60 protein-coding genes and 1 pseudogene (1 of these 61 only partly in view) are annotated in these 54,036 nt (G+C 63.5%); 27 read left to right on the forward strand and 34 right to left on the reverse strand.

All coding sequences use genetic code 11. From position 1 onward, the window contains the following. Positions 1-339 precede the first annotated feature (339 nt). Genes IM725_RS05830 through IM725_RS05840 form a run of 3 tightly spaced genes read left to right on the forward strand, consistent with a single transcriptional unit; the run spans position 340 to position 1,361 of the window. Positions 340-633 (forward strand): type II toxin-antitoxin system TacA family antitoxin, encoded by a 294-nt coding sequence (locus tag IM725_RS05830; RefSeq protein WP_193779634.1) that lies wholly within the window; start codon positions 340-342, stop codon positions 631-633. After that, positions 630-1,130 carry a GNAT family N-acetyltransferase gene (locus tag IM725_RS05835; RefSeq protein WP_193779635.1) on the forward strand — a complete coding sequence of 167 codons (501 nt, stop codon included), beginning with the start codon at positions 630-632 and terminating at the stop codon, positions 1,128-1,130. The genes IM725_RS05830 and IM725_RS05835 overlap by 4 nt, the downstream gene beginning before the upstream one ends. Before the next feature lie 3 nt (positions 1,131-1,133). Next, complete coding sequence (locus tag IM725_RS05840) at positions 1,134-1,361, forward strand: hypothetical protein (protein ID WP_193779636.1); 228 nt, start codon at positions 1,134-1,136, stop codon at positions 1,359-1,361. Between the two features lie 5 nt (positions 1,362-1,366). Here IM725_RS05840 and IM725_RS05845 read toward each other — a convergent pair whose 3' ends face one another. The 5 genes from IM725_RS05845 to IM725_RS05865 form a co-directional block, all read right to left on the reverse strand. Then, positions 1,367-1,903, reverse strand: a complete 537-nt coding sequence (locus IM725_RS05845; protein ID WP_407692502.1) for a hypothetical protein — start codon at positions 1,901-1,903, stop codon at positions 1,367-1,369. A gap of 95 nt (positions 1,904-1,998) precedes the next feature. Next, entirely contained in the window at positions 1,999-2,511 is a 513-nt protein-coding gene (locus IM725_RS05850) for a hypothetical protein (protein ID WP_193779694.1), read from the reverse strand. After that, complete coding sequence (locus IM725_RS05855; protein ID WP_193779637.1) at positions 2,508-3,215, reverse strand: RES family NAD+ phosphorylase; 708 nt, start codon at positions 3,213-3,215, stop codon at positions 2,508-2,510. The genes IM725_RS05850 and IM725_RS05855 overlap by 4 nt, the downstream gene beginning before the upstream one ends. Further along, on the reverse strand, positions 3,212-3,586 hold the full coding sequence (locus tag IM725_RS05860; protein ID WP_193779638.1) for an MbcA/ParS/Xre antitoxin family protein: 375 nt from the start codon (positions 3,584-3,586) through the stop codon (positions 3,212-3,214). Before IM725_RS05860 ends, IM725_RS05855 begins: the two co-directional genes overlap by 4 nt. Positions 3,587-3,734: 148 nt before the next feature. Next, positions 3,735-4,454, reverse strand: a complete 720-nt coding sequence (locus IM725_RS05865; RefSeq protein ID WP_193779639.1) for an ATP-binding protein — start codon at positions 4,452-4,454, stop codon at positions 3,735-3,737. Between the two features lie 355 nt (positions 4,455-4,809). On the opposite strand from IM725_RS05865, the gene IM725_RS05870 reads away from it, so the two are divergent. After that, the gene (locus IM725_RS05870) at positions 4,810-4,953 is read left to right on the forward strand and encodes a hypothetical protein (protein ID WP_193779640.1); all 144 of its coding nucleotides are present in this window, start codon (positions 4,810-4,812) and stop codon (positions 4,951-4,953) included. 24 nt (positions 4,954-4,977) lie between these two features. Here the strand turns inward: IM725_RS05870 and IM725_RS05875 are convergent, their stop codons facing one another. The 4 genes from IM725_RS05875 to IM725_RS05885 are packed head-to-tail and all read right to left on the reverse strand — an operon-like array spanning position 4,978 to position 7,250. After that, the gene (locus IM725_RS05875; protein WP_193779641.1) at positions 4,978-6,324 is read right to left on the reverse strand and encodes a dihydrolipoyl dehydrogenase family protein; all 1,347 of its coding nucleotides are present in this window, start codon (positions 6,322-6,324) and stop codon (positions 4,978-4,980) included. Positions 6,325-6,368: 44 nt separating this feature from the next. Then, the gene (locus IM725_RS20320) at positions 6,369-6,584 is read right to left on the reverse strand and encodes a GDCCVxC domain-containing (seleno)protein (RefSeq protein ID WP_287065938.1); all 216 of its coding nucleotides are present in this window, start codon (positions 6,582-6,584) and stop codon (positions 6,369-6,371) included. Position 6,585: 1 nt separating this feature from the next. After that, complete coding sequence (gene merP, locus IM725_RS05880) at positions 6,586-6,870, reverse strand: mercury resistance system periplasmic binding protein MerP (RefSeq protein ID WP_193779642.1); 285 nt, start codon at positions 6,868-6,870, stop codon at positions 6,586-6,588. Positions 6,871-6,878: 8 nt separating this feature from the next. Then, positions 6,879-7,250, reverse strand: coding sequence for a mercuric transporter MerT family protein (locus tag IM725_RS05885; protein ID WP_193779643.1), 372 nt, complete (start codon positions 7,248-7,250; stop codon positions 6,879-6,881). Positions 7,251-7,303: 53 nt separating this feature from the next. Here IM725_RS05885 and IM725_RS05890 point away from each other — a divergent pair, with 53 nt between their 5' ends. Next, positions 7,304-7,705, forward strand: a complete 402-nt coding sequence (locus IM725_RS05890; protein ID WP_321576187.1) for a MerR family transcriptional regulator — start codon at positions 7,304-7,306, stop codon at positions 7,703-7,705. A gap of 52 nt (positions 7,706-7,757) precedes the next feature. Here the strand turns inward: IM725_RS05890 and IM725_RS05895 are convergent, their stop codons facing one another. Beyond that, positions 7,758-7,952 (reverse strand): hypothetical protein, encoded by a 195-nt coding sequence (locus tag IM725_RS05895; protein ID WP_193779645.1) that lies wholly within the window; start codon positions 7,950-7,952, stop codon positions 7,758-7,760. A gap of 44 nt (positions 7,953-7,996) precedes the next feature. On the opposite strand from IM725_RS05895, the gene IM725_RS05900 reads away from it, so the two are divergent. The 3 genes from IM725_RS05900 (at position 7,997) to IM725_RS05910 (ending at position 10,083) form a co-directional block, all read left to right on the forward strand. Continuing rightward, positions 7,997-8,332, forward strand: coding sequence for a hypothetical protein (locus IM725_RS05900; RefSeq protein WP_193779646.1), 336 nt, complete (start codon positions 7,997-7,999; stop codon positions 8,330-8,332). Positions 8,333-8,431: 99 nt separating this feature from the next. Beyond that, positions 8,432-9,262, forward strand: a complete 831-nt coding sequence (locus tag IM725_RS05905) for a nucleotidyl transferase AbiEii/AbiGii toxin family protein (protein WP_193779647.1) — start codon at positions 8,432-8,434, stop codon at positions 9,260-9,262. Next, complete coding sequence (locus IM725_RS05910) at positions 9,262-10,083, forward strand: hypothetical protein (RefSeq protein WP_193779648.1); 822 nt, start codon at positions 9,262-9,264, stop codon at positions 10,081-10,083. The genes IM725_RS05905 and IM725_RS05910 overlap by 1 nt, the downstream gene beginning before the upstream one ends. A gap of 8 nt (positions 10,084-10,091) precedes the next feature. Here IM725_RS05910 and IM725_RS05915 read toward each other — a convergent pair whose 3' ends face one another. From IM725_RS05915 to modA, 4 genes are all read right to left on the reverse strand, one after another. Next, positions 10,092-10,457: a hypothetical protein gene (locus tag IM725_RS05915; protein WP_193779649.1), complete on the reverse strand. Its 366-nt coding sequence runs from the start codon at positions 10,455-10,457 to the stop codon at positions 10,092-10,094. A 445-nt stretch (positions 10,458-10,902) separates the two neighbouring features. After that, on the reverse strand, positions 10,903-11,967 hold the full coding sequence (locus tag IM725_RS05920) for an ABC transporter ATP-binding protein (RefSeq protein ID WP_193779650.1): 1,065 nt from the start codon (positions 11,965-11,967) through the stop codon (positions 10,903-10,905). A 2-nt stretch (positions 11,968-11,969) separates the two neighbouring features. Beyond that, positions 11,970-12,632, reverse strand: coding sequence for a molybdate ABC transporter permease subunit (modB, locus tag IM725_RS05925; protein WP_193779651.1), 663 nt, complete (start codon positions 12,630-12,632; stop codon positions 11,970-11,972). Next, complete coding sequence (modA, locus tag IM725_RS05930) at positions 12,632-13,399, reverse strand: molybdate ABC transporter substrate-binding protein (protein ID WP_227753610.1); 768 nt, start codon at positions 13,397-13,399, stop codon at positions 12,632-12,634. The genes modB and modA overlap by 1 nt, the downstream gene beginning before the upstream one ends. 71 nt (positions 13,400-13,470) lie before the next feature. Here modA and IM725_RS05935 point away from each other — a divergent pair, with 71 nt between their 5' ends. Together IM725_RS05935 and IM725_RS05940 are read left to right on the forward strand one after the other, a co-directional pair. After that, positions 13,471-13,824 (forward strand): winged helix-turn-helix domain-containing protein, encoded by a 354-nt coding sequence (locus tag IM725_RS05935; RefSeq protein WP_321576188.1) that lies wholly within the window; start codon positions 13,471-13,473, stop codon positions 13,822-13,824. 495 nt (positions 13,825-14,319) lie between these two features. Beyond that, a protein-coding gene (locus tag IM725_RS05940; RefSeq protein WP_227753571.1) for an IS5 family transposase occupies positions 14,320-15,086 on the forward strand; the annotation gives its coding sequence in 2 pieces (ribosomal slippage) (positions 14,320-14,635 and positions 14,635-15,086; 768 coding nt in all). Here the strand turns inward: IM725_RS05940 and IM725_RS05945 are convergent. The 5 genes from IM725_RS05945 to IM725_RS05965 all read right to left on the reverse strand — a co-directional run bounded on the left by IM725_RS05945 (position 15,043) and on the right by IM725_RS05965 (position 18,911). Beyond that, positions 15,043-15,714 (reverse strand): hypothetical protein, encoded by a 672-nt coding sequence (locus IM725_RS05945; RefSeq protein WP_193779653.1) that lies wholly within the window; start codon positions 15,712-15,714, stop codon positions 15,043-15,045. The genes IM725_RS05940 and IM725_RS05945 overlap by 44 nt on opposite strands. A 360-nt stretch (positions 15,715-16,074) precedes the next feature. Further along, complete coding sequence (locus IM725_RS05950) at positions 16,075-16,404, reverse strand: hypothetical protein (RefSeq protein WP_193779654.1); 330 nt, start codon at positions 16,402-16,404, stop codon at positions 16,075-16,077. 13 nt (positions 16,405-16,417) lie between these two features. Beyond that, on the reverse strand, positions 16,418-16,666 hold the full coding sequence (locus IM725_RS05955; protein ID WP_193779655.1) for a hypothetical protein: 249 nt from the start codon (positions 16,664-16,666) through the stop codon (positions 16,418-16,420). Positions 16,667-16,682: 16 nt separating this feature from the next. Next, the gene (locus tag IM725_RS05960) at positions 16,683-18,236 is read right to left on the reverse strand and encodes an integrase domain-containing protein (protein ID WP_193779656.1); all 1,554 of its coding nucleotides are present in this window, start codon (positions 18,234-18,236) and stop codon (positions 16,683-16,685) included. A 69-nt stretch (positions 18,237-18,305) separates the two neighbouring features. Then, a complete protein-coding gene (locus tag IM725_RS05965; RefSeq protein WP_193779657.1) occupies positions 18,306-18,911 on the reverse strand; it encodes a hypothetical protein in 606 nt (201 codons plus the stop codon). 1,402 nt (positions 18,912-20,313) lie between these two features. On the opposite strand from IM725_RS05965, the gene IM725_RS05970 reads away from it, so the two are divergent. The 5 genes from IM725_RS05970 to IM725_RS05990 all read left to right on the forward strand — a co-directional run bounded on the left by IM725_RS05970 (position 20,314) and on the right by IM725_RS05990 (position 23,915). Continuing rightward, positions 20,314-21,387: a ParM/StbA family protein gene (locus IM725_RS05970; protein WP_193779658.1), complete on the forward strand. Its 1,074-nt coding sequence runs from the start codon at positions 20,314-20,316 to the stop codon at positions 21,385-21,387. Further along, positions 21,384-21,728, forward strand: coding sequence for a hypothetical protein (locus tag IM725_RS05975; RefSeq protein ID WP_193779659.1), 345 nt, complete (start codon positions 21,384-21,386; stop codon positions 21,726-21,728). Before IM725_RS05970 ends, IM725_RS05975 begins: the two co-directional genes overlap by 4 nt. A 63-nt stretch (positions 21,729-21,791) precedes the next feature. Further along, positions 21,792-22,994 (forward strand): ParM/StbA family protein, encoded by a 1,203-nt coding sequence (locus IM725_RS05980; RefSeq protein ID WP_193779660.1) that lies wholly within the window; start codon positions 21,792-21,794, stop codon positions 22,992-22,994. Between the two features lie 50 nt (positions 22,995-23,044). Beyond that, positions 23,045-23,707, forward strand: coding sequence for a ParA family protein (locus tag IM725_RS05985; protein ID WP_193779661.1), 663 nt, complete (start codon positions 23,045-23,047; stop codon positions 23,705-23,707). Beyond that, positions 23,670-23,915, forward strand: a complete 246-nt coding sequence (locus IM725_RS05990; protein WP_193779662.1) for a hypothetical protein — start codon at positions 23,670-23,672, stop codon at positions 23,913-23,915. The genes IM725_RS05985 and IM725_RS05990 overlap by 38 nt, the downstream gene beginning before the upstream one ends. Before the next feature lie 143 nt (positions 23,916-24,058). Here the strand turns inward: IM725_RS05990 and IM725_RS05995 are convergent, their stop codons facing one another. The 7 genes from IM725_RS05995 to IM725_RS06025 form a co-directional block, all read right to left on the reverse strand. Beyond that, positions 24,059-24,469 (reverse strand): hypothetical protein, encoded by a 411-nt coding sequence (locus IM725_RS05995; protein ID WP_193779663.1) that lies wholly within the window; start codon positions 24,467-24,469, stop codon positions 24,059-24,061. Between the two features lie 25 nt (positions 24,470-24,494). After that, positions 24,495-25,277, reverse strand: a complete 783-nt coding sequence (locus tag IM725_RS06000) for a COG4705 family protein (protein ID WP_407692503.1) — start codon at positions 25,275-25,277, stop codon at positions 24,495-24,497. After that, positions 25,274-25,627: a PepSY domain-containing protein gene (locus IM725_RS06005; protein WP_193779664.1), complete on the reverse strand. Its 354-nt coding sequence runs from the start codon at positions 25,625-25,627 to the stop codon at positions 25,274-25,276. Before IM725_RS06005 ends, IM725_RS06000 begins: the two co-directional genes overlap by 4 nt. 270 nt (positions 25,628-25,897) lie before the next feature. Next, a complete protein-coding gene (locus IM725_RS20700) occupies positions 25,898-26,536 on the reverse strand; it encodes an undecaprenyl-diphosphatase (protein ID WP_193779665.1) in 639 nt (212 codons plus the stop codon). Between the two features lie 167 nt (positions 26,537-26,703). Continuing rightward, positions 26,704-27,396: a hypothetical protein gene (locus IM725_RS06015; protein ID WP_193779666.1), complete on the reverse strand. Its 693-nt coding sequence runs from the start codon at positions 27,394-27,396 to the stop codon at positions 26,704-26,706. A gap of 73 nt (positions 27,397-27,469) precedes the next feature. Beyond that, positions 27,470-28,279, reverse strand: coding sequence for a COG4705 family protein (locus tag IM725_RS06020; RefSeq protein WP_193779691.1), 810 nt, complete (start codon positions 28,277-28,279; stop codon positions 27,470-27,472). A 109-nt stretch (positions 28,280-28,388) separates the two neighbouring features. After that, the gene (locus IM725_RS06025; protein WP_193779667.1) at positions 28,389-31,487 is read right to left on the reverse strand and encodes an efflux RND transporter permease subunit; all 3,099 of its coding nucleotides are present in this window, start codon (positions 31,485-31,487) and stop codon (positions 28,389-28,391) included. Between the two features lie 378 nt (positions 31,488-31,865). Between IM725_RS06025 and IM725_RS06030 the strand changes: the two genes are divergently transcribed. From IM725_RS06030 to IM725_RS06040, 3 genes are all read left to right on the forward strand, one after another. Then, positions 31,866-33,764: a bifunctional DedA family/phosphatase PAP2 family protein gene (locus IM725_RS06030; RefSeq protein WP_193779668.1), complete on the forward strand. Its 1,899-nt coding sequence runs from the start codon at positions 31,866-31,868 to the stop codon at positions 33,762-33,764. A gap of 64 nt (positions 33,765-33,828) precedes the next feature. Then, positions 33,829-34,491 carry a response regulator transcription factor gene (locus IM725_RS06035; RefSeq protein WP_193779669.1) on the forward strand — a complete coding sequence of 221 codons (663 nt, stop codon included), beginning with the start codon at positions 33,829-33,831 and terminating at the stop codon, positions 34,489-34,491. Next, the gene (locus IM725_RS06040) at positions 34,488-35,849 is read left to right on the forward strand and encodes a sensor histidine kinase (protein ID WP_193779670.1); all 1,362 of its coding nucleotides are present in this window, start codon (positions 34,488-34,490) and stop codon (positions 35,847-35,849) included. Before IM725_RS06035 ends, IM725_RS06040 begins: the two co-directional genes overlap by 4 nt. A 10-nt stretch (positions 35,850-35,859) precedes the next feature. Here the strand turns inward: IM725_RS06040 and IM725_RS20325 are convergent, their stop codons facing one another. Next, positions 35,860-36,084: an ABC transporter permease gene (locus IM725_RS20325; protein ID WP_227753612.1), complete on the reverse strand. Its 225-nt coding sequence runs from the start codon at positions 36,082-36,084 to the stop codon at positions 35,860-35,862. Positions 36,085-37,497: 1,413 nt separating this feature from the next. Here IM725_RS20325 and IM725_RS06050 point away from each other — a divergent pair. The 4 genes from IM725_RS06050 (at position 37,498) to IM725_RS06065 (ending at position 39,823) form a co-directional block, all read left to right on the forward strand. Then, positions 37,498-38,571, forward strand: a complete 1,074-nt coding sequence (locus tag IM725_RS06050; protein WP_193779671.1) for a ParM/StbA family protein — start codon at positions 37,498-37,500, stop codon at positions 38,569-38,571. Next, a complete protein-coding gene (locus tag IM725_RS06055) occupies positions 38,568-38,870 on the forward strand; it encodes a hypothetical protein (RefSeq protein ID WP_193779672.1) in 303 nt (100 codons plus the stop codon). Before IM725_RS06050 ends, IM725_RS06055 begins: the two co-directional genes overlap by 4 nt. Before the next feature lie 66 nt (positions 38,871-38,936). Beyond that, positions 38,937-39,362, forward strand: coding sequence for a hypothetical protein (locus IM725_RS06060; RefSeq protein WP_193779673.1), 426 nt, complete (start codon positions 38,937-38,939; stop codon positions 39,360-39,362). Next, positions 39,296-39,823 carry a zinc-finger-containing protein gene (locus tag IM725_RS06065; RefSeq protein ID WP_193779674.1) on the forward strand — a complete coding sequence of 176 codons (528 nt, stop codon included), beginning with the start codon at positions 39,296-39,298 and terminating at the stop codon, positions 39,821-39,823. The genes IM725_RS06060 and IM725_RS06065 overlap by 67 nt, the downstream gene beginning before the upstream one ends. A gap of 116 nt (positions 39,824-39,939) precedes the next feature. Here IM725_RS06065 and IM725_RS06070 read toward each other — a convergent pair. Further along, positions 39,940-40,083: pseudogene (locus IM725_RS06070) on the reverse strand (IS5/IS1182 family transposase); the annotation flags it as partial. 302 nt (positions 40,084-40,385) lie between these two features. Here IM725_RS06070 and IM725_RS06075 point away from each other — a divergent pair. Next, on the forward strand, positions 40,386-43,331 hold the full coding sequence (locus IM725_RS06075) for a Tn3 family transposase (protein WP_193779675.1): 2,946 nt from the start codon (positions 40,386-40,388) through the stop codon (positions 43,329-43,331). A gap of 329 nt (positions 43,332-43,660) precedes the next feature. Here IM725_RS06075 and IM725_RS06080 read toward each other — a convergent pair whose 3' ends face one another. Next, positions 43,661-43,834 carry a hypothetical protein gene (locus tag IM725_RS06080; RefSeq protein WP_193779676.1) on the reverse strand — a complete coding sequence of 58 codons (174 nt, stop codon included), beginning with the start codon at positions 43,832-43,834 and terminating at the stop codon, positions 43,661-43,663. A 20-nt stretch (positions 43,835-43,854) separates the two neighbouring features. Here IM725_RS06080 and IM725_RS06085 point away from each other — a divergent pair, with 20 nt between their 5' ends. After that, positions 43,855-45,177 (forward strand): IS110 family RNA-guided transposase, encoded by a 1,323-nt coding sequence (locus IM725_RS06085; protein WP_193779677.1) that lies wholly within the window; start codon positions 43,855-43,857, stop codon positions 45,175-45,177. Positions 45,178-45,448: 271 nt separating this feature from the next. Here the strand turns inward: IM725_RS06085 and IM725_RS06090 are convergent, their stop codons facing one another. Then, entirely contained in the window at positions 45,449-46,165 is a 717-nt protein-coding gene (locus tag IM725_RS06090; RefSeq protein ID WP_193779692.1) for an MgtC/SapB family protein, read from the reverse strand. Positions 46,166-46,413: 248 nt separating this feature from the next. Here IM725_RS06090 and IM725_RS06095 point away from each other — a divergent pair, with 248 nt between their 5' ends. After that, positions 46,414-47,106, forward strand: a complete 693-nt coding sequence (locus IM725_RS06095; protein WP_193779678.1) for a VIT1/CCC1 transporter family protein — start codon at positions 46,414-46,416, stop codon at positions 47,104-47,106. 45 nt (positions 47,107-47,151) lie between these two features. Here the strand turns inward: IM725_RS06095 and IM725_RS06100 are convergent, their stop codons facing one another. The 3 genes from IM725_RS06100 to IM725_RS06110 all read right to left on the reverse strand — a co-directional run bounded on the left by IM725_RS06100 (position 47,152) and on the right by IM725_RS06110 (position 50,839). After that, positions 47,152-48,603: a carbohydrate porin gene (locus tag IM725_RS06100; protein ID WP_193779679.1), complete on the reverse strand. Its 1,452-nt coding sequence runs from the start codon at positions 48,601-48,603 to the stop codon at positions 47,152-47,154. Positions 48,604-48,807: 204 nt separating this feature from the next. Beyond that, positions 48,808-50,487, reverse strand: a complete 1,680-nt coding sequence (locus IM725_RS06105) for an NRAMP family divalent metal transporter (protein ID WP_193779680.1) — start codon at positions 50,485-50,487, stop codon at positions 48,808-48,810. A 16-nt stretch (positions 50,488-50,503) separates the two neighbouring features. Continuing rightward, positions 50,504-50,839, reverse strand: a complete 336-nt coding sequence (locus IM725_RS06110; RefSeq protein ID WP_193779681.1) for a hypothetical protein — start codon at positions 50,837-50,839, stop codon at positions 50,504-50,506. Positions 50,840-51,801: 962 nt separating this feature from the next. On the opposite strand from IM725_RS06110, the gene IM725_RS06115 reads away from it, so the two are divergent. Beyond that, positions 51,802-52,080, forward strand: coding sequence for a metal/formaldehyde-sensitive transcriptional repressor (locus IM725_RS06115; RefSeq protein ID WP_193779682.1), 279 nt, complete (start codon positions 51,802-51,804; stop codon positions 52,078-52,080). 8 nt (positions 52,081-52,088) lie between these two features. Continuing rightward, positions 52,089-53,345: a CDF family Co(II)/Ni(II) efflux transporter DmeF gene (gene dmeF / locus IM725_RS06120; protein ID WP_193779683.1), complete on the forward strand. Its 1,257-nt coding sequence runs from the start codon at positions 52,089-52,091 to the stop codon at positions 53,343-53,345. Positions 53,346-53,822: 477 nt separating this feature from the next. On the opposite strand, the gene IM725_RS06125 is transcribed toward dmeF, so the two are convergent. Beyond that, positions 53,823-54,036 carry the 3' end of a tyrosine-type recombinase/integrase gene (locus IM725_RS06125; protein WP_193779684.1) on the reverse strand. 1,340 nt of this gene lie beyond the right edge of the window, so only the last 214 of its 1,554 coding nucleotides appear in the window; its start codon lies beyond the right edge, outside the window — the gene reads right to left on this strand; it ends in the stop codon at positions 53,823-53,825.

Genomic DNA, 54,036 nt, shown 5'->3' on the forward strand with positions numbered 1-54,036 from the left:
CGCGCTTGGGTAGGGCTGCGACCTCAGATATTTTTCCGGAAGTGTCCATGTGTCCACGCAAAGTTCGTGGACACAAGCATCTCCGGGTGGAGGTCAAAATTCAATGTGGGATGGCCGGACGGATACACCGAAACGCCCGAAATCGGCCACTTTCTCGGCCAGAGTCGTCTCTGTTCTCTGTTTGGCCTGCGGGTGGGCGCAGATGGCGACCTAGCAAAATCAACAACTTACGTGCGTAGGTTCACCGTCAACCAAGGCCAGCAGACACCAGTACAACTAGACAATGTGCGTCGCTTGTACTAACATGGCAGCAGTTGATCTAACAAAAGAGGTGTTGCCATGACTGCTGTTGCATCGTCGCCTTCCGCCCGCTCCGCTCGACTTGGGCTGCGCGCCACCCCCGAACAGGAGGTGGTGCTGCGCCGGGCCGCCGAGGTGGCCCACAAGTCGTTGACCGACTTCATCCTCGACAGCGCGTGCCTGGCCGCCGAGCAGACCCTGCTCGATCAACGATTGTTCATGGTCTCGGGCAGCCAGTACCACGCCCTGATGGATCTGCTGGATCGCCCCGAACAGGCCAACGAGGGGTTGCGTGACCTGTTTGCCCGCAAGGCGCCCTGGGACCCGAAGTGACGTTGCGCGCACCGGAGCCCCTGGCCACGCAGCATCGGCTGGAGGGTTTTGATTGCGGCAAGCCCGCGCTGAATGACTGGCTGTTGCGCCACGCCCGCCAGGCTCAGGGCAGTGGCTCGGCCAAGACCTTTGTCGTTGCCGAGGACGATGGCCGCGTGGCGGGCTACTTCAGCCTGACCGTGGGTCAAGTCGACACGCTGGAGGCGCCGGAGCGCATCCGCAAGGGAATGGGGCAGTATCCGTTGCCGGTAGTGATCTTGGCGAGGCTGGCAGTATCAATTCACGACCAGGGGCGAGGTATAGGCTTTGGCCTGCTGCAGGACTCGATTCGCCGCACGATGCTGATTGCCGAGCAGGCCGGCATCCGTGCCATGCTGACCCACCCCATCGATGAAGAAGCGGCGAGGTTCTACACCGGGTTCGGTTTCATCGCGTCACCGCTGCGCGAACAGCAATTGCTGCTGCTCTTGAAGGACGCCCGTCGCTGGGTCCGCTGAACCATGACCATCGAATCACTGCCCACTTTTACCAAGCCGGCCCGCCAGCGCTGGGAGTCCATCCCTGCCGACATTCGCCAGCGGCTGCTGTCCAACGTCTGGTGCGGCCACTGCCATCACGAAACAACGATCACCAATTTCAGCGGAAACATCAAGGGCGGCGACTTGCTGCTGGTGGGCAAGTGCGCCGAATGCCGCGGTGATGTGGCACGGGTGATCGAGGGCTCGTAACCCGGTCAGGCATCAAACCCTGCCACCACCTCCCGCTGCGCCACCCAGTCGGTCGGCAGCGGATTGCGCTGGAACCACAGCAGGCTCATGCACTTGGGCTGCTGCCCGGCCAGGATGCTCTGGATGATGGCGGGCTCCAGCAGGGTCAGTCGCAGCAGTTCATTGACCGTCGAGTGGTGCAGGCTTTCGCGCTGGGCGATCTCGCTGCCGCTGCCAACCACCCCATCATCGAGCAACTGCTGCCAGTAGAAGGCCCGCGTCAGGGCCACCAGCAGGGGTTGGTCAATCTGCCTGGTGACCTTGCCCGGCGACTCGACCGCCCCATCCGGTCGCACCACCACCTTGCTGGCGCCGCGCTCCCTGATCTTCAGCGGGATGAAGGTGGTCAGCTTGACCTGGCCGCCGTCCCGGCCCCCGATGGCCACCCAAATTCCCAAGGGTGTGGCCACCCCAAATTCCCCCACCTGACCACGGCGTGATGACGCGCTGAAGGCGCCGGCGGCGAGCCGGCCGCCGGTGGCGGGCAGGACGTTACCTTGCATCCCCTCGAAGAGGGGAACTGGAGTGAACGTCTTGAAGCCGCATTTGCAGACAACGAGCGGGTCACGGGGATCGACCGCAAGACCATCCGCTCCTATCAGAAGCGCGATAGCGACGCTGCTGGCTGCGCGCCGCAGCCAGCGCGAGATCGCCTGGCGCCCGCGGCCGCGTCAAATTCCCCCGGGCTGGCCACCGGCTCTGTGGAGCAAATTCCCCCAGGGTGGCCACCGGCGGCGGCCAGCGTGAGCACCTCGGCGTGCGAGCCGTACCGCACCTGGTTGACCGAGTTGTACTTGCCGGCAATCCCGTGCTGGTCGACCAGGTCCTGGTAAATCGCCATGGCGTTGCGCCGCAGCTTCAGCTGCGCCTCGTGCGGCAGTTGCGCGCGCGTGAGCCCGAGCAGTTCTACCGGCTCACCGCTGTCATTCACCCCAAGAGTGGTGGCAGCGACCAGGTTGTGGATCTGTACTTCAAGGCTGCACCCAAGAAGGCCCAGATCGAGCAGTATCTGAGGCGGCGCAGCCACGTGGTCGACTACAAGATCACGGCTGCTGTGAAGCAGCCAAAAATGAAAAAGCCCCGAACCCGCAAGGTTTCGGGGCTTTTTCATTGGTGCTGCTCGAACTCCAGCAGGTCTCGGCGGTGAGCCCAGATAACCTTGCCAGGTGTGGCCTTGCACGTCCAGGTCTGTTGGGCATGCGGGGATGGCATCGACAGCGCCTGAGGGTCGAAGACGACATTGCAGGCCCCGCCCTCGCGCCTGGCTGACTCGTAGCGGAGGGTGGCAATGTTGGGATGCCCGCTCCTAATCAGCCTCACCAGTTCGTGGCAGGCGGCGTAGCTCTCAGGGTCTCGCCAGGAATCGCGGTGCTCGTTCCATGGCGCCTGAGTGAGGTCCAGCTCCTGGCCACTGATGCGCGCCTGCAAGAACGTGTGCTCGGTGATGACCTGGCCCTGGGCGCGAAGGCCTTCCGAATCCATCATGAACCGCCACCGCCAATAGCCGACCTCGGCTGCCACCGTGGCTTCCTCGTCGGCTGCGTAGAAGACGCCAGCCGTCCCGGCCTCACGAAACCGCGATGCCCGCGGCGAGCGGTATCGGAACGGCGTAAACAGTAGGTAGGGCAGTCCCTGAGCGCTCCGCGGTATGGCGGGTTTGCTGCTTTCCAGGACTTCCTCAAGCAGCTCCTGTTCGGCCACCGAGTCGACAACCCGGAGGGTGGCAATCACATGCTGCGCTTCGACGCCGCGCCAGACGTCGCGGACGCTGTGGCGGTGCTCCAAGAACCAGGCCTCGTTCCAGAGGCCGCTCATGACTGGGCTCGCGCTCCGTCCAGGTAGCGGACCGTGTAGGTGAGCCCGTCGACCGTCTCGATGAAGGCACGCGGCTGCGCCCCAAGGGCGGTGTTGTGGCTGCGCATCCAGGCCCTGCGGCTTTCGTCGTCGTTGCCGACCAAGGCATCCAGCGACCGGTACAGGCGCACGACCAGCGTGGCCAGCTCCGCCGGCTTGCTGCCCAGCTCGAGCGTGTACGTGCCGGCAGCCAGGCGGCCGATGGTCGCTTCGCTCAGCCCGATGATCCTGGCCAGTGCGGCCCGGCTCAGCCCCAGCAGATCCGCAGAGCGCACCGTCGCCTTGCTCAACACCTGGGCCGCGGCCCCGTCTTGCGTGATCGCGAGTGCCATGTGAACCTCCAGCCCTCCATTATGGCATCAGCAGAAAGATTTTGGCCTATTTCGCTCGCCAGTAGATACGATGTGTCTTATGTAAAGTGAACGCCTACTCCTCTTGTGTGGGTTGGTCAGCGCGGCATCCTGATTAACTTTCTCCTGATTAAGGCCCTGCCCGGCGCCAGAACCACCAACTTGGCCAAGGTTCCGCAAACAGTTGGCCCTTTGCGGCCGTCATCGGCAGCCCGATGAGCTCGCAGACGTCGACTGCCTGGTCGGTCGTAGGGAACAGCCACCCTTCCCTGCAACGGTCCAGAACTCCGGCGAGGAGCCGCAGCACGTCGCTCACGCTGGCCGAGGCCGTGAAAGCCACTTTGTTGGCCACGGACCAAAGCGACTCGCCTGGCTGGAACCAGCGGGGGTTCCAGCCCACCAAGCCGTTTGCTGCCATCTCGGTCAGCATCCCTTTGAGCCCAATGAGCTGCTCGTAACTGAGGTACTGAGCCTCGTCGATGAGAATCCAAACGCGCTCGGTGCCCATCTCGTCGCAGTCGACCTTCACCTGCCGGACGAAGGCGTTTTCCACCTTCAGGGACGGGAACCTCACTTGGCCACCGCGGCTGATTTGCAAGGCTTGCAGCAGTGTGCTGAACGTTCCCGTGAGGCTCTTGATGACCGTGCGGTACACCACAGCCGCCTTCTTAGCTTCTACGCGCTCCGCAACAATCATGCAGCCCGTGGACTTGCCGGCACGCGGCATGCCGTAGACCATCAAGCAGACACACCCTTGGAAGGCGAACTTCGTAAGCGCCTCGTTCAGGTCCTGCAGCGGCGGAGTCTGAAGCCGCGCGCCGTTGTCGTAGGTCAGAGGATGTTGGTTCATTTTTTCAGCCCAAATGGGTCGCGAGTGGAAGAAAGGGGTCGTACCGGCGTCTGGCCGTTCGACTTCCCGCTGAACACCAAGGCGAGCACTACGGGCAAACCGCTGCACTCGCTGTGGCACCCGCGCGTGAGCGTCTTCTTGGCAACGCAGTTCGGGGTGTCCGGAATGGAGCGCGTGCCAGCCGGTAGAGGATGGTGATGGGTCGCGCAGCGGTGGCTTTGCGAGCCCAAGTCATTTCAGGATGTGATGAACGAGTTGCGCGCCGCAGGGTCAACTCACCCGCGCGAAAGCTTGCCCCGGCACGCCGGCCAGCAATGACCTGTGCGCCGGCCGCAGCCCAAGAAAGGAGGCCAGCATGAAGCGTATCCCTTTACCTGCTGCAATCCACGAGTTCCTGCGCCATGGAGAGCGAGCAGGCAGCGTCATCATCTGGAGCATCGCGGCAATCTGTGGCGTGTGCTTCACCGGCGCCGTTCTCGCCATTGCCTTCTTGAAGTAGATGCGCCGTCGTGCAGGCGCAGCGTCAGAGCATGTACCCGATGTCCGAGGCTGCGGTCGGATAGGCAAACATCGTCGACTTGAGTTCTCGGCTGGTAAGACCGTGCCGCACGGCCAGGGCAAAGACGTTGATGACATCTTCGGCATGCGGGCCGACCAGGTGCGCACCAAGCACTCGGTCCGTGCCCTCCTCCACCAGAGTCTTGAACCCGTAGGTGCTCTCTGCAGCTTGGCGCGCGGTGAACCAGCCAGCCGTCTGGCTGCTCTTGACGCGAAACTTCAAGCCTTGCGCCTTCGCAGCCTCTTCGGTCAGCCCCACCATGGCAACTGCCGGCTGCGTGAACGCCACGCTTGGCACGGCGCGGTAGTCGGGCCGCGCGTGATTGCCTTCAAGGATGTTCGCGGCAGCCACTTTGGCGTCGTGACTGGAGACGGGCGTCAGTGCGGGTCCGCGCTGCGCGACATCGCCGGCGGCGTAGACCGCCGGGTTAGTCACGCTTTGGAGGAACTCGTTGAGCACCAGCCGACCCCGCTCGAGTTGAACGCCTGCAGCGTTAAGGTCCATCACCTCGAAGTCTGGCGCGCGGCCGCCGGCGTGCACGACCAGGTCGGCACTGACCGTCACCGGTGTACCGGCCTGGTCGGCATGGACCACGAATCCAGTATCAATGCGGTCCACCCGCGTCACGGCAGCGTGCGTTCGCACCTCAATCCCAAGTGCCGTGAATTTCTCCATTAGCCAGCCGACCACGTCAGGGTCGAAGTTCTTCAGCATGCGGTCGCTGCGCTGAAGGATGGTGACCTTTGCGCCCGCCAATGCCGCGATGTTGGAGAACTCCGCGGCGATGTAGCCGCCCCCGACGAGAACGATGTGCCTGGGGAGTGCTTGCAGGTTCAGGAAGGTTTCGCTGGTGGCCAGGTACTCAGCGCCCGGGATGCCAAGCTTCACTGGTTCGGCGCCAGAGGCAAGCAGGATGTGAGTTGCGGAGAGAGCGACGCCGCCTACGTCCACAGAGTTCGGCGCGATGAACCGTGCCAGGCCGTGGTAGGTGTCCACGCCCTTGCTCGCGTAGCTTTGCTCTTGCTTGGAGGGCACTGGGTCCGTGAAGGAGCGCTTGAACGACTGGAGCTCTGGCCAATCGACGGTCACCTCACCAGCAACCCCCTTGCCGCGCATTCGCTTCGCATGGTCCACCGCTGATGTCCCGCCCACCAGCATCTTCTTGGGGTCGCAGCCGCGCAGGGCGCATGTGCCACCGAACGGCCGGTGGTCAACGACCGCGACGGAGCGGCCCGCCGCGCGAACCTTGCTGGCCGCCGTCATCGCCGCGGTGCCGGCCCCGATGACCACCAGGTCGTACTGCTTGGCCATGGTGGGCCTCCATTCTTGCGGGGCGAGGGTTAACGTGGTCTGGGTCAGGAGCAGCAGCTCTTGCCTGACGCTTGCAGTGGCGGGCACTTGGTCGTGCCATAGGAGCAGAACACGCAGCAGTCGCCCGCCAAGGGGCGAAGGACCGTCTTGCAGCCCTCGCATTCGTAGAACCACTGGCAGGCGTCTGTTGGCATGGTCTCGCTCTTCACGTGCCCGCACTCGGGGCACGTGAGCGTGGACTCCAGAACAACAGCCGTCACGTCACTGCACCTGCTTCACGGTGGAGGGGTAGCCGGCATCGGTGGTTGCCTTGACGAGGGCTTCTGGTTTGGTTTTGGCCGGGTCGAACGAAACCACCGCCAGCTTCGTCTTGAAGTCGACCTTGGCGGCGTCGACGCCGGGCACCTTCTCCAGGGCCTTGCGGACCGTAATGGGGCACGTCGCACAGTCCATGTTGCTGACAGCAAGCGTGGCGCTGTGTCCGCCAGCGGCATGGGCGCCAACGGCAAGGGTGAGCGTCGCAAGAAGAGTGAACAACGATTTCATTGGAGACCTCAGTAGAAAAGCGGTGCGTAAAGGGGGCTGGCCATCAGGCCGACGGCAAAAACAGAAACGACCCAGAAAATCGCCTTCTGCCGCTTGCGCGTGGCCTGGACTGCACAGGCGTCTACGGGTGCGCAATGAGCGGGCCGAACGTAGAGGCGATAGAAGGCGAAGCCCAGGAAGGCAAGCGTGGCGGCGATGAAGTACGGCTGGTAGCGCTCCAATGCCACCAGGCGCGAACCTAATCCGCCTCCAATGCCAAGCAGGACAAGCACCAGCGGACCGGCGCAACAAGCCGAGGCGCCCACAGCTGCAGCGGCGCCCGCCAGCAGGGAGGCACCGGTGCTCCACGGTCGAGTGTCGGTTGGCTTGCTTTCGTCCATTGGTGTAGTCTAAGTACGTACGTGAGTACGGAATCAAGCCCACTATGCAGTCAATGACAATCGGGCAGCTTGCAGCTGCTGCTGGCGTGAACGTCGAAACGGTTCGGTACTACCAGCGCCGCGAGTTGCTGGCGGTGCCAAAGCGCGAGGTTGGCAGCATAGGCCGCTACTCGCGCGAGGCGCTCACACGGCTGCGGTTCATCAAGCGCTCGCAATCGCTGGGCTTTTCCCTCGACGATGTGCAGGTGCTTCTGTCGCTCGACGACGGTCAGGCGTGCTCGTCGGCGCGTCACCTGGGAGAGCTCAAGCTGGCGGAAGTCCGGGACCGGATTGAAACACTGCGGGTACTTGAGGTCGCGCTCGAGGAGTTGGTCTCCAAATGCGCTACCTCCAAGCGAAAGGTCAGCTGCCCCCTCATCGAGTCGTTGATGCGCTCGGATGACACGCAGGTCTGATGCCGACGCCCTGGCAGCTTCTTGTACTTCGAGGGGCGTGCTTCCTTCCCGGTCAGCTGGCGACGTTCGCCCCGGCCGCCGCGTCGCCGGCGAGCTGCACCAAGCTCCCATTGACGTAGACCTGCCCCTGTCGGACCTCGATGGTGATGAGGCCGAAACTCGATTGCCAGTGCACTAGAACATCGCCGGCCGTGCTGCCGCTTACGGCTTGCACCTGGGCGAGCTCAGCGTGAGAAGGGGCTTCCATGGATATACTGTATGCCCATACAGCAACTCAGTCCAGAGGTGCCCATGCCGTGGTCCACCGAACCCATCCTCGAACCGCCCACCCGCACGCTTGATGCTTGGATGGCAGTGGAGGTGCCTTTCGACGGCCCAGACAAGCCGTGGACGTTGCACCTGGTGGGCTGGCGTGTCGAGGGAGGACGCGGCCAGGTGAGTTCCCCCGTCGAAGCGCTCGACCCCTGCAGGCGGCTCGCGCGCACTCGCAGCGGCCGCATCTATGAGCTCAGGCATGGCCCGGGGCTCAACGGAGATGCCTTCGCGACTTGGTGCACCTGGAAAGGCCGGCACGGCATTGAAGCTGAGCGGGACGCCTGCGACCAAGTTGCTGCCCTGCTTTCCTGAGGACGGTTGCGTTTGTTAGCACGGTAGGTACACTGGCGTGGGGCCAAGCTGCTTCATTCTTAGCACGATAAACACAGTGTGCTATACTTACGGTGCTAAATGGATGATGTCGCCTTCAGCCGAGAGCTCCTCCAAGCCCGGCTCCTCGTAGAACTCATGAGCCAGGCTGCCCACAAGGAGCTGGTGCTCAAGGGCGGCTTGGCCATGCGCGCTGTGATGGGCAGTACGCGGTACACCAAGGACATCGACTTGGACGCCGTGGGCCCAGCCTCCGAGGCGCGGCTCCAAGGCATCGTTCGCAGGGCCCTCGAGCGCGTCACCAAGCAGCCTGGCCTTATCGAGGACGCGACCTGGAGCGAGCCGAAGCAGACTGGCACGACCCTTCGCTGGAAGGTGAATGGACGCGCCCCCGGTTCTGCCCGGCCAATCGCCCTGACGGTGGAGATTTCGCGCCGGCCTTGGACAGCCGACTTCCAGACAAAGGAAGTTGAGCTGTCCCCGGATTTCGCGGAGGGTGCCGCCAAGGGCAGCCGTGTGCTCACGCTCGACGAGCAGGCTCTGGCCGTTTGCAAGGTGCTGGCTCTGACGGACCCGAAAAGAGACGCCGCTCGCGACTTGTTCGACCTGAGTGTGCTGCTGGAGACGCCCCTTGAGGACCCGGCCAAGCTGCTGGTCACCCAAGAGCGCGAACGACTGCAGCTGGCGCTGGACGAGCTCTGGGCCAAGGTCGAAAAGATGGACTACGCACGCTTCAAGCAAGACGTGGCGCCCTACCTTCGTCCGGAGACGGTCGACGCCATCTCTGAGGAAGACTACGAAGAGATGCGCGTGAACGTGGCCGAGCGCGTCGAACAGTGGCTTGAAGCTGCCGTCAAGCAGCAGGAGAGTGACCAACAAGGCAAGGCGCTTGCCATGCCGGGAGTGAAGTGATGGAAGCCGTACTCGAGAACCCCGCAATCTCCAGCCAGTGGCGATATGCGCTACTTGGCTCGCTTGAGAAACCGTCCGCGCCGCGTGTGTGCAGCACGGAGGATTTGACGCGCCTAGTGCAAACAGCTCGCCCGAACGCCGCGCCAGCAACGGTTCGAGCAGCGATTGACGGGTTGGTAGAGGCCCGGGCTCTTCTCAAAGTCAGTCGAGGCCTGTACCTGAATCGACGCGCGCGCCCCACCGTGGACCTTGCCGAAGCTGCGCGTCACATCCGCTCAGGGGCCCTGGTGTCGCTTGAGTCCGTTCTGGGCGAGTGCGGCTTCCTGAACAACCCCGCTGCCATCGTCACCGCCGTACTTCCGTTCAGAGCGAACAACGTTCCAAACGTGGGCACGGTCAAGACCAGTGGCGGACAGGTGTTCCGATTCAGCGCGCTTCCGGAAAGGCTGTTCCCGAAGACCGAGGCAGACGAGCGCTCAATGCTGCAAGCCGGCCGCTTCTTCCCTATCGCCAAACCCGAGGTGGCCGCCCTGCACTGGCTGTACCTGGCGCTTTCGCCGCGCAGTCCCATGAAGGAGGCTCCTCAGGACGTCGACTTCTCAGTCCTGGACCTGGACCTGCTCAAGAAGCTGGCCTGGCAGTGGGACCTCGCACGTCCCTTGCAAGAGTGGATGCAACGTGTGGAGCTCACCGGAGACATCCAGGAGCCTTCGGCGCTCGTGGTTCGCACAGAGCAAGCGGCCGAGGAAAGCCGCAACCGCGGCGCCGGCGCGAAGGAAAGACTGCTCGCGCGCCGACGAAACAGCACGCCGTCGGCGTAACTGGTGTCTTAGGCTTCGCCCTGCCCCTGCTTAGTCGCGTCGCCCAGCCGTGCGGCCTCGCCGTGCGGCCGGTACTGGCCCACCACCACTCCTTGAGCTCGCCAGCCAGAACGAAGCTCGTTCGCCAATGCGAAAGTGCTTCCTCGACGCAGCACGAGCAGGTGGCCCTGCTCCAGCGCGCCCATGAAGCGCACCGCACCTTCGAGGCTGGCCCAAATCCAATCTCCGGGCTGTCGCCCGACTTGCCACTCTGTCTGCACCCGACGCGTCTCTCTTCGACGTTCCTCGCACAGAAAGCCAAAGTGAAGTTGCAACCAGTACGAAGGTTGTGCGCGCCTGCGCCGCACCGCGGCGGCAAATTCGGCCTCCAGCATCAAGAAGGGCGTGGCAGGCGAGGCTGGCGACCCCAAGACCCGCATCTCAGGGTCGAAAACGAACTCTCTGAGAGGGCTGGGACGGCGGGCGGCTTTCACGCTTGGTCCGCCGACTGCGCAGGCGCCGGCAGCGGCTTCCGAAGAAATCGCATCTGCCAAGGAATCGGCGGTAGCCCCGGACCCCCGACCGGGACGTACTTCCAAGAAGCCCAGTCGCAGCGCCGGCACTTGAATCGAAATTCAGCGTGCCCTTGGAAGTTCTCCCCTGCCAGGTCCACGCCGAGGTCATGAAGCTGCAACAGGCATCTTGATTTTTTGGACTCGAATGAACATTCGTGTTGACAAGGACTTAGGGCAGGTTCCTCCAGGGGTTCAGAATTGCTCTCCATACCGAGCTATCCATGGGTTGGTCAGCGCGGCATCCAAGTAGGCCCGCGATACGGCCCTACGACTCTGCGTTCGCGTTTGGCATGACGTGCACCGCCTGAGGCGGGAGCGTGAGCCGAATCGTCTCGCCGACCGAAACGCTTCGCCGCCGTAGCACGTGCTTGGGCCCGCTGAACGCCACGACCGCCTTGTTCGGCAGCTCCGCGTACACCCTCGTGTCCGAACCGATGGGCACTAGGCGAAGTACGCGCGCGTCGAAGGAATTGACCGGGAGCGCACCTGGGTCCGTGAGCCTCACGTCGTCTGTCGCCACGCAGAAGTCCACTGGGCCCGGCAAAGTCTTCGTGCTGACCTCCAGGCGCAGGCCGTTCCAGGCCAAGCCCTGCCCCGAGTCCGAGTCCAGCTCTCCGGAAAACACGTTCTTATGCCCCATGAGGCGCGCCACTTCGGCATCTGCGGGACGGCGGTACACCTCTTCGGGGGTGCCTCCTTGCAGGGTCTTGCCGTGGTGAAGCACTACCACCCTGTCGGCAAGCACCTGGGCCTCCGGAATTGAATGGGTGACTAGGAGCGTCGGAATCGAGAGCGTTGAACGCAATTCCGCGAGCTCCTCGTACAGGCGCTCGCGCGTCATCTGGTCGACCGCGGAGAATGGCTCGTCCAATAGCAGCACCTCGGGCGACCGCGCCAGGGCGCGCGCAAGCCCGACGCGCTGCTGTTGCCCACCGGAGAGCTGACCAGGCCGGCGGCCCTCCATCCCTCCCATCCTCACGGCTGTGAGCACCGCAGCTGCGCGCTCCTGCTTGTCCCGGCCGGTTCCGCTGGCCGCCGCCATCACGTTCTCCAGTACGGTCATGTGCGGGAAGAGCGCATAACTCTGGAACACGAAGCCGACCCGACGTTCGTGAGTCGGCACGTTCACGGCATGCTCACTGTCAAGCCAGGTGGACTCGCCGACACGCACAAAGCCACGGGCTCCCGGCAGCAGGCCGGCGATGGATTTCAGCAGCGTCGACTTCCCCGCTCCCGAGGGGCCGACCACCGCCACAAGCTCGCCGGGAGCGCATTCGAGACTGGCCTGCAAAGAGGCGGGCTCGGTCTGCTGGATGTTGACCTGCAGCATGGTCAGAAGGCGCGGCCGCTTCTACCCTGGCGTGCAGCTAGGCCAAGCGCCAGCAGCGAAACCACGAGAAGGAAGGCGGACATCATCCCGGCCGCGCGCATGTCGAAGGCCTGCACGCGGTCGTAGATGGCGATGGCCACCGTCTTCGTCTGGCCAGGAATGCTCCCGCCGACCATCAGCACCACTCCGAATTCCCCGAGCGTGTGAGCGGCCGTCATCACCAACCCTGACAGAACGCCTGGCCATGCAAGCGGCAACTCCACCCGCGCGAAAGCCTGCGCCGGCGTCATGCCGCACATGCGCGCGGCCTGCAGGATTTCCTGCGGCACCGCCTCGAATGCCCTGAGCATCGGCACCAGCGCAAACGGGACATTGAAGACAATGGACGCGAGCAGCAGTCCTTCGAAGGAGAACGCCAAGGTGTGTCCAGTCAGGCGCTCATAGAGCGCACCCAAGGGCGACGCGGCGCCCATGGCCACCAGGAGGTAGTACCCGAGCACAGTCGGGGGCAGCACCAGCGGCAAGTTGAGGGCGGCCTCGACCAGCCAGCGCTTAGACGAACGGGAGCGAGCAAGTGGACGGGCGACCCAGATGCCGAGCGGCAACAGGACCGCGCAGGTGGCCAGCGCCAGCGTGAACGAGAGCCGAAGCGCGTCCCAGTCCATCACTCTCCCGGGAGCCGAAAGCCGAACCTCTTGAATACGTCTCGAGCCGCTGGCCCTTGCAGGTACTCGTAGAAGGCCCTGGCCTCCGGCACGGCCCTGCGCATCAGCACCATTCGTTGCCGCAGTGGCTGGTGCAGTGGTTCTGGCAGGACGGCGTACTTGCCCCGTCCCCCAAAATTTGGCGAGAGCGCAAGTGACAGCGCGAAGATGCCGCCTTCCGTGCTTCCGCTTGCCGCGAACTGGGCTGCCTGGGAGACGTTCTCCCCCATGACGAGCTTCGGCTCGAGCTGAGTCCACAGGCCCTTGGCCTGGAGCGCTTGCATCGCTGCCCGCCCGTACGGTGCGTGTTCGGGGTTGGCGATGGCGAACTTTCGGACGCGACCTTGGGCCAGCGCGGCCTTCAAACCCTCCATGCCCGGGTCGGGCGTGAACGCGGTCTCCGAAGGCGAGAAAAGCACGATGCGCCCTGACGCGTAGAGCGCGCCCTCATCCGCGGTCAACCCCTTGGTAGCAAGTGCCTTGACGAAGCCCTCGTCCGCCGACATGAACATGTCAAATGGCGCGCCCTGCTCGAGCTGGCGCGCGAAGTTGCCGGACGAGCCATAGGTCACGCGTACCGCGCGGCCGGTCGACTTCTCATAACCGGCGACGATTACATCGAGCGCGAACTTCAGGTCTGAAGCAGCGGCAATCGTGACGCTCGTCTGCGCCCAGGTGTGAGTTGCCGCGCTCGCAAGCATCAGGGGCAGGAGTTCACGTCGCTTCATGGTCTTCCGATATATTTTCAAGAATATAACGGAACCAGAAAGCGAGAGCTCTGGGCGGTATCCTTCGAATGGTGAGCATTGCCAAGAATCAGCCAGCCTTGGTCTTCCGCGTGTCAGTGAAGGCCGGCGTTGCCATGGGCCCTGGCAAGGCGTCACTCTTGCGCGCAATCAGCCAGACGGGCAGCATCGCCGCGGCCGCTCGCGAGCTGGAAATGAGCTATAGCCGCGCCTGGCTGCTGGTAAAGAGCATGAACGAGCAGTTCCTGGAGCCCTTGGTCGAAGTTGGTCGCGGCGGTGCCACCCGAGGTGGGGCGACGGTTACGCCACTCGGGCTGCGGGCCCTTGAGATGTACGAGGCGATGCAGACTGAGGCGGAGCGTGCGACGGCCCCGTACCGCCAAAGGTTCGCGAAGCTTCTGCGGTAGCCAGGCCAGCCGAGCGGTTCCGCATACTTCCTTCGCCGCAAACGCACTGCTAGAAGCTAGCCAATTCGGCCTGACTGGGTGGGCCGACGCATTTTCGCTACTCATCCGTGAGGCACGGTGTTGGCCTACGCGACTCACACCGCATGTGCGTTACGCTGAAGTAACCCCCGATGAGTCAGTCCGTGAGCAGTACCACTTCGCCCCTACCCGCCTACGATGCCCCTCCCGCTCCGCGAGAAGGGCAGGTATTCATCGACACCTCTGGCGGCTATTGGAAGGTCAAACGGCTGACGCTAGCCGAAAACCCGGCGGGCTTTTACTTGGTCCACCTTGGCTACGGCACGAAGCTCGAATCCCTCAACGATTCCATGATTCTCGGGCCCAGGGAATTCGCTGCTCTCACTCGGGAGCGCGACCTCAAGCCGCACCTTCATTCCGTCTAGGGCGTGTTAACACTAATAGACTGGTCAGAAGAAAAGCGCGAGACTGCTGCGCATGGAAATCACGCCTGAGCAGTTTGCCCTCATCGAGCATTGCCTGCCCACGCAGCGGGGCAACGTCAGCTTGAGCAATCTACAAGTGGTCAATGCCATCCTGTATGTGGCCGAGCACGGGTGCAAGTGGCGCGGCTTGCCCAAACGCTTTGGCAACTGGCACACCATCTACACGCGCATGAATCGCTGGACCAAGGCGGGCGTGCTGGACAAGATGTTCGAGCAGTTGCAGCGCGAGCAGGTGGTGCGCATCAGAATCGAGGCGGTTTCGCTGGACAGCACCAGCATCAAGGTACATCCCGACGGCACCGGTGCGTTAAAAAAAACGGACCGCAGGCCATTGGAAAATCCAGGGGTGGATGGAACACCAAGATTCATATGGTTGCCGCGGATGCTCGAACGGCCGTGACGTTCAGCCTTTCGCCCGGGCAGGCTCATGACGCCCCTGAAGGCAGGCGGCTGCTGGAGAGCCTGGGCGCAACGAGCCGCCCGATTCACCTGCTCATGGACCGAGCGTACGAGGGCAACGAGACACGCCAGCTCGCGCTCGACCTTGGATTTATCCCGGTGGTGCCGCCGATGAAGACCCGCATCGAGCCGTGGGAGTACGACCGCCAGATGTACAAGCGGCGCAATGAAGTAGAACGCTTGTTCCGGCGCCTCAAGGGCTTCCGGCGCATCTTCTCTCGCTTCGAGAAACTCGATGCGATGTTCCTTGGCTTCCTCAGCTTCGTCCTGGTAGCCGATGGTCTTCGCAGTTTGTGTTAACAGGCCCTAGTTCGGCCTTGTCCAGGGGGGTGTAGAAAGTCCCCCCGAAGCGCAGGAGGGCACCTATGTGCATGAACAGCAGCGGTGCGGAGTGGTTGTCCTGGCGCATGACGCATATACCCACCCCACGCTCGGCGCGCAATCCGTCCACGAACGCCTGGAAGACTCCCGCCTGCTCGTGGCCGGTGAGGCCGCAGGATGGCCGGAACCGCATGGCGCGGATGAGGGCGGCCGCGCCGACCTCCCGGAAGTACGCCGCCATGCAGGGCATCATAAGGAGGAACAGGTAGAACACTTCATCCTCGTGCTGCAGGTCATACATGGCTTTCCACACCTCTGCGTCGTGGGCGGGAGACAGGACGGTGAGGTCGAGGAACGCGATGGGCTCGATCTCGCCGTCCCGCATCACCTCGACGTAGCCGTGGGCGATGGGGTGAAGGGTGGGTAGGATCAGCCGTGCGCGCAAGCCGCCACTGAGCGATATGACGCTCACAGGTTGGCCTGGTGGGATAGAGACGCGCTCGGCGAAGAACTCATCGTCTGAGGGGACGGCGCTGCGGCCGACATACAGGACGGAGTGCTCATTACCCAGAATACGTGCCGCGCAAGCGCTAATCATGGACGTCATGCTAGTTCCGTTCGTGGGGTACGACGCGATGCAAATCGGGGTGCTGGGGATGGTTTGGAGTGTTGTTGTTGCTGGAGGCGACTCCTACCGACCGTGCGCGCCACGTAAAAGCCAATCTGGGCAACCAGATCTTGGCCATTTGGGCTGAACACACTCGCCTCGGCATAGGTCAGTGAGGAAGGTCTCTGCGTTAGAAGCGTCCGCGCGGAGCACCTGTTGGGGATGCGCAGCTTGCGGGCGCGCAGGACCGATTGGCTGATGATGGGTTGGGACCTGGTGAGCTCTCTGCCGGAGTGGGTTCAGATGGGAAGTACAGTTGCAATCTGCATGGGCCTGGCATCAGCGGTTTGCGCCTGGGCGTCAGTGACTGCGCTCCTGGAAGGAGGGCCGACTCTGGCCGGCGACGATGTGCAGCGGCACGCCTGAGGGTGGCACAGCTTGCTCAGTGAAGTACAGCCGCACGGTGACGGGCATGCGGTGCACCTCCTGGAGAACCCACTCCAGGCAGGTCACCTGGTCGAGGGCGTCGTACATATCAGGCATGCGCATCAGGTCCGGGTGGACAGCCGCGATGACGACACGCTGTTCGTCCAAGCAGGCGGTGGGGACCAGCCAAGCCGAGCGGATGCCGATGGCCAGGGCTTCGGCTGTACCGGCGCGGGCCTGGGAAGGGATGGAAAGGGTGTCCATCGTTATTCCTGGCTCAGCGGGCGTTGCTCTGGCCATGGGTCAGCGGACCCAAGTAGTTACCGGTCAGGTTGCGGCCGTCCAGCTGCGAGCCAACAACCCGGCTCTTCTCGAGCCTAGCAACCGAGCGCAAGTAGGCCCCCTTGACGTGGAGGCGCCAGGTGCCGGGACCGTCCGCATGGGTGTGCTGCTCGGCCGGGGTAGTGGCCGACGCGAGCTCACGCACGGGGTGTTGATAGACGGCGCTGATGTTGCCGAAGTTCATTTGAGATCTCCTTGGGCTAAGTGCCGCTGCGCAGCAGGGGGGTACTTTGGCTGAGGTACACAACTTCTAGGGCGTCGGACGAGACTTCGTCGATCCCGACAATCACGCTGATCCGCATAGGCTTGCCGGTGAGCGCCTGCAGCTGCTGGACCAGAGCCTTGCGCTCTTCGTTGGTCGGGTAACTGTCGCGCAGGACGACCATGTCGAAAGCTTGGCCGTCGCCGATGTTCAGGCCGCTGGCGGCGCGGCCGATAAACCACAAACCGGTCGCCCCAAAGTCCTGGAGCACCTTGTCCACATCCTCGCGGTCCTGCAGGAGCGCGAGGTTGGCGTTCATGTTCTTCTGCTGAATCTTAGTGAGCTTGCCCACGGAGCCGGTGTAGGCGCCCTGGATGCGCTTGCGCCAGTGGCCAGCATCCAGAGCCGTGATCTGCATGGCCTGGTCAACGGCTTCAGCGTTGGTCAGGTACTCGCTGGCGGGGACCTCGTTTTGCACCGGCGCGGGCAGTCCGGAGGTACCCTTGTAGCGGCGCTGCAGGTACTGGTGGCGAAGGCCGTGCGAAGTCACGCCCAAGTCTTTGCGGGTGATCCCGTGTTTGCGGGTGATGTAGTAATAGCGACTGCGCGTTTGCTTGGCGGTGTCACCCGGGCGGGCCAGGAAGCGCTTGGGGTGCTTTGCCGCGACGGCCTTGATGCGCCGCAGCGCCTCCTCCTGGCCAGCGCGAACGACCCGATCAGGGTCAAGCTCCACCTGGCGGCGGCGACCCCCTTTCGTGCCCCGCTCAAAGTGGTAGGTGTTGCCCATGTGGTCCATGAAGGGGTTGGTGGAATAACTCTCGCGGACACGAGCACCGAATTCGAGCTGCGCGAGCAACTGGGCGCCAACGACCTCACAGTCCATCCAGACCTTTTCGATGAGCTCCATGGGGTCCACGCCGTTGGACTCCCAGTCCTTCGGGGTCACGGCAACCTTCTCGACCACGAGCTTTCGGGTATCGACGCCGTGCTGGCGCAGGATAGTGAGCCAGTCCTGATCGCACGGAATGACGTCGGGCTTGCCCATCAGGTCCAACCAACGACGCAGCGCAGAGGTGCGGTTTTGAATGGTGGCCGCAGCCACGCCTGTTTCAAGCCAGTGCTTGACGAGGGCGACCGCGTGCTTGCGCCGCAAATCGGTGCAGCGCTGCACGCCGCGCCCTTCGGGAAGGGTGCGCAGATCCTTGTAGGCCTTGCGGATGTGTTCGCCATAGCGTGTGACGGACCCCTCACCCAAGAAGCGCTTCTTGCCCTTGATGGCTCGCCACTCGACGCGGCCCAGCACAAAGTTGACCTGGGCGATGATGTCGCGTTGGCGCTGGCAGGCCTGTCGCATCACGCTTTGAGCGTCGCCCACGGCTTCGCGCCGCGCCACTCTCTTCTCCGCTTCCAGTTCGGCGAGTCGCTCACCGCGCATCTTCTTGTTGCTCTCTCGCCAGGTCATTTCGCGTTCACCCGGACCCAGCGAGCTTTCGTCCTTCTCATCCTCAGACGCTGAGCCGCCGTCCAAGGGAGCACGGTCCTTACCATTCATATCCACCTCCTAAGTGAGTAGACAAGCCCCGACTGCGTCGGGGCACCAGTGGTTCCCGACCTGTAGCAGCTAGGCAACAACCACCGCAGGTTCCGCCAGCCCGTGGGCGCCCAAGACGCACTCCCACTCGTCCCCCTTGGGAATCACTTCGCGCCTGCCAGTGCGGACCAGCCAGTGGCGCAGGGAGCGAACGCGGTTCTGGATGACGGAAGCCGGCGTTTCCTCACCGCGCCAGAGCTTGATAAGGCCGATCACATGCCGGCGACGCAGGGCGTCGATGCAGTTGACGGTCTCACCACCCGGAACCAGGTAGACGTCATTGAACGCCGTGCGGATGTACTCCTGGCGCTGCACGGTCACGGCCTCACGCAGGGTCCTGGTGCGGCTGGAATTCACCGGCCCGTCCATACCTTCGAAGGCGTAGTCCAGCTGGTCGTCGAGGTCCTCGTAGGCGAGGCAGGCGAAGAGCAGGATGGCCGCCACCCGCTCGCGTTCTTCCTCCTTCGCCTGCTTGGCAGCGGCGCCCTGGGGGTCGAGGGTTGTCCAGTACGCAACGGACAGTGCCCTGATCCCCCGGTCGATCGCCCGACGCTCGCGCCGGCTGATGCATTCCTCGCCCACCATGGACTTGCCGAAGGACGTGCCCTTGAAGTTGCCACGCTTGCGCTTTTTCATTCCAAACCTCCAGATGTTGAAAAAAGACCACTACACACGAACCACCCTGCGGGTTGGCTCGGCTCTGGAGCCTCCATATAGAAAGCACCACAGCCCAGCCCCGAAGGCTCCTTCCCTATCCAAATCCACTTCTGCCGAAAAAAACGAGTCGAATGTCCGCCCCCAGTACTTGAGCAAGCTACGCCGTGCCGTTGGAGAGGGGCGAATCCTCCACGGTCCCTTGCCTCCCTTGGGAGGCAAAGCACCCAGCCAGAAGCTGAGTGAGATCACGCGCCAACGAGGCGCGGGCCCTGCTGGGGGCCAACCATGAGCAGCACGCACGGTGCTGAACTCGTTGCATTCCCTTCGTCATCACCGACTCGGGTGGACGCCGCTTGAACAAGAGGTAGACAACCAGAGCGCTTACTCCCACATCGGGGAACCTGCTGCGCGAGCAGTAGGTGCGGCTGGTCTGCTGCCACCGGGTTGCGGTGGGTCTCTGTTCAAGGGAACGGGAAAGGTTTGCCTGGCGCCTTCCAGTCAGGAAGGCAGAACCGTGGACGCCCTGTGAATAGGTCAGGACTCCATACAGCCCATCCCCTCGGGGATGGTGGTTAGCTTGCAGCGGGCAGACGGTGTTTGCCGTTACCACCTCCAGGCCGTGAGCCTGGCCGTTCCATATCGCTGGAACGGGCGTGTTACCCCTGTCGTGGGGTGGTACGTGGCAGGCGTATGCGGCCTGCAGCGCTGGTTTTCGTCTCTCCCGGTGAGGAAGCGACGCGAAGCCAGTGGCTTCGATTTCCCACCGGTTTCCCAGTGGGGCGACAGCTTTTCAGGGCTGACGTCTTGGTGATGGCAAGGTCGGCTTTTCAACCGCCTGCTGCCGCTCTCAGAGCAACGTGCAGCTAATTTATCTCGCGGCTAGAACTGTGGCAAGAGATCCGGGCCCCTACTTTTTTCTTCCCCTGCGTCTTCCGTTGATGGTGGTGCCTCCAGGCCGCGCCAGTGCTAGGTTTCAGCAAGACTCTCGGTTGAGAAAAAATCCGAACCGCTCCTGCGTAGCGCTCGTTAGGCTGCGAGACAGCGGTCAAGCAGGCCTGCCTCAGCAACGGCCAGAAAGTGGATTCGAGTCAGCCAGGGTCCGACAGCGTCTAGGGCCTCACTGCCGGCGAGGGGGCAAGCTGTGGCGTCAGATGGAGGCTTCTGATTGAACGGCCGGCTGTTGCCAGCGTCCCGCCTGTCGTACTGACATTCCACCTTGCTACAGAGTTGGGCCGCTTTCGCCAACCTTGAGCACTGGCCTACTGCTTCCTTGGTACGCGGCCCATTTTTGGCTCCGCTTCGCCAAGCAGCCCCATATCGGTTGCGCCGCGAGGCCGAGGCGCTCGACACTCCGTTTGCCCAATTTAACCCAAGGAGCGTCATGAAGCCCGAGCAGCATTTCACCATCCCGGCGGCAGCCATCGATGTTGGCTACTTCAATACGAAGTACGCGGTCAGGGCCGCGGCCGACAAGCCGATGCAATGCGGCCTTTTCCCCTCCATCGCGCCAGTCCTGCAATCGGAGGACGTTGACACCATCGACACCAAGGAGCGTCACAACGGCTTCGTGGTGACCATCGACGGCCTGCATTACTTCGTTGGCGAGGACGCGACGGCGCTGGCCAGCGCTTTCGAGCCCCGCCATGTGGAACGCAACTACGTCAAGAGCGGCCGCTACCTGGCCCTCGCGCGGGGAGCCCTCGCCCACATCGGCCAGCTCGCACGTGCGACCGGTCCGGTGCGTATTGCCCACCTGGTTGTGGGCCTTCCGTTGTCGACGTACAGGATCTACCGCGATGACCTCAAGGCGCGCCTTCAGGGGGTCCATGAGGTCCCGAACTACCGGGGGCGCGGCACTATGACTGTGACGGTCGAGGACGTCCGTGTGCTCATGCAGCCGGCTGGCGCTCTGATTCACTTCGCCGACAAGTCGGGCGACCAGCTCGAGGGTGCTTCCCTGGTCTGCGACATCGGCGGCGGAACGATGGACTACCTCGTGACGACTGACGGGTTTTTGCCCAACGGGAACCGCTCGGGTGCCAATGAGTTCGGTGTTCTCTCCTACTGCAGCGCGGTTGCGGAGAAGCTGGACCCGGACTGGGTGAAGGAGACTCCCATGATCAACATGGTCGACAAGGCCATCCGCGAGCGCACTGCGATCAAGGCTATGGGGGTCAGCTATCCCGTGGAGCAGTACTGGCCGGTCCTGCAGCGCAGCGTTCAGTCGGCGCTTTCGGTGATGCATGCCAAGGTTCAGACCTTCAATGACCTCAACCGCGTCATCATGGTCGGTGGCGGTGCCGAGGTTTTCGCCGAAGTCCTGGTTGCCACGCACCCGAAGCTCAAGCCGATCATGCGGATCGAGGCCGATTCCGTGATGTCCAACGTCCGGGGCTTCTGCTCGGCGGCCGAACGTGTCGCCGCCAGTGCCAGCCGCGCGGGGCAGTCCGCATGAGCCGCGCGACTGTTGCCAAGCGCGATGCTGAGCGCGCCCATGTGACGGTCGATTCCGGCATGGGTCTTTTCTACAAGTGGTTTTCCAGCTCCGACCGACGCTACCGGGCGCGCGAGCTGGTCTACCTGGCCCGGGTCGGATTCGATTTTTTGCAGCAGAAGGGAAAGGAACCGGGTGACGTTGCGGTGGCGGCACCACTTCCGGTGTCTGCCTATGCACCGTTTCCTGTCTCTGCGCCGGCTGCCTTGCCCGTCGCCGGGGTTGCAAGCCCGGTGACCGGGTCGGGCCCTCGCAAGGGGCCCATCGGTTTCGACGACCTTCTTAGCTTCGACGGCTCCTAGAAGGCTAGAGCCCTCTCCTTGCCTACCTTGGACAGCGCACACCCTCACATCAATAAAGGGCCTATGAACCATCGTATTAACGCCGCCGCAATCGACCTCGGCTACAACATCGTCAAAGTCGCCTATCCGACGGCCGCAGGGCCCGGCACTACCGTCTTCCCCGCGACTGCGGCGCTGCTTACGCGTGGCCCTGAAAGCGTCAGGGGCCTGCAGGGCCTCACGGTTGAAGTCGATCGTCGGCGCTTCTTCGTCGGACAAGATGCCCAACGCTGTTTGGGCGGCACCTTCTCTAAGCCTGCGCAAGGCGATTACTTGAACAGCTCCCAGTACCGGGCTCTTATGGTCGGTGCGCTTTCCTCGGTGGCGCGTGGCGGCGGTGCCAAGGCCGGGGACAACCTGCAGGTTGCCTGTCTTGCTCTGGGGCTGCCCGTCGCGACGTTTCGGACACAGTGCGAGCAGATGGCCCGAACGTGGACGGGGGTGTTCGACGTCCCGCTGGATGATGGAACGGTCCGTATCCATATTGAGCAGGTTTCGGTGCTGCCGCAGCCCTTGGGCGCCCTCGCCCGCCACATCGCAAATGTTTCCGGCCTCATGATGGAAGATGAGCAGCGTGAGCTGATTGATGAAATCAACGCGTCGAACATCCTGGTTCTCGACGCTGGCAGCGGTGCTCTGAACTTCCTCGCCATGCGGGGCAGCTGGTATGTCGACTGGCAACGCAGCGGCAGCGCCCCGCATGGCATGGCGCAGTGCGCTCGGTCTCTCGCGAGGAGTTTTGGCGACACCGCGGTGAACAGCTGGTTGCTCAATCCCTGCGTGATGCACCGGCTCGACTGGACCATCGCCCGTCGCGAACCCTTCAAGATGGCGCAGATCGGCACTGTCAGCTGCCAGGAGTACTGGCCCTCTATGAGGCGTGTGATCGACCACGGGCTGGACGGAGTGGCGCACAAGGTGCAGCACTTTCGGGACTGCGACCGGGTGCTTGTGACCGGTGGCGGCGCGCGCTTCTATGCGCAGCGCCTCCTTGAGCGATTTCCCACAATTTCCTGCACGGTCGAGGTGGTTATAGATCCGATCCTGAGCAACGTTTTCGGGTTCTACGCGAAGGCCGACGCCACGGCTGTCCATGCTGCACTGGAACAAGGCGCCCGCGTTGCATGCAACGAGGCAAAACCGTCGAATCGGCTTTGTTTGAGCCGCGTTAGGACGGCCTCTGAGGCTCATCTTTTCCAGTCTGAATTGAGCCCGCGACGGCATTGAATTTGTGAGCTCGATAGCATGATGACAAGCCACCACCGTACCAAGATGACATGACAGCGCTCGCGATTTACAGCTCGAAAGGGGGTTCGGGAAAGTCCACGGTGTCCATTCATTTGGCGGTCGCCGCCGGTGAAATGCGTCGGACTGTCCTGATCGACGCCGACCCGCAGAGGACAGTGATGATGTGGGCAGCCAATCGGGCCCTTCCTCAACCTCAGGTTCTGGCGTCTGATCCATCTGGGATCGAGGATGCGCTTCGGCGGATCGCCGTTGACAGACAAGCCGTCGCGATCGTTGACTGTCCTCCACATTCCGTGGCCGGCACTGCGCGCCTACTCGCGGCCGTCGACCACATCGTCATCCCGGTTCAGCCCACGATGCCTGATCTGGCGGCTACACAAAGGGCCATGACGATGGTTAAGGCAGCTGGCAAGCCGTTTTCTTTCGTTCTTAGCCGTGTCCCCGTGCGATCCGCCGAAGCAGCACAAGCTTTGAAGATCCTGGATGGCTTCGGGCCCACCGTACCTTCGGTCATTCACGACCGCCGAGCATTCGCACGTGCCTTGATCGAATCGTCGGCCGTGACCGAGGTTCGCCGGCTAGACCACCTCAAAGCCGCCAACGAGATTCGCGCCGTGTGGGAATGGCTGCAACAGAAGATCAAGGAGCTGGATCATGTCGAAGTTAAAAGTCGGTTTGCAGCAGTTTGCTGAGGCGCGCGACAACCCGCCTGGAGCGCCGCTGCCGGTTACGCGTGGCAAGGGTAAGCGCGTGGGAGTCGCTGTTCGACTCGGTCACGAGGATTGGTACCGGGCGAGTGAATTCGCCCATCGGGAACAAACTTCTTTGCAGAAGCTACTTGTGGCCGGCCTGTCGGAGCTGATGCTGAAGAAGGGGTTACCTGCACTCAAAGGAAACTAAGGCGACCCCGGCAGAGTGTCGATCTGCCGTCGCGGTGGCCACCGCCGCCATCTAGATCACGGAGAAGCTGGCGACAGACAGAGATGCGGCGAACGTCATGATCGCGTACGTGGGCGCTTTGAACGCAGCGAGGCGCTCGGGCACTACCGCTTCTCAGCTGCGGTGTCGAACGCCGCGAGGAGGTCCACCATGGCGCGCCTGCATGCGGTCACATCAGGGTGGCCTGCGCGCAGAGCGTCCAGTGCCCGGTCAATTGCCTTGTCCAGGACGTGCCAGTCGCTCGCGGCACGTGGTTTCAGTCCGGCCTCGGCTTCGTCCCAGGCACCCTCCAGGTCTTTGATCCTGGCCTTGGCGCCTGCGAGGTCGCCCTTGTCGACGAGGTTGGCCGTATCCTGCGCAATCTGCCGGAACCTGGTGAGATCGCCGAGTTTCGAGGGGCTGCGTTGCTCCGCGTGCGCTTGGCGAATGAGGGATGCGGTGGGCACCAACTGGCCTGCGACCAGCAGGGCGGCGAAAAGGGCAAGTGCAATCACAGGGGGGCGGATCGTTTTCATTTTGGGGTCGCTTTCTGAAGGATATTCATGGCCGCTGTTCACGAAGCGGAACGGCGGGTCTGAGGCTGATGAACAAGACCAGTGCGGCGATCACCGCCAGGAACAGGGCGCTTGTCACGACGGTGCCGAGTCCAATGCCACCATATTCGCGAGCCTGTGCGAGCAGGTCGCCGAGCGACGCGCCGAGCGGGCGCGTGAGGATGTAGGCGAGCCAGAACGCCAGCACGGCATTCAGCCCGGCGCGCTGTGCCGCTGCGATAGCCACGATGAGCAAACCAAAACCCAGCACTCCGAGCCGGAAGCCCAGGCCTAAAGCTTCCGTCGCGAGATCGCCCGCCGCCGTGCCGAGTGCGAACGTCACGAGGACGGCACCCCAGTAGAACAACTCGCGAGAGCGCGTGTCGATGGCGTTGATCGACAGGGTTCCTTCCGCGCGGTGCCAAACCCAGAACCAGGCCGCAAGCAGCACCGCGAAAACTGCGGTGCTCACATAGAGGCTTACGTTCAGGGTGTCGGTCAGGATGTCGGTGATCTGGGTGCCCACGACACTCAGGAGCACCACGGTGAGCCAGTAGATCCATGGCACGTACCGCCTGCGACTGAGCTGCAGCACCAAAGCGGCGACCAGCAGTGTGGACATCAGTCCCGTTGTGAGCGCCGCGCCCAGGCCGACGTGCACCGCGAGGTAGTCGGCTCCCGTTTCGCCGACCGTCGTGGAAAGTACCTTGATCACCCAGAACGTGAGGGTGATCGCCGGCACCTTGTTCCAAAGGGCCGGCGCGGCGCCAATGCGCGTCGCCACCATCATTTCTTCTCTTGGGCTTCCTTGCGCGTCTCGGCAGCTTCGTGCGCCGCACTTTCCTTCTTCATTGACACGATCTTGCCGGTGATCGCGTCGACCTGGATTTCGGTGACACCGGGCTTGCCGTTGCGTGCCAGGTCGAAGGACCAGATCAGCTTGCCGTGCTCACGTTCGAGTTCGGAGCTTTCGACCTTGGCGTCCGGAACGCGGGAAAGCGCTGTCTGGGTGGCCTGCTCCTGCGAGACCTTGGCCTGAGCCTGCAATTCGGCTTGTGTGGGCTCCGCGGCGAACGCGTGGGTGAGACAAAGAGCGCCGGTCAGAGCCAGCAAAGAGGAAGCGGTGCGTTTGAACATCATGAAAACTCCATCAGTTGTACGCCGTCCCCATGACAGCGCGTGCAGGCAAATCATGGACGTCCATCCTGAGATGCATCTGAGGATGCCGATTCCCTGGGGCGCAGCAGTGGAATAGCGCGGACATGACTATCAATATCGGGTCAACGGCACTTCCAGTCCGGAGACCGTTGTCAAGATGCCGATGAACCTCGGCATGCATACATCGCCCTGATGTTGTTCCATGCGCGCCAGCGACATCCACTGGAGATCACGGACGACACGCGGTGGTGCCTATCGACGCGTGAAGGGGTGTGCGGCTCTGTCCCATGTTCGCGACGCCAGGGCGTACACGGGCCAAAGCTGGGCACGCAGTGCGCGGGCGAGCATGGCACCGGCGGCAGAGGCGGGAAGGGCAGCCAGCACGTCGAGCGGAAAATGGATGCCCAAGAAGACCCGACTCCATCCGACCAGAAGCCCCAAGGAAAACAGAACAAGCCCCCACGGCCTGAAGCGCGTGCCGGCCAAGGCGGCGGCAGCGATCGACCAGAACACGGTGACGTGATCGCTCGGGAGCCCGGGGTCCGCGTCATGGGCCAGGAGCTGTCGACCAAGGTGAAGCATGAACGGACGCGGCTGAGGCCATGCATGTGTCACCACCTGGGCGAGCCCAAGCGCGAACAGTGCGGCTACAAGCATTTCAAGCAGGTTGGAGCGGTCTTCGTCGTCCCCGCGAACCCATGCTGCAGCCATGGCAAGCGGCACGCACCAGATCAGCCACTGTGCGATCCAAACGGCGATGGCAAGCTGCCAGTGCGGCGTGTTGGACGAGGCGTTGATGAGCGCGAACAGTTTCAGGTTGTCCATCATTGAGGAGGTCGCGGTGCCTGCCGTTGGGTTAAAAATTGGCTTCAGCAGCCAGCCGCGAAGCACTCTCTCCTTTCGCCTACGATCTTCCCCGTCCGCCCTCGCCCTCGATCCTCGTCACGACGTTCGTATCGGACTGCACTCCGACGGTCCACGTGACCGCCACATCGCGGTGTGAAGTCGGATCATGGACTCCCGTCCTGAAATCGATCTGGGGAACCTCGTTCGCTAGTTCAAAGTTCGACTTGGTACGCGATGTACACGGATCCTCGGTTTGCGCTGACCCCCTGCAGGCCCCTTCCCACCGAGACAAGCAGATTCCTGCTGCGGGCCAGCCTCACGATGGCACCGACATTGAACCCGGTCGTTGTGGGCTCGCCGTCAGCCTGGGGCGTGCGGTGGACCAGTTCGGCCCCGATCCGCAACCCTTCGCCGAAGGACCGGCTTCCCAGCAGCCCGAAGAACCAGCTGTTGCGGGCGCCAGCCGCCGGATTCGACAGGCGGGCAGCGCCTGCGTCCCATATCCAGGGGCCGGATGTCTTCTGGACCCAGATTGGCAGCAGGAGTTGCGCGTGCCCATTGCCGAGGCCACGTGACGCGTTACCGGTGGGAAAGTACAGCGTCGGGTAGACCGCAGCCATGAAGCCGCTGTCCTCATCGTTGATGAACCGGTACTTCACGCCGAGTTCGATGTCGCCGAGCCCTGCCTGCAGGCCGGCACCGGGCGCACGACTGAACGCGCCGGGCACGGCGAAGTGACACTGCGTTTCCTTCGCACACCCGTAGTTGACGTCAGCCCCAACTGATCCAGACGACCTCGTGGCGGCACGGGTCGCCTGGAGCGCCAGGTTGATCTCGGTGTGGTGAAGTTCGACGGGCTCGGGGTCGTCCGTGAGGAAGGGCGGCCCGGCGTGCGCCGCTGTCACCACGCATAGTGCACACAGGGTTACTGGCAGTCTGCAGCGCTTCATCGCCACGAAGGCAGCGGATGCGTGTGCGCTAAGCCGCTGCACCGGGCGCCGCTGGCCGCTGCGGGATGAGGCGCACGCACACCAGCACGAACGCCACGAGGGCAATCGACGCGTACAGTCGGCTCAGGTTCAAGCCGCCTTGGGCAAGCGGCTTGTCAAGGAAGTCTCCCAGCGTCGCGCCCAGAGGCCGGGTGAGGATGAACGCAGCCCAGAAGAGTGCGGTGCGCGACACTTTGGTCCAGAAGTAGAGAGCGGCGACGATCGCCAGCCCTGCTGCAAACACGAGTGCCCCTGTCTCGTAGCCGAGCCCCATCCCACCGCGGTCGGAGCCTGCAAGCCAGTCGCCCAGCGCCGTGCCCAACGTTTGCGAGAAAAGGATGGTGCACCAGTAAAACCACTCCACCCTTGGCTTGACGATACTGCGGAAGGAAACGGTGCCTTCGGCCTTGTACCAGGTCCCGAGGCTGACCAGGAGCAGCGTCGCTACGAGCGCCACGCCTCCCGGGTAGCCCAAGCCGACGGAACGGTCCGCGAAGTCCGCGATCGTCGTCCCCAGAGTCGTGGTGCCGACGATCGTCGCCCAGTACAGGTAGGGGTGGAAACGTCCGGCTCTCACCTGCGCCGCCACCAGCGCGATGAACACAACCGCGAAAATCAGCGTGCCGATGACGTACCCGAGGTTGAGCGACATGGTCACCCAGTCGCCCCCCGTCTCACCGAGGGTGGTCGCCGCGATCTTGATGATCCAGAAGCCGAGGGTGATTTCCGGCACTTTGCTCACGGCTGTGCGGAGCGCGGAGCTGCGGTCGCTGCGCGTGGGGTCAAGCGTATTGTTCATGTTTGCTTCGCTGGAATGGCTCATTCTGTGGACAGAAGGTACCCGCGCCACCTGAAACCAGCCTGAGAGCCGCGTAGGACCAAGACGCGGATGAATGCCCGACGACGCTTCAGGCCCCGCGTGAGTTCCCCGCGGCGAAGGTCCTCTGCACGCGGGACAGCCCGGCGCGCGCGAACCGGTCCACGTAGAGGTAGATCACCGGCGTCGTGAAGAGGGTGAGAACCTGGGACACCAGAAGTCCCCCGACCAGCGTGACGCCCACCGGCGAACGCAGTTCCGCTCCCGCACCGGTACTGAGCGCCAGCGGCAGCGCCCCGAGAAGTGCGGCGCCGGTCGTCATCATGATGGGACGGAAACGCAACACGCATGCGCGACGGATGGCGTCGCGCGCAGTGGCGCCTTCGCGACGCCGAAGGTCCTGTGCGACGTCGACCATCATGATGGCGTTCTTCTTCACGATGCCGATCAGGAGGATGACGCCGATGAGGGAAATGACACTGAGGTCCTGACGCGTGATCAGCAGCGCCAGGAGGGCTCCGAGACCCGCCGATGGCAGCGTGCTGAGGATCGTCACCGGGTGGGCGAAGCTTTCGTACAGGATCCCGAGGACGATGTAGACCGCGAAGATTGCTGCGGCGACCAGCCAGGGCTCGCTGCTGCTGGACGCGACGAAGGCCTTCGCGTTGCCCTGGAAACTGCCGTGCAGGGTCTGCGGCAGCCCCGCTGTGCTCAGCGCCTTGCGAACGGCGGACACCGCATCACCCAGGGCCACGCCTGGCACCAGGTTGAAGGACAGCGTTGCTGCCGGGAACTGACCCTGGTGGTTCACCTCGATGGGCGCCCATGCGCTCTCCAGGCGAGTGAAGGAGCTGAGAGGGACCAGCGCACCGCTCGCCGAGGGGACACGCACCTGTTCCAAAGCTGCTCGATCCGTCTTCTGGTCCGGCAAGACCTCCAGGACGATGCGGTACTGGTCGGTCTGCGTGAAGATGGTCCCGACGATGCGCTGACCGAACGCGTCATACAGCGTGTCGTCAAGGACTTGTGGCGTGATCCCGTAGGTGGCTGCGCGCTCGCGGTCGATGACCAGCGCCGCATGCTGCACGCCAGCCTGCAGATCGCTGGCCACGTCACTCAGCTGGGGAAGCCCTTTCAGCAGGTTCACCAGCCGCGGTGTCCAGGTGGAGAGCTCCGCCAGGTTCGTGTCCTCCAGCGTGTACTGGAACTGCGTCGCGCTGCTTCGGCCTCCCACCTGCAGTTCCTGCCTGGTGCGGAAATGCACCTCGACCCCGGTCAGGTCTGCGACGTTGTCGCGCAAGCGGCTCATGATTGCCGTGGCAGAGCTGCTGCGGTCGGAGAAGGGCTTCAGGTTGATGACAAGCCGCCCCTGGTTCAGCGGCGACGGATTGATCCAGCTGTACACATTGGCCACGTCCGGGTCCGCAACCACGCGGCGCACCACCTCGAGCTGGCTGCGCGCCATGGCGGGCGACGAGATGTCCGTGCGCGCCTCGGTTGTGCCCACGATCTGACCGGTGTCCTGCTGCGGGAAGAAGCCTTTGGGGATGACCACGTACAGGGCAACCGTCGCCGCAAGGACGCACAGCGTGACCGCGAGGGTGAGAGCCGAGTGGCGAAGCACCCGGTCAAGGGCGCGGGCATAGGCGCCGGCCAAGCGCGCATAGCCGGATTCCAGCAGCGAGGTCAGCATGCCCGGGCGACGTCCCAGCTCCAGCCCGAGCAGGACGCGACACAGCATCGGCGTGATCGTCAGGGACACCACGGCGGAAACGAGCAAGGCCACGCACAGCGTCACCGAGAATTCGCGGAACATGCGGCCGACCACGTCGCCCATGAACAGCAGCGGGATGAGTGCGGCAATCAGGGAGACGGTCATCGACACCACCGTGAAGGCGACTTCTCCGGCGCCCGCCAGCGCGGCTTCGAGGGGAGGTTGCCCTTGCTCCACGTGCCGGATGATGTTCTCGATGACCACGATGGCATCGTCGACCACGAAGCCGACCGCAATAGTCATGCCCATGAGCGAAAGGTTGTCGATGGTGTAGCCAAGGGGAGCGAGCACCGCAAGCGTGCCAGCGATGGACAGCGGAATTGACAGCGCGGGGATCAGCGTGGACCAAAATCCGTGGAGAAACACGAACACCACCAGCACCACGAGCAACACCGTGAACAACAGGGTGCGCTGGACATCGGTGAGGCTCGCCCGGATGGTCTGCGTGCGGTCGTTGACAATCTCCAGATTCACCGAACCCGGTAGCGTGCGCTGAAGCTCCGGCAGCGCCCTTCGTATTGCGTCCACGGTTTCCACAACGTTGCGCCCGGGCTGCTTGTGGATGTCGACGATGATCGCCCGGTGGTCTCCGATCCAGGCGGCCTGGTGGACGTCCTGTGGGCCGGCGACAGCCCGGCCCACGTCGTGCACGTGGACGGCGGCGCCATTACGCCAGGCGAGAACGACGTTGTCGTACTGCGATGCGTTCACCAACTGGTCCGACGCGTCCAGGGTGGTGGACCGCTCCGGCCCATCCAGCGTGCCCTTCGGTGCGTTGGCGGAAGCGGTACCCAAGGCCGCGCGGACTTGTTCCAGGCTCAAACCGACGGCGTTCAGCTTGTTGACGTCGATCTGGACCCGGATGGCGGGCCTCTGCTCGCCATGCAGGTCAATGAGGCCGACGCCCGGAAGGCGCGAGAGCTGCTGTGCAATATAGGTGTCCGCATAGAAGTCCAGCTCGTGCAGCGGCATGGCGTCTGAGGTGACGGCGATCGACATGATCTGGAAATCCGCCGGATTGGCCTTCTCCCAGGTCGGTGGACTGGCGAGAGTTTTCGGTAGCAGGGAGGAGGCCGACGCGATCGCCGCCTGCACGTCCTGGGCGGCAGCATCGATGTTGCGCCCCGGCTCGAACTGTAGCGTGATGGACGTGGCTCCCGTGGCGCTGCTGGAAGTCATTTCCGAAAGTCCCTGGATCAGCGTGAACTGACGCTCGAGTGGCGTGGCGATCGACGTGGCCATCAGCTCGGGACTTGCCCCTGGGAGTTCGGCCGAGACCTGTATGGTTGGCAGCTCCACCTGCGGCAAGGCTGCGAGCGGCATCAGTGCGTAGCCCGCCGCTCCCGCCATCAAGATCACCAACATGAAGAGTGTCGTGGCGACTGGCCGGCGCACGAAAGGTGCCGAAAGATTCATGAAGTGGAGGGGGGCGAGCCGGATACTGCGTTCGCGCCATCTTAGTGCGGCGCTGATGCGCCGCCCGCACCTTTCTCCCCGAAACTTTCCGAGCCTATTGAGAGTGATGCCGCGAAGGATCGCGAACGTGCGAAACGCGCATCGTAGGCGGGCAAGCTGAGACGAAACTGAGGACCGCGTAGGACTTGGCCCCGATGACAGCGCGCGCCCTTCGGGGTTGAAATTCGCGCATCATCACGTGTGTCTCAAAGCCAAATCGAGCATTAGGGAGCTATTTTGACTGCCAGTTGGAACCACGCAATTGCCATCGCTGAAGCCCACCCTTCAGCGGCGCTTGCCGTGGTCGGTGTAGTTGCCCTTGCCGAGTCACTCGCTGTCGTGGGAACGTTCGTGCCCGCGGCGCTGGTTCTTTTCTGTGCCGGGGTGCTCGTCGGGAATGGCACTCTGGGCATCCTGCCAACCCTGGGAGTGGCAGCGATCGCTGCAATCGCTGGCGATGGCGTGAGCTACGAGCTCGGCCGAAGGGCGCAGCGGACAGGACGCCTTCCTGCGATCACTCTGCGCCATCGCGCCTGGTTCGACAAGGCTGAAGCGTTGATTCACCGCCGTGGGGCAGCCAGCGTCCTGATCGCCCGATTCACTGGAGCGATCCGCGCATTCGTTCCGCTTCTCGCGGGCTTTGCAAAGATGTCGCGTGGGCGCTTCTATTTTGCGAACGTGTTTTCGGCTGTGCTCTGGGCGCCAGCGCACATCCTGCCTGGCGCCTTGTTCGGCAATTCATTGCACGTCGCCGAAGCCGTGAGCGGCCGGCTGGCTCTGCTACTCGTCCTGCTCGTCGTCGTGTTGTGGTTCTCGGCATGGGCGGTCACGGCGCTGCGGCGGAACCTGGCCGCTTTGGCCATGGGGCTGCGGGGCCGCGCCGTCGCAGCGATGTCCGTGCACGATACGCGTTGGTCACGCGTTCTGCGGCGCTTGCTGGATCCGGAGCGTTCCGAATCGACGGCGATGCTCGGCGCCATGGTGGTTTTGCTCGGCGCGGCGTGGGTCTTCTTCTCAGTGCTGGAAGACCTGCTGACGCACGACTCGCTCGTGCGTCTGGACCTGAGCGTGTTCGCATTCCTGCAGCAGCTACGCACGCAGGTGGGTGATCAGGCAATGATTGTGTTCACGGAAGCTGGCAGCGTTGGCGTATTGCTGCCACTCATCGTGCTTGTCCTCGCCTGGCTGTGCTGGCGCCGAGCTTGGCGGACGGCCGCGTACTGGGTAGGCTGCGCCGCCTTCGGCGAACTGCTGGTGCAGGTCCTGAAGTACACGCTAGGGCGGCAGCGGCCGCTGACTCTGTACACCGGCAATGAGCAGTTCTCCTTTCCGAGCGGCCATGCTTCGGTCAGCGCGGTGGTTCTTGGATTCCTGGCCTTCCTGGTTTCCCGCGGTCAGCCATCTGCGTGGCGTACTGGCGCAGCGTTGCTCGCCGCGCTCTATGTGACCCTGGTCTCATTTTCTCGCCTGTATCTCGGGGCCCACTGGCTTTCCGACGTGGTGGGGGGAGCGAGCATGGGCCTCGCATGGGTCGCCGTTGTGGCCATGGTGTACACACAACGCGGCGTCCATGACTCGCTTGCTCCAAAAGGGCTTGCTGGCGTGGCGCTCCTTGTGCTGGCAACGGGCACACTGTCGTGGCATTACTTCCGCGGTTCGGCCGACCTGGCCTTCTATGCTGTGACGCCAAAGACCCGGGCTCTCACTGCCTCTGCGTGGACGCAGAACGGGTGGCGCCAGTTGCCCGAGCGACGGCGGGAACTGGCCGGTGATGGGGAGGAACCATTCTCCGTGCAGATCGCATGTCCTCCGGACGAACTGGCCCAAGCGCTCGCATCGGCCGGATGGACTTCGCCGCCGCCATGGGACTTTCAGTCGATCCTGCTCACAGTAACCGGATCCGTCGCGTCGGACGCGGCGCCGGTGCTGCCGCGCTTTGACCAAGGCCGGCGAGCAGACATCACCCGTGTGCGCACGGGGGCTACGCAGGACGTGCGCGGCGTGGTGCGCCTATGGCGCTCCAACGTGCAGCTCGTGGTGCCTAGCGTGCCGACCGAGCCGATCTGGTATGGCGCTCTGTATAGCGAACGACGAGATAGCGGAAAGCTCCGGGATCACGTGACAACTGCGCCGCCCGACGCCTTGATTGCGAGCGCCAGGCAAGCGGGGGTCACTCAAGTCGGCTCGCTGGTACCCGGCATGCCGGTGCTGTTGGCGTGTCGCATTCCAAAGTCCTAGCGCCGGGCCTTCAGCGTGGTTTCAGCGCGTTGCGGTAAGGTTTCATCCTGAGGAGATCAGCCGCATGCGCGTCCTGCTTGTCGAAGATGATCCGATGATTGGCGCTGCCATTGTCCAGGGGCTGGAAGATGCAGCCCATGCGGTGGACTGGGTCCGTGACGGCGAGCGTGGGCTGCTGGCACTGCATGACAACCGCTATGACTTGCTCTTGCTGGACTTGGGGCTTTCTGGCATGGACGGGGTCGATGTGCTGCGAACCGTTCGGCGCAACGATGCGGCCTTGGCCATCATGGTGCTCACTGCGCGCCACCAGGTGGATACGCGCGTGGATGTGCTCGACCTCGGTGCGGACGACTATCTCGTCAAACCTTTCGAGCTGAAGGAACTGCTGGCGAGGATGCGTGCGGTGATCCGCCGCAGAGGCGGAACCGGCGAGCCGCTCCTCGTTTGCGGAGACTTGTCCATTGACCCGGCATCGCATGAGGCTGAGTTCCGCGGCGCCCGCTCGCGGCTGTCCAGCCGCGAGTTCGCACTCATGGAGGCATTGCTGCGGCGACCGGGCGCGATCCTGTCGAAGGGGGACCTCGAGGAGCGAATCTACGGTGGGAACGAGGGGGTCGAAAGCAACACGGTCGAAGTGCTCGTGTACGGGCTTCGTCGCAAGCTTGGCCCCACCGCAATCCGCACAGTGCGCGGAGTTGGTTACATGGTGGATGCAGACACGTGAAGTGGGCCGGCCCTCATCGCTCGCTGCAGTGGCGGCTGTCTTTCGGGCTCTTCGCGGCGATCGTGCTCACAGGTGTGCTGGCGGGTGTTCTGTCCTACGTCTGGGCACTGCACGACGCCAACGAGATCCTGGACGGCACACTGGACGACACCATGTCGCTGATTTCCAGCGGCCAGATGGCATTGCCGACCCAGGCCGCCCAACTGCGAGGATCTGAACCGGAAAACGATGTCCTGGTCGTGCCGCTTGGGGCGTCCGGCAGCGCCCGGACCGACATGGCCGCCATGTTGGATCGACTGCAGAACGGAATCCACAGCGTGCAGTGGGAGGACCGCGGCTGGCGCGTCCTGGTGAGCTCGTTGCAGCCTGGAGTTCGCGTCGCTGTCGCCCAGCAGACCCAAGTGCGCGATGAAATCGCGCAACACAGTGCCATTCGCACGCTCATTCCTCTGCTCCTGCTCATTCCCCTGCTGGTTCTCCTGGTTCGGGAGGTCGTGCGCCGCACCCTCGCTCCTATAGCTTCCTTGGCGCAGCATGTCGACTCCAACGCGATCGGCCCGGCGGCCCGCTTGCCCGACGCTGACGTACCGCTGGAGCTTGAACCTTTCGTGAACTCGATCCGGCGCTTGCTTCAGGAGCTCACAGACACGTTGGAGCACCAGCGGCGCTTTGTCGGCAACGCAGCCCACGAGTTGCGTTCGCCGATGGCCGCGTTGCAGCTGCAGGCCGCCAACATGGAGACGGTCCTCGCTGGTGATGAAGCGCGTGCGCGCCTTGGCCAACTCCGGCTGGGCATCCAGCGCATGCAGCAGTTGTTGGAGCAACTACTTTCGATGGCCCGCTCGGAAACGGAATGGGGTGAGCGTCGTCCCGTACGCCTCGGCGAGGTCGCGCGCGAAGTCATTGCGGAATGCGTCACCGTGGCCGCGGCCAAGGAAATCGATCTCGGAATGGATCGGTGCGACATGGATCTGTTCATCGCCGGCACGTGGGTGGACATCGCCACGCTGCTGCGCAACGTCCTTGAGAACGCGCTGAAGTATTCACCGCCCGGTTCGTCCGTTACGGTGTCGGTGTACGCGGACGGCACCACGGCCGTCCTGACCGTGGAGGACCAGGGGCCGGGAATCCCGCCCCAGCACCTGCGCCGCGCGTTCGAGCCTTTCTACCGTGTTCCGGGTGTGCAGGAGCCTGGAACGGGATTGGGTTTGGCAATCGTCGCCGCGATCGCCAAACGGATGGCTGGCCACGCCACTTTGCAGACTCGAGAGGGAAGTAAGGGGATGCGGTTCGAGTATCGCCAGCTAGCGGTTCCGGCTGAGGGACGCAATAGCGGCGTCCCTCACCAGACTACGTAAAGACCAGCCGTCACCTCTGCGAGTTCGTGGACAAGTGGTCCAGCCGGAGCCGATGACGCGCGTCAGTCACCCGCCAACTTGCCGCAAGAACCGCCGCCGCGGCACCGAACCCCGTCGCCCCCGCCAGCAGGAACAGCACGAGGACCTGGTATTTTGCCGCCTCGAAGGGAGGCATCCCTGCGAGTACCTGGCCCGTCATCGTGCCGGGCAAAGTGATGATCCCGGCAGCCGACATCTAGTTGATCACAGGGATCACGCCACTTCGAAGGGCGTCGCGGCGCACGGCCGCAAGAGCCTCGTGGCGACCTTCCAATTCCTTATCAGCCATATCAAACCTCCAGTTGAAGAAACACACACACAACACGGCGACCCCGACGGGACCGCTCGGCTCTGACCCCTCCAAGCGGAAGAACCACAGCCCAGCGTCCACAGGAACGCGCTTCCAATCCCACCTCATCTCGCCTGCCGGCGAACACCAATCGAGTCGTTTGTCAGCCCCCAGGAGTTGAGCAATGCATACCGTGCGCGTGGAGAGGGGCAATTCCTCCACGGTCTTCCGTCCCGCCAGGGACAGAACCCGGCCTGAGGCCAGGAGCTACGCGCCAACACGACGCGGGTCCTTGTGGGGACCATCCAGTGCCAAACCCCAGAGGGGGCGTGGCTGTGTTGCTTTCCCTACCTGCACAGACTCATGTGCAAGCCGTAAGAGCTGGGTAACTCGACCAGGCGCGGTTAGGCGGCTGACCGGTGCTATCGCGATCAGCGACAGCTCCCAGATGCATACGGGACGGGAAAGATTTGCCTGATGCCTCCCCAGGGGGGGGAAGCAGACCGTGGATGCCCGGACGAATTGGTGTCGGGACTCCATGGGCCCATCCCCTCGGGGACGGTGGTATTGCATTGCTAGTGGGCAGGCGGTGTTCTTCCGCTACCAACTTCCAGGGCATCACCCTGGCTGCCAGCTATCGCGTGACAGACGTTGTTTTTCGTCTTTCCCCGTAGGGAGCGACGCGGGGCCAGTGGCCTCGATTTCCGCAGCGGTGTTCCCGTCTGTGGTGCGCAGCCCTCTCAGGTTGCGTCTGGTATTTGCAAGGTCGAGCCTGCTACTCCCGAAGGAAGTGACGCGACTTTAGCCAGTCCCCAGACCCTCCGCAAGCGATTTGGGACACACCCAGTAGTTCTCAGCAAAGTAGTACGCGACCGCCCGGAAACCCGCATCAATGCTTGTCGTCGTGACCAGTCTCGTTGCTTCGTCTTAGTTTGAGCGAAGCCTGGACCCGAAGGGACAGGGATCCACCATAGCCGTTGCGCTTGCCTCGGGATCCTGACCGGATCAGGCCGAGCGTCAGCCGCTGGCCACCGTGTAGCCGGAAAAATTATGGGAAATCGACTTGTGGTCAGCGCTGGCGGAGGGGAGGACTTGCGCCGCCGAATGGTGACCCGAACGCTCGTGTCGCGCGGCAAGGCGCGGGCGCTCTTGCGCATTTTTCGGGCGCAGTCGCGCCCTGCTCATGTGTGTGAGCCTGAGTGGGGCGCCGAAGTTGATTTTTGAGGCGCTTCCGCGCCCGCGGACCCGAAACGGTGGACGTGGCAGGTGCGCGGACCGGACACTTCCCCCACGCCAACTTCCGGCGTTTTTAGGAGAGTCATGAAATCCGAACCGCACACCACCATCCCGGTAGCCGCCATCGACGTGGGCTACTTCGGGACCAAGTACGCCACCAGGCCCGCTCCGGACAAGCCTGTGCACTGTGGCGTCTTCCCTTCCCTCGCGCCCGTCCTCAGCTCGGGCGAGGTCGATCACATCGCGACGAAGGAGCGCGTCAACGGGTTCGTCGTGCCCATTGACGGTTTGGCGTACTTCGTGGGGGTGGACGCAAAGGCGCTTTCGAATGCTTTCGAGTCGCGGCCTGTCGAGCGCAACTACGCCCGCACTGCTCGGCACCTCGCGCTTGCCCGCGGGGCGATGATCTACATTGCTGAGACCGTGCGTGCGGTGGGCAACTTCCGGCTGAACCAGCTCGTCGTGGGTCTGCCGCTGACCACCTACCGTACGCATCGTGACGAGCTCGCAGCCCGCCTGAAGGGTGTGCACGAAATCCCGAACTACCGTGGCAACGGGACCATCACCGTCACTGTGGAAAATGTGATCGTCCTGATGCAGCCCGCCGGCGCTCTGCTGCACTTCGCCGAAAAGGAGGGGGGCAAGCTTGCCGGCCCTTCCCTGGTTTGCGACGTCGGCGGCGGCACGCTCGACTATCTGGTGACGCAGGATGGCTTCAAGCCGAACACGAACCGCTCCAGCGCGAACGAGATCAGCATCCTGGCTTATTGCAACGCCGTGGCGGAGGCGTTGAATCCGGCCTGGACCATGCAGGCTGACCTCATCGACCGCATCGACCATGCCATCCGCCAGCGGGCCCCCTTCGACGTTTTGGGCACTACGTACACCCCGGCAACTTACTGGCCGTTCGTGCAGCGTAAGGTGGAGGAGTCCCTGTCGCAGATGGAGTCGAAGATTGGCTACCTGGACAGCTTCACCCGGATCCTCATGACGGGCGGCGGCGCTGGGGTCTTTGCGGAGGTGCTGATGGCCAAGCACCCGCATGTCAAGAAGATCGTCAAGGTCGAGACCGACCCGGTCTTTTCCAACGTCAAGGGCTTCTGCTGGGCGGGCGAGCGTTATGCGGCGAGCGCCAGCCGCGCGGTGCAGCCGGCATGAGCAAGTCCACTGAGCGTGCGGCCAAGCCTGAGAAGGCTCACGTGACTATCGACCCCGGCATGGGCTCGTTCTACGAGTGGTTCATGACCTGCGACCGCCGCTATCGCGCGCGGGAGCTGGTCCATCTCGCTCGCTGGGCTCATGAGGAAAGGAGCAGGCGCGCTGCAGAGCCGAGTGAAGCGCGCCCCTCTAATCCTCCCGCGCCATCTGCCACGGCCACCCTGGGTTCCCTTGCGCCCATTGCCCAGCGCGAGGAGCCTGAGGGGTTCGACCACCTGATCGACCCGGCGATGCACTGACCGGGGTTGACAGGCATTCAAGTCATGAGAGCCTAGGTTCGTACCAACCGAAAAGGACACAGCTACATGCCCGATATCGTAAGTCTCGACCTCACTCCGCACGGTGACAGCGATCACGACGACGACCCGTTCGTCGTCGCCCGGTCGGCCGTCGGCATCGCCCGCGAGCCGGCCAAGCTCACCCGCAGCGATTTCCGCCTGCACGGTGGCGGCACCCCTCACTGGCTGGTGCGGCACCCCCTGGGCATCGACATGCTGGTGAACCAGCTCCAGGCCGTGCGCCCGGACATGAGCGTTCCCCGCTACCGGATCTCGCCCAGCATGTACTCACTGCTGGACGGGATGGTCGATGTGCTGGGCATGCGCGCCTGGCCGGAGCCCAAGACCATGGCCGAGCGGGTGCGCGCCGGCTGGCTGATCGTGCGATGCGTCTACTGCCAGGGCGCGGCCCGGCCGCTGCCCGACTGGCGCGACGCCGCCAGCTCGGGCTGACACTGGTGGCGACGGTGCACCCTCTCCGTTCGGACCATTTTGGGCAATCGGCTCCCTCGGACGGGACGGTCGGCCCCGTTCGCTGCCAGTACTGTCATGCCTCAGCCCAGCTGGTGAGCGGCGAGACCCTGTATCCCGACCAGCCCGCCAAGCACCAGGCGCAGTTCTGGCACTGCGCAAGCTGCCGGGCATGGGTCGGCTGTCATGACGGGACCGACCGGCCGCTCGGGACTTTGGCGGACAGCCGCCTGCGAAACGCCCGGATCGCCGCCCATGCAGCCTTCGACCCCCTCTGGCGCGGTGGCGGCCTGAACCGCACGCAGGCCTACCTGTGGCTGGCCAAGGAAATGCAGCTGTCCGAGGCCGAGTGCCACATCGGTCACTTTTCAATCGAGCAGTGCGCAGCGGTCCTGGACGCGGTGGAGCGGCGGCGGCAGCAGGAACTGCTCGGTCTGATCTAGGGATGGTCTGAACAAGGCTGATCAGCGCTCTAGACTGGCCTGATCGAGCAGCGCCGAAGCGATCTGAAGGTGTCGTGTTCCGTATCGGCGGGCGCATTTGCCCGTTTCGCAGTTCCTCAGGCTGCCTGCGGACGTACTGCTGCCTGCATCGCCATCAACTTCTTGCGCGCCATCCACAGGTTCGACAGCGCGAACAGCGTCAGGACATGCGCGGTGTTCTTGGCCAAGCCGCGAAAGCGCACCTTCACCAGCCCGAACTGGGGTCGTCTTGTTGGTCATGCGTTTTAGGACGCTAGCGGGACCTAGCATCCATGCGGGTTTGCGGGGTGGTGCCCCGCTGCAAGCCGCATGAATGCTCGATTCTCTGACCCCTCCCGCGACATCTGGAAACCGAAGATCTGCCTTGAGGCCCGGCCGCTACACTCCGTCCCGGCCGCGACCTGCGGGTGGCGGCCACCTGCTTTTCCTCCCTGAGCAGGTGCCTCTGCCGCTCAGGCCATGAGGCTTCTGGCTCCGGCCTACAGATGGCCAGAGCCTCTTTTCGAGACGGCAAAGAGGATGCATGGAGCATTGGCGAACCCCCTACCTTGGCTTGCGCGAAGTTCCCCATGGGCTCGACGACTTCGAGCTGACGACGTTCTTCTCCTACAGCGCGTCGGAGCTGGGTTGCATCGGCGCGCGTCGCCAGCCCCTGCACCGCCTGGCGGTGGCCCTGCATATCGGGTTCATTCGCATGGCTGGCTGCACGATGGATTCGTTCGAGCGCATCCCCAAGCGGCTGTTGTCCCACATCGGTGGACAGGTCGGCGTGCCGGCGCCGGAAATCGCGACGCTACGCTCGCTCTACTCCGATCGGCCGCGCACGCTGGCCGATCACCAGCAACTCGCCTATCAGGAGCTCGGCTTTCAGCAGATGACCGAGCACCAGCGCCGCTACGTCGTGCGCTGGCTGCGAGAAACCCTGGCCGGACGCGGCGGCGTCAACGGTCTGCTCCCCGAATTGAAGCGCTGGTTCTACGAGCACCAGATCCTGCTCATTGCCGATCGTGAGCTAAAGCGCTTCATTGCCGAGGCCGTCCGCGACCGCGAGGCGCAGTTGCTCCAGGCATCGATGAAGGCCTATGGGCCCGAGCGCTTGACCGAATGGGCCGACGCGATCACCGGCGAGCGCGACGACGGTACCCCGCACCAGACGTGGCTGTGGGCGCCGCCGCGCAAACAGTCCACCGTGCAGATGAGTCACTTCTTCGAGAAGCTCGAGTTCTTGCGTGGCCTGGGCGTGCACGAAGGCTGGCCCGACGCCGTCAACGACGCGGCCGTGCGGCACTTCGGCCGCCGATGCGCGACGCGCGCGCCGACGGTCAGCAAGCGTATCACCTCCGACCGCCGCGCCCTCGAAGTCGCCTGTTTCATGCGATACGCGCTGTGCAGCGCATCCGACCAACTGCTCCTGATGCTCCGCCGCTGGATTCGAACCATGGCGAGCCGGGCGAGTACCGAAACCGCGCCCAAGGTCGCCGACGCCCAGGCCAAGCTGCGCCAGTTCGCGACGGCCGTGCGCAAGCTCGCCGGCGACGACAAGCTCACCCGCCAAGTCCTGCGCGAGAAACTGCGTGCCATGGCGGACGCCACGCTCGCACAGGCCAAGATCAGTCGTGCCGCGCTGGCCCGCGCCTGGCTGGTGGAGCGGCCCCAGCAAGCTCGGACGGTACTGGCCAAGCTGATTGAGCTGCCGTTGGCGTCGGACGGCGACCACCCGGTCACCGCGGCGCTGGAAATGCTGCGCGGCGTCTACGCGGGCCGCGGCCGAGAACTCCCGCCGGCGGCCCACATCGACCTGGGCCGCCGCTGGCGAGAGGCCATCGGCGCCGAGGATCGGGCCAAGGCACTGAGCGCCTTCGAGTGGGCGACGCTTTTCAAGCTGCGCGTGGCGCTGCGCAACGGCTCGGTTCACCTGGCGCATAGCTTCGCGTTCCGTGGTCACGCGGTGCTGTTGATCCCCAAGGATGTCTGGCTGGCCCAGCGCAACCACCACTACGGGCACCTGAAGCTCACGCAAGATCCGAAGGAATACATCGCCCGAGTCAAGGAGCAGTTGCAGGAACGCCTGAAGCAGTTCGCTGATGTCGTGGTCGCCGGCGAGCTGCGCGTCGACGAGGAAGGCATCCACCTCGAACGTAAGCCGGCCGGCCCCGAAGATCTGCGCGTGTCCGAGCTGCGCCGGGCGCTGTACGCTGGCCGCAGCCTGGGCCAGATCGCCGAGATGATCCTGCAGATCGACAGCAAGCTGCGCTTCAGCTGGCTGTTGCTCGGACGCGAGCCGTACAACCGCAGCGAGCTCTTGTTGGTCTATGCCGCCGTGCTCAATCTCGGCACGGCGATGTCCGCCGCCGACGTGGCTCGCATGGTGCCGGGCGTCAGCGCGGACGCGCTGCGCCAGATGACCAAGCGGGTGTGTGATGACCGCAAGCTCCGCGAGGCGGCCGACGCCGTGTTCCAGTACGTGCAACGCTACGACATCACCCGGCACTGGGGCCACAGCGACATGGCCTCGTCGGACATGATGAGCCTGGAAACGCCGCGTGCGATCTGGCAGGCCCGGGCCGATCCGCGTCGGCACACCGCCTCGATCGGGATCTACACCCACGTGCACGACCGATGGGGCTTCTTCTACGACCAGCCCATCGTGCTGAACCGGCGCCAGGCGGGCGCCGCGATCGAGGGCATGGTGCGCCAGGAAGCCGTCGACGACATTGGCCAGCTCGCGGTCGACACGCACGGCTTCACCTACTTCGCGATGATGCAGGCCAAGCTGCTCGGGTTTGATCTGTGTCCGCACCTGGCCGACCTCAAGCACCGCCGACTACACCTGCCGGTCGGCTTTGAAGTGCCGGACGTCTTGAAGGCCATCATCAATTGCGACCTCGACGAAGCCGCGATGGAAAAGAACTACGACGAACATGTGCGCATCGCCAGCTCGATACGTGTGGGCCGATGTTCGGCCGTCCAGGCGCTGGACCGATACGGCAGCGATGCGCGCGGCCAGGCGGCCTACGACGCCGGCGTGCAGCTCGGCAAGATGCTCACGTCGTTGTACCTGATGGACTACTTCCTGAACCCGGAATTTCGCGCCGAGGTCCGGCACGCGCTCAACCGCGGCGAGGCGATGCACACGTTGCAGCGCGCGATCCACGATGGACAGATTCCGAACGACCTTGCCAAGCGCGACGACTCGTTGCTGGGCGTGTCGTCGGCGCTGAGCCTGTTGTCCAACATCGTCGTGGCCTGGAACACGGAGGGTATGCAGGCAGCGCTCGACGGCATCCGCGCCGCCGGCGCCGAGCCGCCGTCGCAAGACTTGCGACGCGTCGCGCCGACGAACCTCGAGGGGATCAACCTGCGCGGCACCCTCGATTTCCCGGTGGAGAAGTACGCCGAGCGTATTCTGCCGAGCACTGTCGCCGGTGCGGGGCGGCCAGCGGGTGCGCGGTCTGGTGTTGGCGGTTGACGGCCACGAGGTGCCTGTCGCGACCGTCTGCTTCGGAGCTTCACGCTGCGCCGATTGCCATTCAGAGTGCTCGTTCAGACCAACTCAGCCGTCCCCTGTAGAAAGCCATGCGAGACCCCGCTCGAATCGACGACGTTTTGGCTGCGCTGCGTGCAGCATGGGTAGAGTCACCCGATTTTCGGCTCGGGCAGTTGGTCGCAAACGCAGTTCGGCCCACGCAACCGTGCCCGGAGGTGTTCTACGCCGAGGACGATGCGATCCTCGAGGCCTAATCAGCTTCCCAACCCCGCTGTCGCGGGCCGGGCGTTCGCAAAGAAACAGTCTTTGCGCTACAAGGTGGACGGCGGCGCCGATATGACCGACCAACCATTGGTGCGAGCTTGTGCGAGCCCGTTAATCAGCATGGTCCGGGAATCGTCGGCGACATTGGCGAGCGCAGCGATGCGCATCCCGTTTGAGAGATCGAGTCGAATTTCGACGTTTCCCATGGCGCTGCCGTCCATCAACAATGTTGGAGTAATCCATGGCAGTACGCAAGCGTGAAGATGAAGTGTTTCCCAATGCAGCCGACATCGACGTCGGCGCGTCGAGCCACTGGGTCGCGGTACCCAGGCATCTCGCCGAAGAGTCGGTGCGAGAGTTCGGCGCGATGACCGACGACCTGAACGCGATGGCCGACTGGATGCTCGCCTGCGGCGTCGACACGGTGGCACTCGAGTCCACTGGGGTGTACTGGATCCCGGTGTACGAGGTGCTCGAGCAGCGCGGCCTGAAGGTCTGGCTGGTCGATGCCCGTCAGATGAAGTACGTCCCAGGACGCAAGAGCGACGTTCAAGATTGCCAGTGGATTCAGAAGCTCATGAGCCTTGGGTTCCTGCGCGCAGCGTGGCGTCCCGACAGCGAGGTCTGCGTCGTGCGCGCGGTGGCACGGCAACGCGAAGTTCTACTCATCGAACAGGCCAGTTGGGTGCAGCGCATGCAAAAGTCACTCGTTCAGATGAACATCCAACTCACCGAGGTGCTCGCGGATGTCATGGGCATGACCGGTCAAGCCATCATCCGGGCGATCGTTGCCGGTGAGCGCGATCCCAAGGTTCTGGCCAAGCACCGGGATCGCCGCGTGAAGGCGACTGTCGAAGTGATCATCAAGGCGTTGACCGGCAACTGGCGCGACGAGCATCTGTTCGTGCTGCGCCAAGCGTTGGCGATGTACGACGATATCGCGCGGCATTTGAGGGAGTGCGATGCAGAGCTGCAGACCCAACTTCGGGCTCTCGGGCAGCGCAATGTCGATCTGGGCAAGGCCCCTCGCGCGGACAGCAAGCAGCGCCAGGAATTCGAAGCCCGCCAGACGCTGGCCAACTGGGCGGGCGTGGACCTCACGCGAATCAACGGACTGGGCTTGGCGGCCGTGATGAAGATCCTCACCGAAATCGGCCCCGACCTGAGCCGCTTCGCCAACGTCAAGCACTTCTGCTCCTGGCTGGGGCTGTGCCCAGGTACCAAGATCAGCGGCGGCAAAGTGCTCTCTGCGAAGACCAAGCGATCGGCCAACCGCGCCCGCCAAGCGCTCAAGATGGCGGCGATGAGCCTCTCGCGCAGCAGTTCTGCACTCGGTGCCTTCTATCGCCGCCTGTGCAGCCGAATGGACAAGCCGAGCGCCAATACCGCGACGGCCCACAAGCTCGCTCGAATGGTCTACTTCATGCTTACTCGCGGCGAAGACTTCGTCGACAAGGGCCAGGAGCACTACGAAGAACAGCAGCACCAGCGCAGCGTCGCCGCTCTGAAACGCCGTGCCGCCGCGCTCGGCTTCGAGATCAAACTGACCTCCGTGCCTGCATGAAAACTCAACATCCCGTTACTGTTTCTTGAGAGCTATCGTGAGCTGGTGCAGGCGGTCAGGACGCGCGGGACGGGCGACCGCAGCTAACGGCCCCGAAGCTGCCGGGCGGGGACGGCCGCTCTCAGGTCGCTCTACGTAAGCTCGGGGCCCACCCCCAAGCGCTCACTGGCGAAGTTCACCGGAGTCCAGACCGCCCGAATTTCCGGCGGTGTGGCCGTAGATCCCCAAATGTGCGGCTCGACCGCTGTTCTACCAGTGGGAGTTCCTTGAATCACTCTTCAGCGCTGGCGTTCCAGAACGCTTGAGATACGCCAGCTTCCGCTTCCACGAGGGTGATCACTCGGTCGAGTTCCCCTGGGTTTACTGCTGTTGCATACAGTTTGGCCTCGATCTCTGCATCGCTCTGACCGAACGGGTGCTGGTCCACATCGCGCACGGGATAGCTCGCCGCTTCTAGTAGCGCCACAAGTTTCTCGCGGACGTCGGCCTGCCTGGCACGATTGCAAATGACGTAGACCGTGTACGTGGCCTCGCTGAGCGCCTCCTTGACCGGTTGACGATTGATTCGGTTGACGACGGGCCTGAGAAGCGTGTTGCTCGCCAGAACGAAAGACGCCGCGACAGCGGCTTCGTCCATCAGAGCTGCGCCCGCGCAGGCGCCCACCGCGGCGGAGCCCCACAAAGTCGCGGCCGTATTCAGCCCGGTGATGTTGGCCCCTTCCTTCATGATCGCTCCAGCGCCGAGAAAGCCGATGCCTGAAACAACGTAGGCCACGACGTGAACCGCGCCATCATGGCCGCCCAGCCGGTTAGCCATGTCGACGAACACGGCGGATCCGACCGCGACGAGCGTATTCGTCCTGAGCCCTGCGGTGCGCTGCCGAATCTGGCGCTCCAGGCCGATCACTCCGCCGAGCAAGAAGGCAATCGTGATGCGCACTAGCGTGTCGAGCAGCACGTGTGGGTTGACCATTTGCAAGGATTCCATTGAATTGATCTCGTTTCTGCGCCCGACGGAGCAGCGAATATAGGGTAGTTTTTTGACGGTGAGCGCACCGCTCATGTGCGGGCGCCTCGGTACTCGGATCGATATGCCACCGCACTGAGGGTGCGCATCTGATTTCATTCAATGATTCACAAGCCATCAATGAGATTCATTTGCATTCCAAATGTCCTCATAAATATCGGATTACGTTCACACTCGCACAATCGCATCAATTTACGGGAGTAATCTGGATGACGAGTCGAAAGAAGGAAAACCACAAGATCAATCGGATAGGCTGGCTACGGGCAACTGTGCTCGGCGCCAACGATGGGATCATTTCGACATCTAGCATCATGCTGGGCATCGCTGCCGCACATCCGGACCGAGCCAGCGTTTTGCTCGCAGGTGTTGCAGCGCTGGCTGCCGGGGCCATGTCTATGGCAGCGGGCGAATACGTTTCGGTTTCCTCACAGGCCGACACAGAGAAAGCCGCGCTCAACGAAGAGAAGGCCGAACTCGCGTCTGACGCTGAGGGAGAACACCGTGAGCTTGCCGCAATCTACGTGAGGCGGGGCGTTCAACTCCCCCTTGCCCGGCAAGTCGCTTCGCAACTGATGGCCAAGGACGCATTGGCGGCGCATGCGCGCGACGAACTCGGAATCAACGAGATCACCTCCGCGCAGCCCCTCCTTGCTGCGGTGAGCTCAGCTCTCAGCTTCTCGTCGGGTGCACTCCTCCCCTTGGTAGCGGGGCTCCTCTGTGCTGATGGATATCGCACGGTCACAATTGTTGGCTTCTCCTTGGCGAGCTTGGCTGTGTTGGGAGCGGTAGCCGCAAGAATAGGCGGTGCTCCGGTTGCTCCAGGCGTTATCAGAATACTGTTTTGGAGCAGCATCGCTATGGGGGTGACGATGGCTGTTGGCCATGCATTCGGCGCAGCGTGAAAGACGTCAACGCTACTGCGCGGTTCTGCTCCCGATGGCGACTGGCTAGAGTTCGACGTGTAGACGTCCCCCGAAGACGTTGACGGGCCCTCTTCGATCGGCGTTGTAGCCAGGATTGACGATCTGCTGCAAGTCGAACGTCAGCCATGCGCCTTTGCGAACCTGCCAGTTGTAGTACGCCTCCAGCACCCGCTCGCGCCCGTAGTGAGTCAGCTGTCCGTCACCGAGGAATCCCCCCAGGCCGCCGGCGGCAAGGTAGTCGAGATGGTCCTTGTTGAGCCCGCTGGAGGCGAAGGCAAAGCCTACCGTGTCGTCCGGCCGTTCCCACGCGCTGCCGTTCGTAGAGGCTCCGGCCGACACGGTGTTGTCGATTTCGGTGAAGGCGTACTCCTCGACCTTGTCATCCGCGTAGCTCGCACGAATGAACACGGCCGTGTCCGCCGTTACACCCTGGTCGAAGCTGACTCCGATGCCGTGCTTGGCGGCGTCCTTTCGCACACTGGTAACGTCCGGGACGCCGCCCGAAGCCAACGCCGCATTGATCGCATCGCGGTAGCTCCCCGCGTCCGCTTCATTTCGGAAAACCAGCACCCGAAAGCTGCCGGGTAGGCCCTTGATCGAGTGGGTGTGTTCGACTTCAATCTGGTCGCCATGGTGACGCATGATGTTGAAGTCGAGTCGCGTGCCGTTGGCCACCGTCGGCTCCATGAACCGTCCGCCACGGATGGCCCAATCGTTCCAGTAGACCTCGGCCGCGGCGCCCACTGTGTAGGAGCGCGCGTCGGCGGCGAAGTCCCAGGCACCGTGGGTGATCAACGCCCAGTTCATGAACTGCGATCGCGGGTCGTTGGCGTAGCGACTCTTCTCGAAGATATCGGGCAGCGATATGCGTCCGAGCGTCAGCACGACGCGCTGCTTGGTGTAGTCGCTCGCCAGCTGATTCGCGCCGTCGTCGACATGGAAACTCTCGCCTCCGAGATCGATCGTCTGGCGCAGGAAGGCCCGAGCCCAGTAGGTCTTGAACTCTGGGCCGCCGTTCTTTTGCAGCTCACCGTTCTGGATGCTGGCCAGCCCGTACAGATGCGAGAACGGAACGCCTTCGAAGCCTTCCGGGTGCACATAGAACTCGCCACCATTCCAGAGGCGCAACCCGACGAACGCGGTCAGCGAAAGGCTGTAGCCGCGTTCGCGTTCCGTCTCCAGGCTCTGCGGCCCCTTGTAGGGGGCGTGGAAGGCCTCCTTCTGCTGCCATACATAGGTGGACTGGAAGTGCACGTTCCACCGGTCGCTTTGCCCGTCCTCGCCTGATGCTTCAACGGGAGCACTCGAACTCGTGGCCGGCGCAGCAGCACACGGGACGTCCCGCGGCGGACAGGAAGCGGCAGCGGGAACTTCATCGGCCGCGAAGGCGCCGGCAGAAAGCCCACAGGCCAGTAGTTGGCTCGCCAGGCGAAGCCGGAGGCAGAATTGATACTTGCGAGATGCGATTTGGGACATTGGAAATCCTCCAAATTATTCTTTGATTCGATTGCGACGGGCATGGATGCTCCTCGCCTGGAGATCAGACGCGAAGCGAGCAGCCGCGAACCTCGGAAGCCGCCACCGGGCCCGACCGAAGCAATCATTGCCAGGAGGCAGGGCACCGCCGTGAGCGCGAACCCGCGGTGCGGCCGCTGCGGACGCAGCTGTACGCGACGGCTGCTAAGGCGCCGCCGAGCCTGGGGACACCGCCAGTTGCACCAACTTGAAGATCAGCATGCCGGCGGCCACGACGAGATAACCCCGCAAGACCAGCATCCAGGCCTTGCTCAGCAAAGTCAGCTTGGCGGGCAGGAGTTGATCGAGTGGTGGCATGGTCCACTGATCGCGGGGCCGGGTGTCGTCCGTTTGCTCGGGCTGCTGCACGATGCCGCGGCTGCGCTCGTAGGCTTTAACACCAACTGCCATGCCAACAGCGAGCGCCGAGCCTCCGATCAGGACGCCGAGGATTTCGCGCTCGCCGATGTTGGGAAACAGCACCGACGCGGTCAGAATCACCGATAGCATCACGAGCACCGCGATCACTCCCGCCGTGAAGACATTCAGCCTGCGAGAGTTCACCCAGGGGCCCAGAACAGCCCGGTCGTTGCACAGCAGCAGCAGGAAGACGGCAGCGCTCGGAAGTAGTACCCCTGCCAGAGTCTGTACGAGGTTGGTCAGCAAGCCCAGTGGCGTTCCTGGGGTCAGCACCAACGCAGCGGCGATGACGATCAGACCGGCATAGACGGCGTAGAAGCCTTTGGCTTCAGAGGGCTTGCGGTGCAGCGAGTGGCGAACGGCGAAGACGTCACCGATCGCATAGGCGCTCGACAGGGACACCGCCAGGGCCCCGATGATCGATGCATCGATCAGCGCCACTGCGAAGAGCACGGCCGGCAGCCTGCCAACATATTTCTGCATTCCGCTCGCGACGCCGGTGGCATCCGTGAAGTTGCCGAACTCCGGGTGGCCGGAGAAGGTGGCCGCAGTGAACGCCGTCATGGCGACCGCCCCGATGATCACGAGACCGATGCCCAGCCAAAGGTCTAGCCGTTCGTACTTCATGAATCGCGGTGTAATGCGCTTGTCAATCACGTAGCTCTGCTGGAAAAAAAGTTGCCAGGGCGCGATGGTGGTGCCGACGATGGCGATGATCAACAGCATGACCTCGCTGAGCTTGCTGCCCCGCGGAAAGCTGGGGATCAAGAAGTCGTGAGCGATCTGTCCCGCGGGCGGGTGGATGAGGACGAAAACAGGAACAAGCAAAAGGCTCGCGAACACTAAGAACAACGAGAATCGCTCGAAGCGCCGGAAATCCCCCGTGCCGGCCGCGGCGATGATGACGACGGCCGACACGGCGATGCCCCAGAATTTGGATACACCCAGGAAGTCGAGCCCCAGGCTGATGCCGATGAATTCGGTCACGATGGTCAGCGCGTTCAGCAGGAACAGGTCGATGACGCTGAACGCCCCCCAGAACTTCCCGAATCGCTCGAAGATCAGTCGCGCGTGGCCGACGCCGGTTACGGCGCCGAGACGCAGCACCATTTCCTGATTGACGTACAGAACGGGGATGAGCAGCAGCAGCGTCCACAGCAGTGACGTCCCGTAGTTCTGGCCTGCCTGGGTGTACGTACCGAAGGCACCTGCATCGTTGTCGCCGACCATGACGATCATCCCGGGGCCGATGATGGCGAGCAGTGTCTGCAAGCGATGGCGCAGGCTGTTGCGAGGCTGCGTGTCGCCCCGCTTGATCGTGCCGAAGGCGCCACGGATGTCGCCAAGGTGGGCCGCGTCCAAGACAGCGGAAGCGTTTGATGTCGCCTGGAGGCGAGACTGGCCGGAGGGCTCAAATGGATTCATTGGATTCTCCCGGCCTTCAGCGTTGGACCGACCACGCCAGCAGGCCCTGTAGCGAGCCCCCGTTGACGCTCCTGGCGACAGCGTCATTTGCGCGCTCAGGCTCGGTGGCGGCAATGAAGCGCTGGCGCGCCGCAGTCGGAAGGAGTGCCATGACGGCGCTGCTGTCGCGCTGAGGCAGCATGGACAGGGCATCAGCGACGACGCGAGGTGAAGACCGGGACAACGCGGCGGCGAACGACGGATGACCATGAGCCGCAAGCAGCTCGCGCACGAGTGGCAGACGATGCGCCGCGATGGCGGCCAGCACTGCGCGACGCAAGGCGTCGCGGGCACGGGAAAAGCGGAACAGCATGGGATTCTCCTTGGGCCACGCGGCCGTCGAGACATCCCAGCGTTCAGACGCGCAGGTGCCCCTTCGGCGTGGCCGAATGCAATCGATTCAGATGTTTCGGTGACAGATCAAGTGGCGCCGTTTGGCGCCGTATAGGGGCGGGATCCATATGGGTCTCCTCAGGCTTAGGCAATTCGTCGGTAGGACGCGGGCGAGGCAAGCTTCCCGGCCGTGGCATTTGAAACCCCGTAGTGACTACAGAGTCAAGCGCCTTGTCGAGCAGATCGGGCGGAGGTCAACGGGCAAGGTTCGATTGGTCGAGAAATGCCGCCCGAACGCGGCGGCTCGACCACAGGCCTTGTTGAGCGTTCAGGTGCGATTCAAGCTCGGCCGTCGGGTCGCTCGTCGCATGAGTCGAAATGCGTGGCCACGATGCCAGGCGCGATGCCGCGTGCAGACCCGTGGCCGCAGCGACGGGCAGAACGGCCAATCGGTCGTTTGTCGACAGAACTCGCATGATCCAACTCCTTGGTACGGGAGGGCCGGCGACTGACAGAGACGAGGTCGTCCGCAGCAACGCAGCGCGCGAGGGGTGCACCCTCGCTCACTGGAAGTCACTGCGAATGGCGACGCGAACCGTTTGAATAGGCCAGGAGGCCTGGGGTTCGGTGCCTTGGTTTGCCCGAGAGGGACTTTGGGCTGCGGCGAACTTGGCTCGCGCAGCGCAAGGAGCTTGCGTTACGGTGCCAGGAGCGCCGCGCCGTTCAAGGCACGATTCGCGTCGCTTCGACTAGGCGCACTATCCACGCGCGGGCTCCATTGTTTCGATGAATGATTGTTGCAGCGCAGCGGGTACGGTGTCAACGGCAAAAGGCATTCCATGCATGGACTTTTCGCCATTTTTCGCACATCTGAGACGCAGGCCACCACCGACTAGGCTTCTTGAATGAGATAGGATAGCCCCCCATACTATCTAAGCCCCTATGAGCCACACCGTCCAGGACAAAGCCAAACTGCTGGGTCGCGTTCGCCGAGTTCGCGGTCAGCTCGACGCGGTAGAGCGCGCGCTGGAAGCCGAGGAGTCCTGCGCCGAGGTCATGCGCCAGATCGCGTCAGCGCGCGGAGCCATGAATGGGTTGCTTGCGAAAGTCGTCGAGGACCACATCCGAACACATCTGGTCGATCCAGAGAACAGGCCAGGCCACAAGGGCCCAGACGCGACCGACGAACTCGTTGAGGTCGTTCACAGCTACTTCAAGTGAGTTTAAAGATGAGCAGCGACACCTTGGCTCATGGCCATGTCTTCCTGGCCCCCGGGCATGAACGAAGCGAGCGCAAGACGTGGGCGGTTATTTGGCTGTGCGGGCTGATGATGGTTGCCGAGATCGTCGGCGGGACGATGTTCGGGTCTGTGGCGCTCATTGCGGACGGTCTGCACATGTCCACCCATGCCGGTGCGTTGCTGATCGCAGCGCTCGCGTACACCTATGCCCGGCGGCATGCGACCGACCCGCGCTTCTCTTTCGGCACCGGAAAGCTCGGTGATCTGGCCGGTTTCACCAGTGCAATCATCCTGGCCATGATCGCGCTGCTCATCGGCTATGAGGCCGTGAGCCGCCTGCTGAGTCCGGTACCGATCAACTTTAACCAGGCGATTCCGATCGCCATCTTCGGGCTCGCCGTCAACGTGGCGAGCGCGTGGCTGCTCAGTGGCGGCGACCATGGACATCACCACGGACACGGCCACCCACATGGGGAAGCTGAGGGCGAGGACGAGGTTCGTCGGGTCGACACGGTTTGGGGACCACTGGTGCTCGAAGTATTCGAAGACGGCGTCCCACCGCGGTTTCGGCTGCACGATGGCCTGGGTGGAGTTGAGCCGGCCTCCGCGTGGATGGGCGCGACCGTGGAGACCCAGCGTCCGGACGGAAGCCGGCAACTGTTCCGCTTCGTCGATCGCGGGGCCTACCTTGAATCCATCGAAGAGATTCCGGAGCCCCACGAGTTTGACGCGAGCCTGAGCATCTCGCGCGCTGGTCTCGAGGAGTTCCACGAGGTGAGTTTCGAGGAACACGACCATGGACACGGTGAGCCCAATGCCAAAACGCATCGAGACAACAACTTCCGGGCCGCGCTAGTGCACGTCATCGCTGACGCGGCGGTGTCGGTCCTTGTCATTGCGGGCTTGATCCTCGCACGGCAGTTTGGCTGGCTCTGGATCGACCCCCTTGTTGGTGTCGTCGGTGCTTTGGTCATTGCCAATTGGTCGTTCGGGCTGATACGCGACACCGGCGCGATTCTCTTGGACATGAACGCGGACGGCAGCTTGGCCAAAAGAATCCGTGAAGCCCTGGAGGGTGACGGTGATCGCTTGGCGGACCTGCATCTCTGGCGGCTAGGTCCAGGCCATCTCGGTGCGATCGTGTCCGTGTCGACCCCCGCCACGCGAGATGCGGGCTTCTACAGGGCAAAGCTCAGTCGATTCGGCGCGCTGTCGCACGTGACGGTCGAGGTTCGGCCCTCTTGACCGCATGCCTAGCCGCACCACGCCACCGACGCCCTGCAAGGCGGCGCTGAACTGAGCACCGAGCGCGACAAGCGGCGGGCTGCCTTGCTGGCGATGACGTCGAGGTACGTGCTCTCCGACGACATCAAGCGGCCCCGCCAATAACAACCGTGTTTAGCATCCCGACAGCTCAAGCGCATCACCGCACCATTTGAATCACCGATGCGACGTTCGCACAGCGTTCAATCAGCGTGCAAGTGGCACGGGTGCAAATTTTCGGCGGTTTGCGCGTACGCCTCCCCTCTCGCCACTTTTCAAGTCACGAGTTCTGGGCTTGGTTGTCCGGGCTCCGGTCTAGCAATGCCTCCCGGATGGCTCTGGTGCGGCTTAGTCACCCCAACCCGGCGTCTGCCGCTCGACGGGACGAGCGTCAGCTTCCGGGCGCCCAATCTGACGCGGCGCATGTCGGGTCTGGGTCGTAGGCAGTCCTTCGACCCCTCACCTTGTTGAGCCTGATTGGGCCGTCCCATCGCTAAACCCTCGCTCAACAAACTCCCGCAGCTTCGACAGATCGGTCTTCGCATACTCGGCGGTCGTCTGCACCGAGGCATGACCGAGCAAGGCCTGCGCCGCCGGTAGCGGCACGCCCTTGTCGACCACCAGCGTGCGCGCGTAGGCGTGGCGCAGCCAGTGCGGTGACACCGACCGCAGC

The sequence above is a fragment of the Ramlibacter aquaticus genome (assembly GCF_015159745.1).
In the GTDB taxonomy this organism is placed as follows: Bacteria; Pseudomonadota; Gammaproteobacteria; order Burkholderiales; family Burkholderiaceae_C; genus Ramlibacter; species Ramlibacter aquaticus.

What these genes read in the sequence shown, in the direction of transcription:
- IM725_RS05875 (WP_193779641.1), bottom strand. Translation starts at nt 6,324, where the DNA reads ATGGCCAAGCAGTACGACCTGGTGGTCATCGGGGCCGGCACCGCGGCG.
- dmeF (WP_193779683.1), top strand. Translation starts at nt 52,089, where the DNA reads ATGAGCAGCGACACCTTGGCTCATGGCCATGTCTTCCTGGCCCCCGGG.
- modB (WP_193779651.1), bottom strand. Translation starts at nt 12,632, where the DNA reads ATGGACTGGGACGCGCTTCGGCTCTCGTTCACGCTGGCGCTGGCCACC.
- IM725_RS05860 (WP_193779638.1), bottom strand. Translation starts at nt 3,586, where the DNA reads ATGGCACTCGCGATCACGCAAGACGGGGCCGCGGCCCAGGTGTTGAGC.
- IM725_RS05855 (WP_193779637.1), bottom strand. Translation starts at nt 3,215, where the DNA reads ATGAGCGGCCTCTGGAACGAGGCCTGGTTCTTGGAGCACCGCCACAGC.
- IM725_RS06055 (WP_193779672.1), top strand. Translation starts at nt 38,568, where the DNA reads ATGAGCAAGTCCACTGAGCGTGCGGCCAAGCCTGAGAAGGCTCACGTG.
- IM725_RS06095 (WP_193779678.1), top strand. Translation starts at nt 46,414, where the DNA reads ATGACGAGTCGAAAGAAGGAAAACCACAAGATCAATCGGATAGGCTGG.
- IM725_RS05920 (WP_193779650.1), bottom strand. Translation starts at nt 11,967, where the DNA reads ATGCTGCAGGTCAACATCCAGCAGACCGAGCCCGCCTCTTTGCAGGCC.
- IM725_RS06060 (WP_193779673.1), top strand. Translation starts at nt 38,937, where the DNA reads ATGCCCGATATCGTAAGTCTCGACCTCACTCCGCACGGTGACAGCGAT.
- IM725_RS06100 (WP_193779679.1), bottom strand. Translation starts at nt 48,603, where the DNA reads ATGTCCCAAATCGCATCTCGCAAGTATCAATTCTGCCTCCGGCTTCGC.
- IM725_RS05990 (WP_193779662.1), top strand. Translation starts at nt 23,670, where the DNA reads ATGTCGAAGTTAAAAGTCGGTTTGCAGCAGTTTGCTGAGGCGCGCGAC.
- IM725_RS06080 (WP_193779676.1), bottom strand. Translation starts at nt 43,834, where the DNA reads ATGGACGGCAGCGCCATGGGAAACGTCGAAATTCGACTCGATCTCTCA.
- IM725_RS05970 (WP_193779658.1), top strand. Translation starts at nt 20,314, where the DNA reads ATGAAGCCCGAGCAGCATTTCACCATCCCGGCGGCAGCCATCGATGTT.
- IM725_RS20325 (WP_227753612.1), bottom strand. Translation starts at nt 36,084, where the DNA reads ATGTCGGCTGCCGGGATCATCACTTTGCCCGGCACGATGACGGGCCAG.
- IM725_RS06085 (WP_193779677.1), top strand. Translation starts at nt 43,855, where the DNA reads ATGGCAGTACGCAAGCGTGAAGATGAAGTGTTTCCCAATGCAGCCGAC.
- IM725_RS06005 (WP_193779664.1), bottom strand. Translation starts at nt 25,627, where the DNA reads ATGATGTTCAAACGCACCGCTTCCTCTTTGCTGGCTCTGACCGGCGCT.
- IM725_RS06025 (WP_193779667.1), bottom strand. Translation starts at nt 31,487, where the DNA reads ATGAATCTTTCGGCACCTTTCGTGCGCCGGCCAGTCGCCACGACACTC.
- IM725_RS05950 (WP_193779654.1), bottom strand. Translation starts at nt 16,404, where the DNA reads ATGGACACCCTTTCCATCCCTTCCCAGGCCCGCGCCGGTACAGCCGAA.
- IM725_RS05995 (WP_193779663.1), bottom strand. Translation starts at nt 24,469, where the DNA reads ATGAAAACGATCCGCCCCCCTGTGATTGCACTTGCCCTTTTCGCCGCC.
- IM725_RS06115 (WP_193779682.1), top strand. Translation starts at nt 51,802, where the DNA reads ATGAGCCACACCGTCCAGGACAAAGCCAAACTGCTGGGTCGCGTTCGC.
- IM725_RS05895 (WP_193779645.1), bottom strand. Translation starts at nt 7,952, where the DNA reads ATGGAAGCCCCTTCTCACGCTGAGCTCGCCCAGGTGCAAGCCGTAAGC.
- IM725_RS06090 (WP_193779692.1), bottom strand. Translation starts at nt 46,165, where the DNA reads ATGGAATCCTTGCAAATGGTCAACCCACACGTGCTGCTCGACACGCTA.
- IM725_RS05955 (WP_193779655.1), bottom strand. Translation starts at nt 16,666, where the DNA reads ATGAACTTCGGCAACATCAGCGCCGTCTATCAACACCCCGTGCGTGAG.
- IM725_RS05905 (WP_193779647.1), top strand. Translation starts at nt 8,432, where the DNA reads ATGGATGATGTCGCCTTCAGCCGAGAGCTCCTCCAAGCCCGGCTCCTC.
- IM725_RS05915 (WP_193779649.1), bottom strand. Translation starts at nt 10,457, where the DNA reads ATGCTGGAGGCCGAATTTGCCGCCGCGGTGCGGCGCAGGCGCGCACAA.
- modA (WP_227753610.1), bottom strand. Translation starts at nt 13,399, where the DNA reads ATGAAGCGACGTGAACTCCTGCCCCTGATGCTTGCGAGCGCGGCAACT.
- IM725_RS06020 (WP_193779691.1), bottom strand. Translation starts at nt 28,279, where the DNA reads ATGAACAATACGCTTGACCCCACGCGCAGCGACCGCAGCTCCGCGCTC.
- IM725_RS05980 (WP_193779660.1), top strand. Translation starts at nt 21,792, where the DNA reads ATGAACCATCGTATTAACGCCGCCGCAATCGACCTCGGCTACAACATC.
- IM725_RS05890 (WP_321576187.1), top strand. Translation starts at nt 7,304, where the DNA reads ATGACAATCGGGCAGCTTGCAGCTGCTGCTGGCGTGAACGTCGAAACG.
- IM725_RS05945 (WP_193779653.1), bottom strand. Translation starts at nt 15,714, where the DNA reads ATGACGTCCATGATTAGCGCTTGCGCGGCACGTATTCTGGGTAATGAG.
- IM725_RS06000 (WP_407692503.1), bottom strand. Translation starts at nt 25,277, where the DNA reads ATGATGGTGGCGACGCGCATTGGCGCCGCGCCGGCCCTTTGGAACAAG.
- IM725_RS06075 (WP_193779675.1), top strand. Translation starts at nt 40,386, where the DNA reads ATGGAGCATTGGCGAACCCCCTACCTTGGCTTGCGCGAAGTTCCCCAT.
- IM725_RS05850 (WP_193779694.1), bottom strand. Translation starts at nt 2,511, where the DNA reads ATGAAAAAGCCCCGAAACCTTGCGGGTTCGGGGCTTTTTCATTTTTGG.
- IM725_RS05960 (WP_193779656.1), bottom strand. Translation starts at nt 18,236, where the DNA reads ATGAATGGTAAGGACCGTGCTCCCTTGGACGGCGGCTCAGCGTCTGAG.
- IM725_RS06035 (WP_193779669.1), top strand. Translation starts at nt 33,829, where the DNA reads ATGCGCGTCCTGCTTGTCGAAGATGATCCGATGATTGGCGCTGCCATT.
- IM725_RS05965 (WP_193779657.1), bottom strand. Translation starts at nt 18,911, where the DNA reads ATGAAAAAGCGCAAGCGTGGCAACTTCAAGGGCACGTCCTTCGGCAAG.
- IM725_RS05885 (WP_193779643.1), bottom strand. Translation starts at nt 7,250, where the DNA reads ATGGACGAAAGCAAGCCAACCGACACTCGACCGTGGAGCACCGGTGCC.
- IM725_RS05975 (WP_193779659.1), top strand. Translation starts at nt 21,384, where the DNA reads ATGAGCCGCGCGACTGTTGCCAAGCGCGATGCTGAGCGCGCCCATGTG.
- IM725_RS05830 (WP_193779634.1), top strand. Translation starts at nt 340, where the DNA reads ATGACTGCTGTTGCATCGTCGCCTTCCGCCCGCTCCGCTCGACTTGGG.
- IM725_RS06105 (WP_193779680.1), bottom strand. Translation starts at nt 50,487, where the DNA reads ATGAATCCATTTGAGCCCTCCGGCCAGTCTCGCCTCCAGGCGACATCA.
- IM725_RS05900 (WP_193779646.1), top strand. Translation starts at nt 7,997, where the DNA reads ATGCCGTGGTCCACCGAACCCATCCTCGAACCGCCCACCCGCACGCTT.
- IM725_RS06110 (WP_193779681.1), bottom strand. Translation starts at nt 50,839, where the DNA reads ATGCTGTTCCGCTTTTCCCGTGCCCGCGACGCCTTGCGTCGCGCAGTG.
- IM725_RS05840 (WP_193779636.1), top strand. Translation starts at nt 1,134, where the DNA reads ATGACCATCGAATCACTGCCCACTTTTACCAAGCCGGCCCGCCAGCGC.
- IM725_RS05865 (WP_193779639.1), bottom strand. Translation starts at nt 4,454, where the DNA reads ATGAACCAACATCCTCTGACCTACGACAACGGCGCGCGGCTTCAGACT.
- merP (WP_193779642.1), bottom strand. Translation starts at nt 6,870, where the DNA reads ATGAAATCGTTGTTCACTCTTCTTGCGACGCTCACCCTTGCCGTTGGC.
- IM725_RS05845 (WP_407692502.1), bottom strand. Translation starts at nt 1,903, where the DNA reads ATGCAAGGTAACGTCCTGCCCGCCACCGGCGGCCGGCTCGCCGCCGGC.
- IM725_RS05870 (WP_193779640.1), top strand. Translation starts at nt 4,810, where the DNA reads ATGAAGCGTATCCCTTTACCTGCTGCAATCCACGAGTTCCTGCGCCAT.
- IM725_RS06050 (WP_193779671.1), top strand. Translation starts at nt 37,498, where the DNA reads ATGAAATCCGAACCGCACACCACCATCCCGGTAGCCGCCATCGACGTG.
- IM725_RS05910 (WP_193779648.1), top strand. Translation starts at nt 9,262, where the DNA reads ATGGAAGCCGTACTCGAGAACCCCGCAATCTCCAGCCAGTGGCGATAT.
- IM725_RS06065 (WP_193779674.1), top strand. Translation starts at nt 39,296, where the DNA reads ATGCGTCTACTGCCAGGGCGCGGCCCGGCCGCTGCCCGACTGGCGCGA.
- IM725_RS05985 (WP_193779661.1), top strand. Translation starts at nt 23,045, where the DNA reads ATGACAGCGCTCGCGATTTACAGCTCGAAAGGGGGTTCGGGAAAGTCC.